We start from the raw sequence: 55,707 nt of genomic DNA, 5'->3' as shown, positions 1-55,707 counted from the left end.
CAGATAGGTGCCGACATCAGCCATGGTCTTCGGCGCGCCGTTTTCCTTCATGTAGCGCTCATAGACCTTCATCAGCCCGTCTTCCCGCGGCTTTTCGTGCTCTTCATAGGCCTCGGCCACGGCGCGCTGGATTTCCTGCGCGGCATAGAGCTCGTGCTTGCCAAGCGGGATCTCGTGGTTCTTGCCGGCAAGCAGCACGAAGATGTCGATATAATCATCGCGGGTCTGCGGGCCGTCGACCAGCCATCGCGCGCCGGCGCGCTGGCGCAGCGCATCGTCGACATTTTCCGGATAGTTGGAGAACATGCCGAAGGAGCAATTGCCGCGCACCACCGTCGAGGCGCCGGCGAAGGCGTCCATCAGGACGCCGGTGATCTCCTGCTGACCGGCGGAAGCACGGTCGTCGGAACGGCGCGCCGCCACCTGGTCGATGTCGTCGATGGTGCCGAAGCCGATGACGCGCGGATTGAGCACGTTGTTGATGAACTGTCGGCAGTTCTGGCCCGACTTGCCCTGGTAGGACGAGATCTGGTCGACGCCGAAATTCTCATAGGCGAAGGGATAGCCGGCGACCTGGCAGTAGCCGTTGACGAGGCCGGCGATCATCTGGATCAGCGTCGTCTTGCCGGTGCCCGGCGCGCCGTCGCCGATGAAGGTGAACAGGAACCCGCCGAGCTCGACGAAGGGGTTCAGCTCGCGCTCGAAGTCGTAGGCCATGAGCATCTTGGCCAGCCTGACCGACTGGAATTTGGCGATGTGGTTGCCGATGACCTCTTCCGGTTTCTTGAAGGTCATCACCAGCGGCTTGGTGCGCTTGCCGGGCGCGACGTCGAAACCATCGAGAGTGAAATCGTCGACGTCGATACGGATATGCGCATTTTCGAACGGGCCAATGCCGTCGAAGCGACCTTTGCGCGCAAGCAACCCGTCGATGGCGACGCGGGCGAAGGCGCGAGCGCGCGTCGCCAGGTCGGCGTCATCCTTCGAGCCGGCTATCGCCTTGTCGAGACCTGCGACGATCGACTTCACCGCGTCCTGCGGCGTGTCGAACAGAAAGTCGGGCTCGGGAATATCGTTCGGCGCCTCGCCGTCGCTGTCGATCAGCTGGAACAGATAGGAGGCGAAGCTGAAGGCCGAAACGTAAGCCGAGGCCGACAGAAGCTTCTTGAAGGTGGCCGCCTCGTCGCCTTCCAGCGGCGCGCGCACGTTTTTCGCCTGCAGGCTTTCGAGGTCGGAACCTTCGGCGAAGACATCAGATATTGCGAGCGCAATCGCCAGGCCACGGCGCGCGCGGTAGAGCAGCGTGTGCTGCGGGATCGTCATCAACTGGTCGTCGGGATGGATCGCGGCAACCGTCCTGGTGAGTTCGACCTCGCGCGTGCGCCGCACCGAGCCGACCGACACGGTCGAGACGAAGCGGCGGTTGGTGCCGGCAAGCGCCGTGCCGGATTCGCGCGCAGGATCCTCCAGCACGACGATGCGGGTGATGAAGCTCTGCGCGGTCGCGCGATGCTTTTCGATTGCGGCTTCCGAGATCGTTGTCAGGCCGGTGTCCATGAAGGATGCTCCGCGATTTGACGGTCAGACGTCGCTGATCACCTGCCCGTTGGACAGGATGTGGACCTTGTACCCGGAAAAGATCTTCTGCGCCTCGCCCGCGGCGTAGAGTGCCTGGTAGGCCTCGTGCGGGATCAGCGCGTGCTTCTCGTAGCTCGAAACGCCCTGCCGCGCCGCTTCGAGATCGTCGGTATTGATGAAGAATTCCTGCGTTGTCTTCTCGCTGGAGAACAGTCCCTTGCGGCCGGGTTTCTCGCTCTTGGAAAAGACCTCCTGAATGGTCCAGGTGAGCAGCCAGGCATTCTCGGGCTTCCGCACCTTGGAGAGCACCTCGGCCACGGTCGAATTGTTCTCGGTGATGCCGGCCGAGTAGAAAGGCCCGAGCACGACGCGCCGCAACTGCTTGGGATGCAGGGGCTCGAAGTCCTTGTCGAGATTAACCGCGATCGTCGCCGGCGAGAGCGTGTAGGCGGAGTTCTTCTCGGTGAAGTCGTCGAAGCGGTGCGCAAGCTCGGGATTGAGCAGGCCGTCGACGGGCAGCGGGATCTCGACCTTCTCGTTCAGCTTGCCGGTGCTGCTGTCGACCAGCTGGCGCACCATGCTTTCGGAGGAGTCCTCTACCGTTACCATGTAGATCAGCGGCAGGTTGGCGCTGCCGTCGAACGTGGCCCAGTGGACGAGATAATAGGGCCGCATGGTCTTCGGGTTGACCGAGACCTTGGCCGTCTGCGCAAGCGTGAACGGACCGAAGGTCGCCTCGCTCTTGACGTCCTCCAGATAGAGCCGCTCGGCCATCGACTTCTGCAGCGCCTCGGGAAATTCCTTATGGCGCAGGATGAAGTCGGCCATCTCCTCGCGCAGCTCGCCGGCCTGCGGGATGTTGGCCAGGCGGGCATCGGCCTGCTGGCGGTCGTTTTCCAATTCGAGCAGGTTCTGGAAGACGGGATAGCCGCTCTCGGCGCGTGAGATCCGGAAGGTGTCCATGAAGCCCAGCCGGTTGCGCCAGCAGGCAAAGGACTTGTCCAGCCGCGCGATATACTCGGCGACGATCCTGGCGACGATGCCGTGCCGGTAAAGCGGCGAGCGGTCGTCGCGCATGAACACTTCCAGCCCGCTCAGCGCCGCCGTGATGGCGGAGAAATAGCGTGCCGCCGCGTCGTTCTCAGGTGTCATGGGACTGCCGTTGCAATGAAATCAGCGGCGCCGCCCAAGCAGATATTCGTGGGATGCCCCACGAATATCTGCCCGGATTCCTTTGATTTTCGCAGGTTCTGACCGCAAAACCGTGGAACACTTTTGCGGAACCTGCTTAGGACTGCACATAGTTGGCGGCGTTGTGCTTCTTCATTACCTCGTCGAAGCGGCGGGCGAAGGCATCGTCGGCAAGCTTCTTGCGGCGCTGGATGTCGGCTGAAGCCACCATGTTCTTCTCATGCATCTCGAGCAGGTCGCCGATGTGCTTCTGCGAGGCGGCGCCGATGCCGGCCATGGTCTCTTCCGCCGTGTTGTCGACCTGGCTGCCCAGCGTGTTGATCTTGTGGGCGACGTCCTGCTGGGCGGCGGTCTTCAGCGAATCCTCCAGCGCCTTGTAGAGGACGATGCGCTGCTCGGTGTCGATGGTCAGCTTGTTGATCAGCGTCGACTGCGCGGCGATCTGGTTGTTGAGCGAATCGACGAAGGTCTGGAACATCGACGTGTAGCGCTCGAGCGTCTGGCTTTCGGCCAGCAGCTCCTGCTCCTTGGCCTGTTTTTCGTTGTATTCGGTCGCCATTTTCGAGCGCTCGCCCTCGAGCTCGGTGCGCTCCTTCTGGGTCGTGGACGAGGCGATCTTGTTCTCGATGTCGAGCAGCAGAGGGTTCAATTCCTCAATGCGCTTCTGCACAGCCTCGAGGTTGGACATGGTCGTCTTGCGGCGCTCGATCACCTGCGACAGGCTGGTTTCGGAAGTCTTGTAGCGCTGGTCGAGGACCTGCTTCTGCGCCTTCAGGATACCGACGATGGTATCCGATTTCGCCAAAAGCTCCTGCAGATTGCCGGCCAGCGACATGTTGCGCACGCGGTCGGTGCGCATGCGCTGCTTGCGCTGCGCCGAGAAGATGCCGACGAAGTTTTCCCAGCCGGTGTAGTTCTTCATGCTCTCGAATTCGGCGCCGAAGACGTTGGTTGCGTCCTCGAGCCCGATGATCAGGTCGGCGATGTTGCCTTCCATGACCTTCTGCTGCTTGAGCACGTCCTCGATGCGGGCGTTCTCGATGTCGAAGTTGGCGTCGCCGATCTTCTTGTCGGCCTGAGCAAGCGTGTCGAGCACGGTGCCGGACTGCTCGATCTTGCTGCGCATGTCCTGCACGACCTGCTTGGTCTTGGCAATTTCGGCATCGAAATTCTGCAATGTCGCCATTGGGGCCTCCCGCTTCGGCATCCGTTTCCGTGTCGTGGCGGCGAATATATGTGGGGCTTCAAGGGATTGAAAGAAGGAAGACAAAGGGAAGCGTCAAAACAAAAGAATTGGTTAGGTCCTTGAAAAGCAAGGCAAGCATGCGCATGGCGCCTAGTAACGCACCATCATCGAACAGCTTTTGCTGACATGCCTTAAGGTCTTGTTTTTGCGAACGGCCATGAAACAGCGCCGGCAAATATCTTGCGGCGGCGATGCCGGTTTCGCCGACACCGGTCAAGGCTTGAAGCGGTTTTAGGACGACATCCGGCTCTAGAGCGGTTCAGCGTTTCACGGAATCGCCGAACCGCTCTAAGTCTTTGTTTTTACACAATTCTGGACGAAAAACCGCTACGCAGTTTTCCTGGAATTGCTCTATGCAGGCTTTCGGCTCAGCGGTTGACAAAGCCGATGAAGTCGTCGGGCGCGGCCCGGCCCATCTCCTCTTCCCAATGTCTGCGGCAGAGCGAGACATAGACGTCCTTGCCGATCGCCACCTGCTCGCCCTGTCTCGCCACCTTGCCGTCAGGTCCCAGGCGCACCACCATCGTCGCCTTGCGGCCGCAACGGCAGATGGTGCGCACCTCGCGCAGGTCGTCGGCGATGGCGAGCAGAGCGCGCGAGCCGGAGAACAGATTACCCTGGAAGTCGGTGCGCAGGCCGTAGCACATGACCGGAATGCCCAGACGGTCGGCGATGCGGGCGAGCTGCCAGACCTGCTCTTCCTCGAGGAACTGCGCCTCGTCGACAAAGATGCAATGCACAGGGCCATGCCGGTGGTGCTCCGCGACCGTGGCATAGAGGTCGTCGCCGTCGCGGAAAATCTCTGCCTCGGATTCGAGACCGATGCGCGACGAGATCAGCCCGGTGTCGCCCTTACGATAGTGGCCGGCGACGAACAGCATCGTCGACATGCCGCGTTCGCGATAATTGTAAGACGCTTGCAAAAGCATCGTCGTCTTGCCGGCGTTCATCGTCGCGTAGTGGAAGTAAAGCTTGGCCATGTCGCTCTTTTGGGTGTGTCGGGATTCAGGCGAGGCCGGCCCGACCTGAATTCCGACACACCCTAAGCCGACTTGCCGCGGCTCGGGGAGAGGGCACCGGCTCCGTCCACCAAAAACTCGATGTCGTTCAAAAAGCTGTCATGTCGCTTAATGGCCAGCGCGCGCCGTTCGTCGCGACGTTGAACCGCTTGAAACAACATCAAAATGGTGTTTGGCTGACGAAACAAGGCGGGCGCAAGAACCGTGACTTCGCTTTGCCTCGGAAATCCAATGGGAGATAAGTTCATGTCGCGTATGAAATCTTTCGCCGCAGGCCTCGGCCTTGCGGCGTTTCTGTCGACAACCGCCGCCTATGCCGGCGATCCGGCGAGCTGCAAGGCCGTGCGGCTGTCGGATGTCGGCTGGACCGACATTCAGGCCACCACGGGCCTGGCTTCGGTGCTGCTGACTGCGCTCGGATACGAGCCGCAGGTGATCCAGCTCTCCGTGCCGGTGACCTATGCGTCGCTGAAGAACAAGGACCTCGACGTCTTCCTGGGTAACTGGATGCCGTCGATGACCAACGACATCAAGGACTATACCGCCGACGGCTCGGTCGAGACCGTCAGCCAGAACCTCGCCGGCGCCGGCTACGGCATCGTCGTGCCGACCTATGTCGCGGATGCCGGCGTCAAGACGCTGACCGATCTCGGCAAGTTCAAGGACAAGTTCAACGGCAAGATCTACGGCATCGAGGCCGGCAATGACGGCAACCGCATCATCCTCGACATGATCAAGAATCCGAAGGACAACCTCGAAGGCTTCGAGCTGGTCGAATCCTCGGAAGCCGGCATGCTGACGCAGGCCGAGCAGTCGATGAAGAACAATGAATGGATCGCTTTCCTCGGCTGGACGCCGCATCCGGTGATGGGCGCCATGAAGATCACCTATCTCGACGGCATGGGCGACAGCGGCTTCGGCGCCGCCACCGTCTCGACCAATGTCCGCAAGGGCTACATGACCGAGTGCCCGAATGCCGGCAAGTTCATCGCCAACCTGAAGTTCAATCTCGACATGGAAGGCGAGATGATGGACGCCATCCTCAAGGGCGGCGACCCGCAGACGGTCGCCACCGACTGGCTGAAGAAGCATCCGGATGCGGTGACGCCGTGGCTTGCCGGCGTGACCACCTTTGATGGCGGCGACGCGGCGGCTGCCGTCAAGACCGCGCTCGGAAGCTGAGCCGGCTTTGAGCCCGGAATGATCCGGAAGAGGGCAGCCGGTAGATAAGGCTGCCCTTTTTCTTAGGCGCGGCGCGCCTTAAGCCTCTGTTTCGACACATGTCATTTCCTAAAACCGCCGCACACTTTTGGGCGACATGCGTTAAGCTGCGAGAAGATGACCGTACGGCAAGTGCGGCGAAGCCGAGAGGGGAAGATGGATCCGATTTCGAAATTCCTGACCGACTACAAAATCCCCATCGGGCCGTGGGGCAAGGCCTTCTTCGGCTTCCTGACCGACAATTTCGACACCATCTTTCGAGCGTTTTCAAACGGGCTGAATTTCATCCTCGACGGGGCGGTGGACCTGCTGCTGATGGTCCCGCCCGTGCTTCTGGCGCTGGTCATCGCGATCATCGCCTGGCTCTTGCAGCGTTCGCGGCCGCTCGCCATCGGCGTCTTCCTCGGCCTGATCTTCATCATCAACCAGAATCTGTGGAAGCAGACGGTGCAGACGCTGGTGCTGGTGGTTGCCGCCGCGGCGATGGCCATGGCGATCGGCGTGCCGCTCGGTATCTGGGCCGCGCACAAGCCGAAGGTCTACCGCGTCATGCTGCCGGTGCTCGATCTGATGCAGACGCTGCCGACCTTCGTCTACCTGATCCCGGTGCTCACGCTGTTCGGGCTCGGGAACGCGCCCGGCCTCATCGTCACCATCATCTTCGTCATCCCGACGGCCGTTCGGCTCACCCATCTGGGCGTCGTTTCGGTGCCCAAGGCAATCATCGAAGCGGGCGAGGCGTTCGGCGCCACCAAGCGCCAGCTTCTGTGGAAGGTGGAACTGCCCTCGGCACTGCCGACCATCATGGCGGGTCTGACCCAGTCGATCATGCTGTCGCTGTCGATGGTGGTGTTCGCCGCCCTGATCGGCGCCGGCGGCCTCGGCACCGAAATCAACCGGGCGCTCGGCTCGCGGCGCATCGATCTCGGGCTTGAGGCGGGCCTCGCGATCGTCGTGCTCGCCATCGTGCTCGACCGCATGACCCGCATCGGCGTTGGAGGCAAGAAATGACCGTCGCGGTTGATTTCAAGAACGTAGACATCGTCTTCGGCGCTGATCAGGCAGGCTCGCTGGCGATGATCGACCAGGGCGCAACGCGCGCCGAGATTCTCGAAAAGACCGGTAATGTGCTGGGTTGCGCTGGCGCCAGCCTGACCGTCCATGAGGGCGAGATTTCGGTGTTGATGGGCCTGTCCGGCTCCGGCAAGTCGACGTTGCTCCGGGCCGTCAACCGGCTCAATGTGGTGTCGCGCGGCCAGGTGCTGGTCAAGGACGGCGATCGTGTGGTCGATGTCGTCACCTGCGATGAGGCGACCTTGCGGCGGTTGCGCCAGAAGCAGGTGGCCATGGTGTTCCAGCAGTTCGGCCTGCTGCCATGGCGCACGGTCGAGGAAAATGTCGGCTTCGGCCTCGAGCTTGCCGGCGTGCCGGAGGCGGAACGCAAGGCGCGCGTGCAGAAGCAATTGCAACTGGTCCATCTCGACCAATGGTCGAAGAAATATGCCCATGAGCTTTCGGGCGGCATGCAGCAGCGCGTCGGTCTCGCCCGGGCTTTCGCCACCGAGGCGCCGATCCTGTTGATGGACGAGCCGTTCTCGGCGCTCGACCCGCTTATCCGAACCAAGCTGCAGGACGAATTGCTGCAGCTCCAGGCCGAGCTGAAGAAGACCATCATCTTCGTCAGCCACGACCTCGAGGAGGCGCTGAAGATCGGCAGCCACATCACGATCATGGAGGGCGGCCGCATCGTGCAGACCGGCGCGCCGGAAGACATCGTCTTGCGCCCTGCCAACGACTATGTTCGCGACTTCATCGCCAATGTGAATCCGCTGTCGGTGCTGACGGCGTGGAACGTGATGCGGGACCGTCGCGACCTGGAGCAGGGCGACAATGGTTGGGTGTGGCTCGACCGGCGCAAGACGACACGCTTCAAGATCGACGACCACGGCCTTGTGGCGGCGGCCGAGCGCGACGGCAAGCCGGCGGTGTGGGTGTCCTGCGCCGATGTCGAGCGCCAGCCGGAGGAGGGCGCCCAGGTGTTCTGGGCCAATCCCGGCACGCCGCTGAAAACGGTGATGCTCGCCATGCACCGGTCGCAGACGGCGCCGGTGGCGCTGTTCGATGAAGGCTCGCGCTTCGTCGGCTCGATTGGCATCAGGGACGTGCTGAGTGCTGTGCTGAGGCGGTAGGGTTTCAGCCTTTTTGACGGGCGTGTGCCGCTGGCGGGCACCTCGCGCTTGTTCTAGACTGGCCGGCAGCCGAACAACCGGCATCAGGCGAAAGAGGCGCGAATGATCTTCCGTCAGCTCTTCGATTCCGTTTCGGGTACCTACTCCTATCTGCTTGCCAGCCGGCGCGGCGGCGAGGCGCTGATCATCGATCCGGTGCTGGAGAAGGTCGAGCGCTACCTGCAGCTGGTCAATGAGCTGGACCTGAGGCTGGTCAAGGCGGTCGACACGCATCTTCATGCCGATCACATCACCGGACTCGGCGCGCTGCGCGACAAGACGCATTGCGTGACCGTCATGGGCGAGCAGACCAAGGCCGACGTGGTGTCGATGCGGCTTGCCGACGGTGACAAGCTAGGCATCGAAGGCCTGGCGCTCGACGTCATCTACACGCCCGGGCACACCGATGATTCCTACAGCTTCATCTTGCCCGACCGGGTCTTCACCGGCGACACGCTGCTCATCCGCGGCACCGGCCGCACCGACTTCCAGAACGGCGATCCGCGCCAGCAATATGAATCGATCTTCGGCCGGCTGCTCAAGCTGCCCGACGAGACGCTGATCTTCCCGGCGCATGACTATAAGGGCGAGACCGTGTCGACGATCGGCGAGGAAAAGGCCTTCAATCCGCGCCTGCAGGTGAAGTCGGTCGACGAGTATGTGAACATCATGAACAATCTCAATCTGTCCAACCCGAAAATGATGGATGTGGCCGTGCCCGCCAACATGCGGGTCGGGCTGCATCAGGACGACATCGCCAGCCGCGGCTGGGCGGTCAGCGCGGAGCAGGCGCTGGCGCTGGTCGGGCGACCCGACGTGGCGCTGATCGACCTGCGCGAGCAAACCGAGCGCGAGCGACACGGGGTCATCCCCGGCGCGATCCATCTGCCCTATGCGCGGCTGCAGGAAAACATCGCCGCCGGCGGCATGCTGCATGAGTTGGCGAAGTCGACCAGCAAACAGATCCTGTTCTATTGCGCCTTTGGCGAGCGCTCGGCGATGGCGGTGCAAGCGGCGCAAGATGTCGGGATTTCCAGCGCCCGCCATATCCAGGGCGGCATCGACGCCTGGCGGAAAGCCAGCGGCCCACTGATGCATTAAAGCGCGTCGCCCTTCTGGGCGACATGCACTAGTCTAGGCGTGACGGCCAGGCTCAGTTCAGCCCGATGAGCTTGGCGCCGTTCCGGAACAGTGCTTCTCCATCCCGGTCGAAACGGAATGTCGCGATGAAATCGTCGGCGCGATAGTTCGGCAAGGTGTTGCGGATCGCGGCGGCAAAGGTTCGCGCCTCCTCCCGCCGGCCGGCCAGCGCCAGGCAATGAGCGGCGATCGCCAGGATGATGAGATGGGCGTTAGGGCGTGCCGCGGCTTTCAGCGCCCATTCGGCCGCCGCTTCGAATTCGCCGAGCCTTGCATGCGCCATGGCGCGCGCGCCCATCATGCCGAACAGCAGCGGATCGAAGGGGCTTAGATGGCGGGAATGGTCGGACGAACCGATCGCCGATTGCGGGTCGCCCGACTGCGAATGGACGAAGGACAGCGCGTAGTGGCCGAGCGCGAAATTGGGGCTGAGGTCAACGGCGCTCGCGAGCTCCAGCAGCGAGCCGTCCTGCTCGCCGCGCAGCCATAACGCGCGGCCCATCGCCCAGTGGGCGGCTGGGTTACGGTCGTCGACCAGCAGGCTCTGGCCGGCGCTCTCGAAGGCAAGCGCGGCCTCGCGGCCGCGGTCGCCCCAGCGCTGGAAAGCGTTCTGCCAGTGGGTGAAGGACATGCCGGCATAGGCGCGTGCGAAAGTAGGATCGAGCTTCAACGCCTCGCCGAAGAAATGCTGCGCCAGCTCGTTTTCTTGGCGGGTGAAGCGATACATGTGCCAAAGGCCGCGATGGTAAGCCTCCCAGGCATTGAGCGAGTTTGGCGCTTTCAGCAATGCGCGGTTGCGCTCCACCGTCGCGATCTCGGCGGCGATCGATGAGACGATGCTGTTGCCGATATCCTCGATGACGATGAAGATGTCGTCGGGTTTATGCTCGAAGGTTTCCGCCCAAACGATCCTTGCCGTGCGGACCTCGACAAGCTCGACCGAGACGATGAACCTGCCCGGCAGAGCCCGCACCGAGCCCGTCGCGACATAGTCGACATTCAGCCTGCGCCCGGCGTCTTCCGGCGCGATGTTCTTCTCGGCGAGCGCGAAGACAGAGCCGCGGGCGATGACGAAGAAATCGCGCAGCTTGGCAAGCCGCGTGATGATGTCATGCGTGAGGCCATCGGCAAGCCCGCCACGGAAGCCGCCGGCGCCGGCGCTCTCGGCAAACGGCATCACCGCGAGCGAAGCCCGGCGGGTCGCAACGGGCTCGGATTCGTCCGCGGCGACCGACGATTCCGAAACCGGGAAAGCCGGCCCGGATCGGGCGCATGGCGTTGCGCCGGCGTTCCGGGCTCTTATCTCCTGCCAAGCCTCGCGCAATGGCGTGAAATCCAGCTCTTCCGAGCGAAACAACTCCGCTGCCGTGGCAAGATGCTCTTCGCCGGCGCCGATCTGCCCGCGCCGGGCCAGATTTTCCAGCAGCGCCACATGCGCGCGGCCGTCGAAGGGCGCTAGCTCCAGCCATTTGTCGATATAAGCGCCGGCCTCATCGGTTCCACGTGGGAGAAGCCCAATGATATGCTCCAGAACCGCGACATGGCATGCGCTGAAACGGCGGCGCTGCGCCGTCAGCCAGCTGCCGAAATGCGGGCTGCGATCGAGCTCGAGGCCGTCGAGAAAATCGCCGGCGAAATGTTGCGAAATCCCCTGCAGCCGCACGAGATCGAGCGTCTGGACACCTTCGGCCACCGCCGAGGCGGCATCCAGCGCGTCCACATGGACATCGTCAAGACGGAGCGACACCATATCGCCGTCGGTTTCGACCCGGCGCAAGCCCGCTTCGTCGAGCGCGGCACGCAGCTTGCTCAGGCACCAGCGCAACTCGCCGCGCGGATCGTTGGGCACGTCCCAGAGAAGTTCGCAAAGACGGCTGCGGCTGACTGGGTGGGGCGCCAGCGCCAGATAGGCAAGCAGGGCGCGCAGCTTGCGTGACGAAGGCAAGGCCACAGGAACATCGTCGCGCATGATCGTAAACGGGCCGAGCAGCCTGATCGAAAGGCTGGCTGCCATGCCTTTCAGAGTCGACCGAACGGATTCCACGTCCGTTTCCACGCTCGCTCCCACGTCGAACAGTTGGTCCATGTTCTATCACCAAACACGACAGGGCGCATCCGGCAGCGAATTTTCGAGCCGGACGCGGCCTTTGCCGAATTGCCGGCAAGTCACACGCAACTAGCGCGGCAAGGTGTCGAAACCGCGCCGCCCAATTCGCCGGTTTGTAACCGGCACGTGAGGAGATCGAGGAGAAAGCCCATGTTGCATCAGTTGAAAATCAGGACCACGGCCGGTCGCGGCCGGCTGTTCGACAGCATTCTCGATACCGTCGGCGACACGCCGGTCATCCGCATCAACAATCTCGGGCCAGGTCACGCGACGATCTATGTGAAGGCGGAGTTCTTCAACCCGGCGGCCTCGGTGAAGGACCGGCTGGCGCTCAACATCATCGAGGAAGGCGAGCGCAGCGGTAAGCTCAAGCCTGGCCAGACCGTGGTCGAGGCGACGAGCGGCAATACCGGCATCGGCCTCGCCATGGTCTGCGCGCAGAAAGGCTATCCGCTGGTGGTGACGATGGCCGACAGCTTCTCGATCGAGCGCCGCAAGCTAATGCGCATGCTGGGCGCCAAGGTGGTGCTGACGCCGCGCGCCCAAAAAGGTTTCGGCATGTACAAGAAGGCGGTCGAGCTCGCCGAAGCCAATGGCTGGTTCCTCGCGCGCCAGTTTGAGACCGAGGCCAATGCCGCCATTCACGAGGCAACGACGGCGCGCGAGATCATCAATGACTTCGCCGACTCGAGGCTGGACGTGCTCGTCACCGGCTACGGCACGGGCGGCACGGTGGCCGGCGTCGGCCGCGTGCTGCGCCGCGAGCGGCCGGAGGTGAAGATCGTGCTCGCCGAGCCGGCGAACGCCCAGCTGATCGGCAGCGGCAAGGCCCAGGAGCGCGGCGCCGGCGGTGCGCCGTCCGCCAGCCATCCGGCCTTCGAACCGCATCCGATCCAGGGCTGGACGCCGGACTTCATCCCCAACGTGCTGCAGGAGGCGATCGACCAACGCTATTATGACGAGGTGGTGCCGATCCCCGGTCCCGAAGGCATCAAATGGACGAAGGCGCTGGCGCGGCAGGAGGGCATCTTTACCGGCATCTCCGGCGGCGCCACTTTCGCCGTGGCGCGGCAGATCGCGGGCAAGGCCCCCGCCGGCTCGGTGATCCTGTGCATGCTGCCCGACACGGGGGAGCGCTACATGTCGACGCCGCTTTTCGACGGCATCGAGGCCGAGATGGACGCCGAGGAGACGGCGCTGTCGCGCTCGACGCCGAGCTGCCAGTTCGAAGGCTGAGAACAGAAACGCGACGCCGCCCCGCATGGCGGCGTCGTTCTTTTATGCGCGGGTCGACCCACGCCGGCGGGAGAGGCGAGATGGATATATTTCCGGAAGCGACCAACGCGGAGGAAACGCTCGATCCGCCGGATTGGGCCGATGTGGGAGCGCTCTCGCACCGAATCCTCGACGATGCCATCGCGTATCTCGAGGATGTCCGCGACCGGCCGGTCTGGCGCGAGATGCCGGCCGAGGTGCGGGCATTCTTCTGCGCACCTTTGCCGCGTTCGCCGGCGCCGGCGGCTGACGTCTATGACGACGTCGCCCGCAACGTGATGCCTTACCCGATGGGCAACATCCATCCGCGTTTCTGGTCCTGGTATATGGGATCCAGCAACTTCACCGGCGCGCTCGGCGATTTTCTGGCGGCGATCCAGGGCTCCAATCTCGGCGGCGGCAACCATGCCGCCGCACTGATGGACAGCCAGGTCGTCAACTGGATGAAGGAGATGGTCGGTTTCCCAGCCTGGGCCAGCGGCACGCTGGTCAGCGGCGGCTCGATGGCCAACATTATCGGACTGACCGTGGCGCGCAACGTCAAGGCAGGCGTCGACGTGCGCGAGCGGGGTGTCGGCGCCATGCCGAAGCCGTTGCGCTACTACGCCTCGGACCAGGTCCATTCCTGTCATCGCAAGGCTGTGGAGGCGCTCGGCCTCGGCAATCAGGCGCTGCGGCGCATCCAGACCGATGCCGGCTTGCGCATCGATATCGCCGCGCTCAAGGCGGCAATCGCGGAGGACCGCGAGGCGGGCTTCAGGCCGGCCTGCGTGATCGGCACCGCCGGCACCGTCAACACCGGCGCGGTCGACGACCTGCAGGCGCTGGCGAGCGTGGCGGCCGAAGAGGATCTCTGGTTCCATGTCGACGGCTGCATCGGCGCGCTCATCGCGATCGCACCTGAGAACCGATCGCTCGTCGCGGGCATCGAACAGGCGGATTCGATCGCGCTCGATCCGCATAAATGGCTGCACGCGCCGTTCGAAGCCGGTTGCGCCCTGGTGCGGGACGCATCCCAGCACCGCAACACGTTTGCCGTGACGCCGGAATATCTGGAATCGACGCCGCGGGGCCTGGCCTCCGGAGAGTGGCTGCACGATTATGGGCTTCAAACGTCGCGCGGCTTCCGTGCGCTCAAGATCTGGATGGCGCTGAAGGAGCATGGCGTCGAGAAGTTCGGCCGGCTGATCGACCAGAACATCGCCCAGGCCCGCCACCTCACCCGGCTGATCGAGGCGGAGCCGGCGCTCGAACTGATGGCGCCGAGCACCATCAACATCGTCTGCTTCCGCCATCGCCTGGATGGGGCATCCGAGGAAAAGCTCAAGGCGTTCAACACCGAGATCATGCTGAGACTCCAGGAGGAGGGCACCGCGGCCTTGTCCGATACCACTGTGCAGGGCCGGCATTGCCTGAGGGTGGCGATCGCCAATCACCGCACCCGCCGCAGCGATCTCGACCTGCTGGTGGCGGAGATGCTCCGGCTGGGACGGGAAATCGAGGCCGCGATACCCGTCTGAAGCACGCTCGGGAAGCTGTCTCAGCTTACCGTCAGCGTGGCGCCCGGTAGATAGAGCATGATCGGCCGGATCTCATAGACGGCGGTGGGGTTGACGCGCTTGAGGTCGCGCGCAGCGGCAATCGCCTCGTCCTGGGTCGCGCAGTCGAGAACATAGAGGCCGAGCAACTGCTCCTTGGTCTCGGCAAAGGGACCGTCGATCACCAAGCCGTCGCCCGGACCGCGCAGCGTCATGGCCTTGGCCGTCGCGCCGAGCCTGGCCGCGGGCCCGAGCTTGCCCTCGCGGGTCAGCCTGTCATTGACCTCGAGCAGGTCGTTCATCAATGCCGCATCCTCATCTGGCGACCAGGACTGCACGGTGTCTTCGACATGGTAGGCAAGGACGGCGTAGAACATGGGTGGATTTCCCTCGTAACCAGGCGGGCCGCACTATCACAAGGATGGTTCGACTGATCCAGTGGCGCCGGTGGCGGACAAAGCCCACTCCTGACTCAAGCTGCCACCGGCAGCTTCAGCTCCGTCAACAAGCCGCCACCGGGGTAGTTGGAGAGATCGACCTCGCCGCCGGCGCCGCGGGCGATGTTGCGGGCGATCGTGAGGCCGAGGCCTAGACCGCCGGTCGTGCGGTTGCGCGATTCCTCCAGCCGCACGAAGGAGCCGAACACCGCGTCCAGCTTCGCCTGCGGGATGCCGGGGCCTTCGTCGCGGATTGAAAGCGTGATCATGTCGCCCGATCGCCGCACGCCGAGATGCGCCTTTTTGCCGTAGGTTACAGCGTTCTGGATGAGATTGGTGACGCAGCGGCGCAGCGCCACCGGCCGCGCGACGCAGATCAGGCCGCGCGACGGAACCACGCCTTCGTCGAAGGACGCGCCGTCGAAGGAATCCGCGACCGATTCCACCAGCGACCAAAAATCGATCCGCTCGGCCTTTTCCTCCGTCACCTCGAATTTGGCGAAGTCGATGACCGAGCTCGCGATGCTTTCGATGTCGGCGAGGTCGTGCGCCAGCGCCTCGCGCGCGGGCGACCTGCGCAACAGTTCGAGACGCAGGCGCATCCGGGTCAGCGGCGTGCGCAGATCGTGCGCCAGCGCCGCCGCGAGATGCTCGCGGTCCTCGACATAATCGCGCAGCCGCATCTGCATGGCGTTTATCGCTTTCGCGGCGGCGCGGATCTCGCGGCTTCCGCTCTCGGCGATCGGCGGGCTTTTCAGGTCATTGCCGATGCGCGTCACCGCCGTTTCCATCATCCGATAGGGCGCGGTCAGCCGGCGCAGCGACCAGATCGACATGATGATGATCAAGCCGGCGATCAGTGAGTAAAGCGGCAGGCTGTCGAGGCTCAGAATCGGTCCCGCCGGCGTGATCGGTTCGGTGAAATTCAGCCACTGCCCGTCGGAAAAGCGCAGCGAGGCGGTCAGCTTGTCGCTTTGCGCGAAATCCGCGGCCAGGACCAGCAGGTCGCGCTCGACCTGGCCGACATCCTTGTTCACCGCCTGCCCGTCCGGGACATCGGCCTCCTGGGTGGCCGGATCGCGGCGCACGCGCGCATCGGTGATGCCGAACTTCGACAAGCGTCCGACCAGGATATCCTCCAACTCGGCAAGCTGGTCGTCGCCGGCGATCGAAGAGGTGACGGCGGGCGTGTCCGAAACCGTCAGCGCATAGGTCGAGTTGAACAGGCCGGAGGCGGTCGCCTTGCGCTCTTCGGGCGTGGCGTCATGCATCAGCTGCACCAGCGAATAGGCGCGGTCGTTCAACCGGTAGAGATCGACGACGCCGTTGGCGGCGGCCCGATCGCGCGCGACGATGTAAAGCGTCGTCACCTGGCTCAGCATTAGACCGGCAATGACGATGAGCAGCACCCAGACTGGCAGGGTCTGCGGCAGGAAGCGTCTCATTCGGCCGTCGTCTCGGGCAGAAACTGATAGCCGCCGCTGCGCACGGTCAGGATCAGTTTCGGCGTTTTCGGATCGTCTTCCATCTTGCGGCGCAGCCGGCTCACCAGAATGTCGACGCTGCGGTCGAAGCTGTAGCCGGTGTCGCCGCCGGACAGCTCAATCAGCTGCTCACGAGTAAGCACGCGCTGCGCGCTCTTGACGAAGGTCTGCAGCAAGTTGAACTCCGCCATCGTCAGCTCAACCCGGACGTCGTCGGGAGCCGTCAGGCGGCGGCGCGCGCAATCCATGGTCCAGCCGGCAAAGCGGTAGACCTGCCTGGCGGCGGGCCGACGCGGCTCGGCGCTGCCGTTGCGCCGCAGCACGGCGCGGATGCGGGCCAACAGCTCGCGCGGATCGAAGGGCTTGGGCACGTAGTCGTCGGCGCCCATTTCGAGGCCCACAACGCGGTCGGTCGTTTCGGTGACCGCGGTCAGCATGATGATCGGCGTGGTGTAGTTGGCGCGGATCTCGCGGCAAAGCTCAAGTCCGCTTTTGCCGGGCAGCATCACGTCGAGAACGATCAGGTCGACCGGCGTGCGGCGCAGGACCGCTTCCATCTCGGTGCCGTCGCCAGCCACCGTCGTGTGCAGCCCGCGCTTGTGGAAGAACTCCTGCAGCAGGTCGCGTATGCCCTTGTCGTCGTCGACGATCAGTATGTGCGCATCGGATTTCACTCGAAACCTATGATTCTCTTTGCCGGCTCTTGCTGGATATCCGTTCGAGACAACCCACACGATAGAATTCGGGCCACATCTTGGCCAGTGGCCGCGATCGCCGCGCCGGGCGGATTCCTCAGAAACAATCCAGAAACAAAATTCTACAGTTGGGAAAAACTGGTGAAAAATTTCAAGGGCATAAACGGTGCCGTGGCGGTCAGGTCATCGGCTGCGACGCGAGTTTCCGGAGTAACGGACAAGACCAATGCAGAGGTTCTGGATCAGCGTGATGGGTGCTTTGCTCAGCATATCGCTCATCACAGCCGCGGACGGCGCCTCCACCGCAAAGGTCGTCGCTCCGCTCACCCGGACCGAGCGCTGCACCAATCTGAGCCGTCAGGTTGACGAAGCTCTCGAAACCCATGCCGCGGCAACGCAGGTCACCGCGGCGAAAGCACTGCAAAGAAGGGGAAACCGGTTCTGCGCCAACAAGAAGCAGGCACAGGGAATCCGGATGCTCGCAAATGCTTTGAAGCTGCTTGGAGTGGCACCGATCGATCCCGTTCAGTGACACCAAGACCCGCAAGAAAAAGGAAATGAAGCCATGAAGAAGTCCATCCTCTCCGCCCTCGGCCTCGGTGTTGCTCTCGCCTTCGCGATGCCGGCGCTCGGCAACGCCGCCGCCACGACGACGGCTGCCCCGGCTGCTTCGACCGCGACCACCACGGCTGCTCCGGCGGATAGCACGGCTGCGAAGCCGATGAAGAAGGTCGCTGCCAAGAAGGCCTGCAAAGTGACCGAGACGCACAAGTGCCCGGTCAAGAAGAAAGCGTCGGCTGCGAAGCCCGTTGCTGCGAAGCCGGCTGCCAAGAAGCCCTGATCCAGCGCTCTGCGCCACTAGACGAAGCCGCTCCGGTCGATTTCGGCAGGGGCGGCTTGCTTGCGGCAGGGAGCCCGAAACCAGCAGGTTTCCACCGCGCTCAAGTCCTATCCTTAACCCGATCGCAATGCCGGTGCTGTAGGACAGTCCGCATGAAGAAGCGGTTTTCGTCCCTGATGCGTTCGCTGACCCTCGGCGGCCTGATCGCCACCGCGGCGGCACGATCGTTGATCATCTTTACCGCAAGCCCCGTGCCGGATCCCGCCAGCGGCAGGACGGAGCCCGAGCTGTTCGCTCCGCTGATCTCTTCAAGCTTCGACTACATCACGCCGGCGCAGTCCTGGGTCCTGATCCTGCTGGCCGGTGCGACCGTGATCGGCTTTGTCGCCTGGATGTTGTTCGCCTTCGTCGAACGCGGCTCCGACATGGATGGCGGTGCAGGTTCCGGCAGATCGGGCACCGCGTTGCGCCGCCAGGGCCGTTGACCTTCGGCAATGATTCCCCACATAGGGCTGATGGTCCAGGCCGGCCTTATCCGCGCGTGGAATTGGACGTATATTTGCTGCGTGACAGAATGAGAGCGAGAGAGCCCAGTTCTCGCTGGTGGATCCGATGCCCGAAACCGTCCTCAAACCCCGCACTAAGACGCAGCCGAAAACCGAGCGGCCGAAGCTCTACAAAGTCATCCTCGTCAATGACGATTTCACGCCGCGCGAGTTCGTGGTGACGGTGCTCAAGGGCGAATTCAAGCTCAGTGAGGATCAGGCGCATCGCGTCATGATCACCGCGCATACGCGCGGCGTGTGCGTCGTCGCGGTGTTTACGCGCGATATCGCCGAGACCAAGGCGACGCGGGCGACCGACGCCGGCAAGGCCAAGGGCTATCCGCTGCTGTTCACCACAGAACCGGAAGAGTAGGGGCAGGCGCTTTCCCTTCTCCCACAAGGGGAGAAGGAAGAAGGTGGCGTCACCGCCCTTCGCGATACCACATCGAGCCGATCGCGAGCAGCAGGAGGCCGAGGCCGAGGAAACCGCCGAACAGCGGCACGCGCGACACGGCCTTGAGCGTGCTGTCGTCGGTGGTGCGCAGGCCGATCCAGTCGTCGCCCGACGCGGCCGCTGAAGAGCGGACGGGAACGATCGACGGCAGTGTCAAGCCGCCGGCGAGATTGCCGAGCGTCGACGACGGAGCCAGCCGCCGCACGCTGCCGCCGGTCGCCTCGGCGGGCGCCTTCAGCCGATCCTCGGTCGAGATCACGTCGGAAAATTCCGGCGCGTTGATCGGGCCGACATGGGCAAGCGCAGTAAGGTCGCCATTGCCGATCTGGTAAAGGCCGATCTCGCCGGTCTGCAGGCTGCCGGTGAAAATGCCGGGCTCGGCTTTCTCGAGCTTCACCGCCACCGCCTTGCCTGACGGCGTGATGACCTGGGCGGGACCGGGATCGTCGCTCATCGTCTGGCGGCGGATTTCGAGCATCATGCCGCGGCCGTCGGCGGTTAGCCGTTCTTCTTCCAGTTCCGGCTCCTTCATCAGCCAGTGGGCGATGCGGCGGTAAAGCTGGACATGCGGCCCGCCGCCCTCGAAGCCGCGCGCCCACAGCCAGCCCTGATCGGACAGGAGCATGCCGACACGGCCCTCGCCCTTGCGAGCGAGCAGGAGCAGGGGCCGATCGTCGGCGCCTTTCATCACCACTTCGCCTTCCGGGTTCTTGACGCCGATGGTGCGGAACCAGCGGCTCCAATGCGGCGGCTCGCTTGCCGAGCCGTCGAGCCCGCGCGTCACCGGATGGCGCTGGCCGAGATCGGTCAGGCGCGGGTAGAAGGCCTTGTCCACCACCTCGCCGGTCGGCATGGCCGGCAGAGCGGCATTGAGCGGCGTGCGGGCGATGGAGTTCTCGCCGGCATATTCGGGGCCGGCGGCAATCAGCAGCGCGCCGCCCTTTTCGACATACTCGGAGATGTAGTCGTAATAGAGGATCGGCAGCACGTCGCGGTGCTGGTAGCGGTCGAAGATGATCAGATCGAAATCCTTGATCTTCTCGACGAACAGCTCGCGCGTCGGGAAAGCGATCAGCGACAGCTCATTGATCGGCGTTCCGTCCTGTTTTTCCGGCGGACGCAGGATCGTGAAGTGGACGAGATCGACCGACGCGTCCGACTTCAAAAGGTTGCGCCAGGTGCGCTCGCCGGCATGCGGTTCGCCGGAAACCAGGAGCACGCGCAGGTTCTCGCGGATGCCGTCGACCAGGGCAATCGCCCGGTTGTTGGCGTCGGTCAGCTCGCCGGGCTCCCGGTCGATGCCGAGCTGGACGATGTTGCGGCCGGCATTGGGTATGGTGACCGAGAGCTTCATCGGCTGGCCGACGGTCGCGTGCTCGACCGAGACCTGCTCGCCATTGACCGAGACGCGCACGTCCACCGGAGCACCATCGCCTTCCGTCGAGATGACGCGGTAGGTCATGTCGAGCGGCTTGCCGACGAGACCGAAGCGCGGCGCGTTCTCGAAGCGGATGCGGCGGTCCTTCTCATGCTCCTTGCCGGTGATCAGCGCATGCAGCGGCGCGTTGAACTCCGGCGCGCCGGCAGGCGCATCATGCACCTCGCCGTCGGTAATCATGACGGCACCGCCGATGCGCGACGGCGGCACGTCGCGGAAGACGCCTTCCAGCGCGCTGAACAGCCTGGTTTCGGTGCGCTCGTCGGCGGCTTCGGACTTGCCGGCCTCGACGACACGGACATCGAACTGCTTGAAGCGGGCAAGACGCTGCTGCAGGCCGGTCAGCGCCTCGTCGGTCTGCTTGGTGCGGTCGCCGATGTCCTGGCTCTGGCTGCGGTCGACGACGAGGGCGACGACGCTCTTCAGCGCCTCGCGTTCCTCGGCGAGGAAAACGGGATTGAGCAATGAAGCGGCAAGCGCGAGCAGCGCGATGAAGCGCAATGCCGAGCCGCGCTGGCGGAACCACAGGCCGACCAGCGCCAGCAAGAGCAACGGGACGAAGAGCAGGCCGAAGAGCGGCCAGGAGAGAAGCGGTTCGAAGGAGATGGACCAGTTCATGATCTACTGCCCCAGACGTTCGAGCAGCACCGGCACATGCACCTGATCGGATTTGTAGTTGCCGGTCAGCATGTACATCATGATGTTGACGCCGGCGCGCAGCGCGTAGATGCGCTGCATCGGATCGGGCGGCACGGTCGGCAGCATCGGATCGCCGTTCTCGTCGATGGCCCAGGCGCCGGCAAAATCATTGGCGGTGATCATGATCGGCGAGACGCCGTCGCCGGTGCGCACGGGGCGGTTCTCGGTGTTGCTGGCGTCGAGCGAGGCCTCGACCCAGAGCGGGCTGCCGTTGAAGCGGCCGGGGAACTCCGGAAGGATGAAGAAAGATTTGGTCAGCACGTGGTCCGACGGCACCGGCTCCAGCGGCGGCACGTTGAGATTGCCGAGGATGTCGCGCAGCCGCTCGGTCGCCGGGCTTGCCGAACCGGCGCCGATGCCGTTGGAAAACTGGTCGCGCGTATCGAACAGAACCGTGCCGCCCTGCTGCATATAGGCGTCGATGCGGGCGATCGCCGCCTGGCTGGGCATGGGCGCCGTCGCATCGATCGGCCAATAGATCAGCGGGAAGAAGGACAGCTCGTCCTTGGCGATGTCGACGCCCGCCGGCGGCCCGGGCTCAAGCGCGGTCTTTTCGATGAGGAAACGGGTGAGGCCCTCGAGGCCGGCGCGGCTGATCGAATCGACGCCCGGCTCGCCGGTGATGACATAGGCGATGCGGGTTTTCGAGATATCCTCGATCGCCTGGGTGTCGCCGGGCTTGGAATCGTCGGCGCGGGCAAGATCGGCATGGCCGAAGAGGCCGCCCAGCACGACCAGAACGGCCGCGGCGGTCGCCGCCGTGCCTGCGCGGCGCGGCCGGCGCGCCAGGAGTCCGCCCATCCAGAACACGGCCAAAGTGTCGAGCACCATCAACAGCAGCGCGACGGCGACCAGCGGCCCCTTGAGATTCTGCGATTCGTCAAAGGCATAGGGGATGGCCGTCACCGGCAGCGAAACCTGCGGACGGACCAGCGGTGCGAACGTGCTCGACGCATCGAGCAGATTATGCGCGAAGACGCCCGTCTCGGAACCGTAGAGACCGGGCGGATTTTCCAGTGTCACCGGCAGCGGGCCGGCGCCGGGCACCAGCGGCCGGGCATCCGGCGAGGGCGGCGTCAGCATGCCGTCGGCGCTGATCATGCGGTAGGGCGCGAGCGATGCGGCGGCGGCTTCGGCATTGGCGATTGCCGCGCCCTGGTTGCGCGACAATTGCACGACGCGCCGCAGCATCTCGACGAAGCTGCCGGAGATCGGCAGGTTCGACCAGGTCGCCTCGGGCGTGACATGGAAGAGCACCAGCGTGCCCTTGTCCTTCTTCATGCCCGTCACAAGCGGCGTGCCGTCAGCAAGCGTGGCCCAGGTGCGTTCGACGATGTCGGGCGTCGGCTCGGCCAGAACCTGCCGGCTCACCGTGACCTCGGAAGGCGGTGCAAGATCGGCGAAGGGACCGGTCTTCGGGAATTCGGTCACAGCCTGCGGCGTCGTCCAGGACAGCGCGCCGCCAAGCGCCCGCTCGCCGCTGCGCAGCCTGACCGGCAAAAGGTCGTCGTCATTGCCGGCGGCGGCAAGGCGGGGACCCGCAAAACGCACCAGCGTGCCGCCCTTGTCGACCCAATCGACCAGCCGCTGCTTGACCTGCGCCGGGATGGTGCCGACATCGGCCATGATGATCATCGCCGGCTTCTGGTCGAGAAGCTGCGGAATCGCGTCGGCAAGGTCGGCGCTCGACGGCTCGACCAGGTCGGCGAAGGGCTGCAGGGCGCGGCGGATATAGTAGAGCGGCGACAGAAGCGGCTGCGCCTGGTCGGCCTCGGCCTGCGACAAAAGGCCGACGCGGCGGCGTTTGGAGCTCTCGTCCAGCACGCGCACGGCGCCGGCCTGGTGCTCGCCGTCGAGCGCGATCGAAGCGAAGTCGTTGCGCAGCTCGAAGGGAACCGCCATCGTCCCCGTGGCGGCGGCTTCGCCCGGCGCGAAGGTCAGCGTCGCATCGGCGATGCGGCGGCCCTTGTCATCGAAGGCGCCAGCGGTGACCTGCGCCGGCGCCGGATTGCCCGGCGCGCGAATGGCGCTCAAAGCGAAACCATCGACCTGGTTGTCGGCGCCAATCAGGCCGGTCACGGAAGGCCGGTCGGATGTGGCCCAGACCAGCCGTGTCGCATTCTTTTCGAGCAGCGTCTTGAAAGCGGCCTCGTCGCCTTTGGCGGCAAGCCCATCGGCGAGCACCGCGACGCTGGCACCCGGCAGGCGCTCCAACGCGGCGGCGACGCGGGCGTAGACGGCGGGCCTGTCGGTAGGAATCGGCCGCGGCTTGGCGGCGCGCAGGTGATCGAGCGCGCCCGAAGCGTCGAAAGGGCCGATCTCGGCATTGGGCTTCTCGGCGGTGAAGGCGATGACGATCGGCACGCCGTTCGAGCCGGCGTCGGCGATCAGCCGCTCGGCGGTGGCGACGCGCTTGTTCCAGTCGGCGGCGCTCGCCCAGCCATTGTCGACGACAAGCGCCAGGGCAGCACCTTCCGCCGGCAGTTTTTCGCGCGGATTGAAGACCGGCTCGGCCAGCGCCATCACGATGAGCGCCGCCATCAGCAACCGAAGCAGCGTCAGCCACCATGGGCTTTGCTGCGGGGTTTCTTCGCGCCTCAGGACCCGGGCAAGGATTCTCAGCGGCGGGAAAACCTCCGTTTGCGGCCTGGGCGGGGTGAGCCGCAGCAGCCACCAGATCACCGGCAGCGCCAGAAGGCCCCACAGCACCATGGGCGCCCCGAAGGAAAGCGGCAGCCAGCTCATGCGACCGCCCTTCCGAAATTGGTGCCGTCAGCGGTCATCGCCATGTGGACGCGCACCAGCGCCTCTGAGGCGAGGCGGTCGGTGTGGTTGACGGTGTAGCTCCAGCCGAGACGCTTGCACCAGGCGGCCAGTTCCTCGCGGCGGGCCTGGTAGAGCAGGCGATATTCCTCGGCCAGCATCTCGGCGCGGCCGGCGGTCAGCTTGTCGCCGGTCTCGGGATCGGTGAACTCGGTGCGGCCGGCATAGGGGAAGGTTTCCTCGGCCGGATCGGCCACCTCGATCAGATGCGCGCGCACGCCGTGGCGGGCGAGCACGTCGAGCCAGGCCATGGTTTCCTCGACCGGATCGAGGAAATCGCTGACCAGCACGATGTCGCAGAAGCGGCGGATGGCCGACAGATCGGGCTTGGCCGGAAGCGCGGCGGCGTGGCTGAGCTGGGCGGCGATGCGCTCGGCGCCGTTGCGGGCGGTGAACGGGTCGGTCAGGCCCGGCCAGGCGATGCGCTCGCCGCTGCGCGACAAGAGCTCGGCCATGGCGAGCGCCAGCACCAGCGCGCGCGATTGCTTGGAGACGCTTGCCGCGGCCGATTTGTAGAGCATGGAAGGCGAGGGGTCGGCCCAGAGCCAGACGGTGTGCGCGGCTTCCCATTCACGATCGCGCACATAGGTATGGTCGTCTCTCGCTGAGCGGCGCCAGTCGATGCGCGAGGAATCCCCTTCGACATAGGGCCGGAACTGCCAGAAATTCTCGCCGATGCCGCGCTTGCGACGGCCATGCCAGCCGGCGATCACCGTATTGACGACACGGCGCGCCTCGACCAGCAGGTCCGGCACCAGTGAAGCCCGCAACCGGCCACGGGCGAGCGCGTCGCGCGTCGCAACCGGTGTCTGGACCTCGCCTATTCGACCCATCAGATGCCTTTTGCCAGCTTCGCCACCACGTCGCGCACGGAAGTGCCTTCGGCGCGGGCGGCGAAAGTCAGCGCCATGCGATGCTGCAGCACCGGTTCGGCCAAGGCGCGAACGTCGTCGACCGAAGGCGCCAACCTGCCATCATATAGGGCGCGGGCGCGGGCGCACAGGGTGAGCGCCTGGCTGGCGCGCGGGCCCGGCCCCCAGGCGACATGCTTGTCGGTCTCGGCATTGCCCTGGCCGGGCCGGGCCGAACGCACCAGCTTGAGGATCGCCTCGACGACGCTTTCCGGCACCGGCATGCGCCGGATCAGCGTCTGGATTTCCCTCAGCCGTGCCGGCTGCAGCACATTGTCGGCCTTGGCTTCGTCGACGCCGGTGGTTTCCAGCAGGATGCGGCGTTCCGCCTCGATCTCGGGATAGAGGATGTCGACCTGCATCAGGAAACGGTCGAGCTGAGCTTCGGGGAGCGGGTAGGTGCCTTCCTGTTCCAGCGGGTTCTGCGTCGCCAGCACGTGGAAGGGCGCGGGCAGGTCGTGGCGGGCGCCGGCGATGGTGACATGATATTCCTGCATCGCCTGCAGCAGCGCCGATTGCGTGCGCGGCGAAGCGCGGTTGATCTCGTCGGCCATCAGCAATTGCGTGAAGATCGGCCCGGAAATGAAGCGGAAGGAGCGCTTGCCGAACTCGTCCTGTTCCATCACCTCGGAACCGAGGATGTCCGACGGCATCAGGTCGGGCGTGAACTGGACCCGGCGCGAATCGAGGCCGAGCACGATGCCTAGTGTCTCGACCAGCTTGGTCTTGGCGAGGCCCGGCACGCCGACCAGCAGCGCATGACCGCCGGCCAGCAGAGCCACCAGCGTGCGCTCGACGACCGCCTCCTGGCCGAAGATCACCCTGCCGACCGCGTCGCGGATCCTGGAGATATCGGCCAGCGCCTTTTCGGCTTCCTCGATCATCGCTTTTTCGCTGATCGGGCTTTCCTTGATCATCACGCTCATGCCGTTCGATCCTTGTGGTTGGAAATGCCGGCCTGCACTCTCGATGCCGCAGAATGCCGCGATTCGGCCTCACCTGGCGCCTGTAATTGAACTTAAATCACAGACTCGGGCGGACAAGGCTGACAATCGGGACAACAGTGACTATTTCGTGACCATGGCCGAACGCAGCGAACATCGTGAACAAACGCCCGACGAACAGAGCGCTGGCGAGCACAGCTTGAGCAAACAGAGCCTGATCGGCGCCACAGAGGCGCGCGGCCTTGAGGCGCTGATCTCCCGCGCGGCCCGGGCCGGCAAGGGGCCGGCGCCGGTCGAGCGCTGGAATCCGGAGTTCTGCGGCGACCTCGACATGGAGATCAAGGCCGACGGGACCTGGTTCTATCTCGGCACGCCGATCGGCCGCATGCCGCTGGTGCAGCTCTTTTCCAGCGTGTTGCGCAAGGATGCCGACGGCAAGACCTATCTGGTGACGCCGGTCGAGCGGGTTGGGATCCGCGTCGTCGACGCGCCCTTCATCGCCGTCGAAATGAACGTGTCCGGGAGCGGGAACGACCAGGTTGTCACCTTCCGCACGAATGTCGGCGATGTCGTCGCCGCCGGCCCCTGCCATGCGCTGCGCTTCGTCGACGAGGACGAAACCGGCGGACTGAAACCCTATGTGCTGGTGCGCGGACGACTGGAAGCGCTGGTGGCGCGTCCGGTGATGTATGAGTTGGTCGAGCATGGCGAGGAGATCGACATCGGCGGCAAGGCGATGTTCGCCATTCGCTCGGGCGGAGAGGTCTATCCGATCATGCCGGCCGAGAAACTGAAGCGGCTGAGCGCGTGATGGACCAGGTGACGCCGGCGGCGTTTTCGGTCGCGGATTTTCGGGCGCGCGTCGCGGCGCAAGCGGCGATCGTTCCCGGCGACGAATTCGGCGATCATCGCTTCAATCCCGGCCATCCCAGGCTCAAACATATCAAGCCGCTGCGAGACGCGGCGGTGCTGATTCCCGTGGTCGACCGCGCCGAGGGCGCCATGGTGCTGCTCACCAAGCGCGCCGAGAAACTGCGCAGCCATTCCGGCCAGGTGGCCTTTCCAGGCGGCACCATCGATGCGACCGATGCAAGCCCCGAGGCAACCGCTTTGCGCGAGACCTTCGAGGAGATCGGCCTCGAACGGGATTTCGTCGAGATCATCGGCCGCATGCCCGACTACGTCGCCGGCAGCGGCTACCGCATCGTGCCGGTGCTTGCCATCGTGCGCCAGGGTTTTTCGCTGACGCTCAATGCCGATGAGGTCGACGCGGCTTTCGAGGTGCCCCTGAGTTTCCTGATGGATCCGGCCAACCACGCGCGCGACAGCCGCATGTGGAACGAGCTCGAATGGTTCTTCTACGAGATGCCCTATGGCGGCCAGCGTATCTGGGGCGTCACCGCCGGCATCATCCGCACGCTCTATGAAAGGCTTTATGGTTGACCGCTGAGGCGTCACTCTCGGGCAGGGCCGATTGGCTGGCCGACAAACATCTGCAGAAGCTTCTTGCCGCGCTGAAGCAGGGCGGCGAGGAAGCGCGCGTCGCCGGCGGCGCGGTGCGCAATGCGCTGATCGGCCAGCCGGTCGCCGACATCGACATCGCCGCAACCACCGTGCCCGAGGAGACGGTCCGACGCGCCGAGGCGGCCGGTTTCAAGACGGTGCCGACAGGCATAGAGCATGGCACGATCACAGTGATCGCCGGTGGCAAGCCTTACGAGGTGACAACGCTCAGGGCCGATATCGAGACCGACGGCCGGCGGGCAAAGGTGATCTTCGGGCGCGATTGGAAAGCGGACGCCGAGCGGCGCGACTTCACCATCAACGCGCTCTACGCCGAAGCGGACGGCACGGTCGTCGATCTCGTCGGCGGTGTCGCCGATATAGCGGCGCGGCGGCTGCGTTTCATCGGCGACGCGGAGGCGCGCATCCGCGAGGATTATCTGCGCATCCTGCGCTTTTTCCGTTTCTTTGCCTGGTATGGCGACGGACGGCCGGACGCGGAAGGGCTGAAGGCCTGCGCAAGGCTGAAGGACGGACTTGCCCGGCTTTCGGCTGAACGCGTCTGGTCCGAGCTGAAGAAGCTGCTGTCGGCTCCCGATCCCTCGCGCGCGCTCTTATGGATGCGCCAGGCAGGCGTGCTCACCGCCGTGCTGCCGGAAAGCGAGAAGTGGGGCATCGACGCCATCCATGGCCTGGTCAAAACTGGAAAAGATCTCGGCTGGGCCGCCGATCCTGTGCTGAGGCTGGAGGCGATCGTCCCGCCCGATGCCGTGCGCATGAAGACGCTTGGCGAGCGGCTGCGATTGTCGAACGACGAGGCCGGCCGCCTGCGGCATTGGGCACTGACGATCGCGCCGGATGCCAAGGCGACAGAGACCGAGCTGGCCAAGAAACTCTATTACGGCGACCGCAACGGCTATATCGACCGCATTCGGCTGGCGCTTGCCGCCGCGCGGACACGCGCAGTCGAGGACAATCAGGCGATGATGGAAGCCGGCGGCTTTTCACGCCTGCTCAATTTCACGCTGAAATGGGAAAAGCCGGTGTTTCCGATAAAAGGCGCCGACCTGACCGCGCTTGGCGCGTCGCCAGGACCGAAGCTCGGCGCCACGCTGAAGAACCTCGAGAAGGAATGGGTCGAGTCCGGCTTCACCCTGGAACGCGGCGCGCTGGTGGAACGCGCCGCGCAGGCGCTGGAGAGCTAGACGGGCCGGAACGGCCGGTGCCTGTCAGTGTATGGCCACAGGAGCGAGAGCGCGCGAGAGACTTGCTTCGCCCTTGCCGTAGACGGACGGGTCGTAATTGGCCAGCGTGTCGGTGCGGGCCGTATTGAGCAGGTCGTTGGTGATCTGGACGGGCGTCGCCTTGGTGAACTTGCTGCCGATGATCGCAGCATAGCCGGAGATGATCGGCGCGGCAAAAGACGTTCCGTAGAGCCCGGTCTTGTCACCCTCGACGCCGACCACCAGGAAGTGGCTCTGCACAGCCTGGTCGGAGCCGGCATAATTGGAATACCAGGCGAGCTGGGCCTTGTTGGCTGTGGTTCCGTTCGTCGACAGCGCGCCGACGAAGATCGCGGTCGGTTTGCCGATCAAAGCAAGGTCGAGATAGTCCTGCTGGCCACCAGTGACCCCGCCAACAGCGACCGCGTCGTTGCCGGCCGCCTTCGAGACGATGGCCGAACCTTTGGTGGCGTAGGAGATGATCGAGGACTCCTCCGGAGCCCACCAGATCTGGTTCGCGCTGTAGCCCGCGGTTGTGTACATGCCGTAGCTCAGGTTCAGCACATTAAGGCCGCGTGCCAGCGAAACGGCCGTGCCGGTCGAGAAATCCTTGGAGCGGATGGTCGCGGCGGGAGCAATCATGCTTGCTTCCTCGCGCGTCCATTCGCCGTGTCGCTGGGTCTGCACGCCGATCCCGAAATTGCCGGAAAAGCGCGAGGTGCTGCTGAAGTCGTCGACCATCGTGATGGTGACGCCCTTGCCCTTGTAGCCGGCTGCCCATGCCGCGCCGACGTCGGGGCTCATCCAGTTCTGTACCGTTTGCGTCGTGCGCGCGACCGGTATCTTTGCGCTCACGCAGATGGAGCCGCCGCCATGGCAGAGCGCCGCCGTCTCGTCCGCGCCGAGGCCCTCCTGCGCCGAGGCAATGGGCGCCGAAAGGATGGCAAGGGCGGCAACGAGGCCGAATTTCAGGTGACCAGCAGACATGTTCCAACTCCAGCCAAACAAGAACCAGGACGGGCGATCGCGCGTTTCGGGACGAGATGGACTTTTCATTCGCGCCTCCCGGCGATCAGAAAGTGAGACGATAATTCAGCCACAGATGCATGCTCTCGGGCTTGGCGCTAACCAGGTATTTCAGGGTTTCCTGCGGCGCCATCTCACCGGCCGCGAGCCGGCAATTGACACTGTAGGAGCCCAGATCCCCGTAGTCGGCCAGGCAAGGTTTCTCGGTGAGGTTTCCGCCGATGATCGACGTTACGGACAGCGACAGGGTGCTGTTCGGATTCGGATGCGTCTGGGTGAGGAAACCGAGCTTCAGGCTGGGCCCGATGCTGTATTTGTCGCCTTGTTCGCCGGTCCCGAACCCCCAAAGGATGCCGGTGTTTTCGGTAACCTGGGTGAGCAGGTCGACATGCATGTCCACCCAGTTCGTGTGGTACCATTGGTTGAACGAGACCCAGCTTCCATTCTGCAGCTCATAGCCGCCACCGCCGAGGCCTCGGGCACGGTCGCTCAGCGGCGACCCCTGATGCATGCCGATCAGCGAGGTGGTCATCATTTCCTGGGCGGTCGCGGGAGACGCGCCGAGACATGCGCACAGCAGCAGCGCCGCCTCGCACGATGTGCCCCTCTTGCCGGATCGTTCGCGCATGCGCGAAACACCTCGCCCCACCGATCCGGTCAGCGCCTTGGGTGGCGGCGAGTTTCTCGGCCAGCCCTGCAGCCGGATCATTTGCCCGACGGTGGCACGAATTCCGTTACCGCAAACTTAAATGAGACGACTCGAATATAAGTATCTGTTTGAAATGCCGGGCCGGTCCGGACCTTCCGGAATCGACTCAGGCAAATTGGTTCGCAACTCGCGATGGAACATGCTCAGGTCCTGAGCCGTCCTGATTTCGCTGCGGGTCGATCTGTTCGAAGGTGAGGAGTCCCTCAGGCCGCGTCGCGAACCTTCTGGATGCGGGAGCGTATCGCCTCGATCATCGTCTCGCGGATGACCGTCTCGCCATGCGTCTCGCGCATGTGCTCGACGGCACGGCGCATCACCTCGGCTTCTTCCTCGGCGCGCGTATGCCAGTCGCAGCCGGGGACAAGCGACCCGCATTGGAATTCCTTCATGGGACTTTCCTTTCCTCGTTCTGCTGGAAAACCATAACACATGCGACCGGTTTCGGTTGCATCGCAGCCCGCGGCAGACTGCTTTTCTCTCCAAAAAAGGAAGGCGGAGCAGTGCTGCCCCGCCTTCCTTGCCGCCTGAGAACTCGATCTGCCTTTGACGGGCAGGCCTTCACTTCATGATCTTGACGGCCTCGGCAATCTTGTTCTTGCCGCTCATGTCCCAGGAGACGCGAACCTTCTCGCCGGCCTGGATGCCGGGATCCTTGAAGGCCTTGGACAGCTTGAAAGTGGATCCGTCGTCCAGAACAAGGCTCATGGCCGTTCCGTCAAAGCTCTTGACGGTGCCGGTGGTGTGCTTGACCGCTGCGAACGCGGCGCCGCCGGAGGCGAGAAGGGCGGCGGTAGCTGCGGTCACGATAAGCTTGCGCATGGCGTGCTCTCCTGGAATGCGGGTGCCCGATTCGGCGAGGCACCTCTCGTGATCAGGGTCGTCAAGTCGCGCCGGCTCACGGCCGGAGGGAGACGAGATGATCTCCGCTTCGACCGCCGGCGCTTCCCGACCCGGCGATCTTAAATAGCTCAATTTTTTCAAAAGGATATTAGACGAAAAAGATATCGTCCCTGCCACATTGCCGGCCAAGATTCGGCGAATTGGACAGCAATGCGGCCGTCGCCGCGCTCACCGGATCGTTACGGCCATTTTACCTCGGGCGGCAGGCTGGACAGGATCGAGGCGACATTGCCGCCGGTTTTCAGGCCGAAGATGGTGCCGCGATCGTGAAGCAAGTTGAATTCGACGTAGCGGCCGCGCCGGATGAGCTGTTCCTCGCGCTCGCCATCGGTCCAGTTCTGGTTGAAGTTGCCCCGCACCAGATGGGCATAGACGACGAGAAAAGAACGTCCGACATCCTGGACGAAATTGAGATCGGCGTCCCAGCCGCCCCTGTCCTCGTCAGAATGCAGCCAGTCGAAGAAGATGCCGCCGATGCCGCGCGGCTCGTTGCGGTGCGGCAGGAAGAAATACTCGTCGCACCAGGATTTGAATTTGGGATAGTCGGCGACGGCGGCGTTCTTCTCGCAGGCGAACTGCATGGCGCGATGGAAGGCGATCGAGTCGGGATCGTCCTGGGTGCGGCGGCGGTCGAGCACCGGCGTCAGATCGGCGCCGCCACCGAACCACTGGCGCGTGGTGACGACCATGCGGGTATTCATATGCACGGCCGGCACGTTGGGGTTCCAGGGATGTGCTATCAGCGAGATGCCGCTCGCCCAGAAGCGCGGGTCTTCCTCGGCGCCGGGAATCTGCTTCCTGAACTCGGGCGAGAATTCGCCATGGACGGTCGAGGTGTGGACGCCGACCTTCTCGAAGACGCGGCCGCGCATCATCGACATGGTGCCGCCGCCGCCGCGGCCCTCGTCGCGCTCCCAGGGGGTCTTCTCGAAATGGCCGGGCGACCATGACGCTTGCGGGCCGGTGAGTTCCTGCTCGATCTGCTCGAAAGTGGCGCAGATACGCTCGCGCAAGGCCTCGAACCACAGACGTGCCTTCATCTTCTTCTGCTCGATGTCGGCCGGCAGGCCCACGGGAAGGTCAGGTCTTTCCAATTCGGTCTCCAGTCGCAGGCGCGCTTGCCTGACAAATGACTCGTCTTTTCAGGGCGCGATCCCTAATCTCTTGAGAGGAAGGGTCAAGTCCTGTCTGACCAAGGTGCAAGGGAGTTCCTTCGTGCGCACCCCGGCAAGACCGCCGCTGGATGGCTTACGCAAGAGGCTGGAGCGCTCACGGGCTGAGCGCGAAAACCAGCCGCGCGATGGTTTCTTGCGCGAAACGTTCGTGCTGCCGCGCCCGGATGCGCGCCTCAAGGCCAAGGAGTGGTTCGAGCGTTTTCCGAAACAGGCCTACTGGACCGAGATCGAAAGCTGGTTCGAGCGCCCGGGCGACGTGATCGAATTCACCATGCGGCGGCTGCCGGCGGCCGATTAAGGTGCATTGATATTCAGGTGAGGCCAGCCTGCAAATGGCGGCTCCTGCGCTTCCGGTGCTCACGTACTTTAAGTACGCTCCGCTCCGGTTCTCGGAAGCCACCATTTTCGACTCGGCCTGACCTGAATCTCAATGCACCTTGGCGGCAGACTGTCAGCGCACCGCCAGCCGTCTCGCCCCCGTCCCCTCCTTGGCCAGCCGATCTTCCTTGTTCCTCAGCGGGCATTTGTCGATCGACATGCAGCCGCAGCCGATGCAATCGGTCAGGCCGTCGCGCAATTTCTTGAGCTGGGCGATCTTCTGGTCGAGCTCGTCGCGCCAGGCTGTCGAAAGCAGGTTCCAGTCCTCGCGGTTCGGTGTGCGCTCTTCCGGCAGCGACTGGAACGCCCGGGCGATGTCGGCAAGCGAGATGCCGACCTCCTGGGCGACGCGGATGATCGCCACGCGCCGAAGCACGTCGCGGCTGTAGCGCCGCTGGTTGCCGGAGGTGCGGTGGCTGCGGATCAGGCCGCGCGCCTCGTAGAAATGCAGCGCCGATACCGCAACGCCGCTGCGCACGGCCACCTGGCCGACCGTCAATTCCCTTACCGGAGCCATCTCGATTTTTCCGCTTGACCTCAAGTTAAGTTGAGCTTGTAGCCAAGAAACGTCGATGGGACAATTGCAGGAGAAGGCGATGTGCGCCTGGGTGAGAATGACGCCGCGAGTGGACCCTGCGCGCGGCAATGAAGAAGGGCTCGAGGTTCTAGCCGAGCTGGCGCAGCGCTTCGCCCGCGACCATGGCGACGGACAGCGCGACATTGATGCTGCGCGCTCCGGGCCGCATCGGGATGGTCAGTCGCGCATCCGCCGCCTGGTGGACCTGGTCCGGCACGCCGGCGGATTCGCGGCCGAACAGAAGGATGTCGCCGGCAGCGAAAGCAAAGTCGGTGTAGGCGGCCGTGGTCTTGGTGGTGAGCAGCACGAGGCGGCGCGCGTTGGTCTTTCGCCACCCCTCGAAGGCGTGCCAGTCGGCATGGCGGGAAAGCGCCGCCATTTCGAGGTAGTCCATGCCGGCGCGTTTCAGCGCCCGGTCGGAGAGCGGGAAACCAGCCGGCTCGATGATATCGACGCCGATATCGAGGCAGGCGGCGAAGCGCAGGATCGTCCCGGTGTTGCCGGCGATATCAGGCTGGTAGAGCGCGATGCGGAGACGATCGTTCATTTCCGTATCCTGCTAATAAGTGGCAGATCGGCCACAGGCATCTCCCGCTTTCGGCAATTTCTGGACTGGCGGATGGCCATTTTCTGCGAAGTCGAGTATATGCCCACCATCGTCAACCCGAACCGTATGGAGGGGAACACATGATACCCATGCACATCCAGCTCCCATCCGGGGCACTCCTATGCCCGCAGGCGGTTTCGGTACGACGATTCTTCTGACACTTTAAGTCCTCATCGCACCGATTCCCGCCGAACCCAATTTTCGGCCTTCGAAGGAATCTTGCGATGTTTTTCAAACTGCCAAAGGGGCGCCGTGCCCCAGCTGAGCGTGTCCGGACCGATGCTAGTCGTGTCCCGGCCGATTCGATCCGCGCCTTCGGCCGAATGCCGATGGTCGAGGACGCATCACCCTTTTTAACGCATTTGCATATGGAGGACGGACCAATGTTCGATCCCTACAAGATACCGGGGTCAAGAAGCCTGCATGAACGCAAGGTGGCTACCTGGGCGCTGCTGATCGGCGAGACCTATTCGTCGGCCGTGCATGCCGAGGAACGGCGCAGGCCGCATCGCGGCATGCTGCCGGACGTCGATTTCTCGCGCGCGGTGCCCGATCACAGCCGGCCCACGCTTGTGCGCCGGATCATCCGCCTGATCCGGCCGGGCGACAGGAGCCGGGCAGGCTCCAGCCTTTCGTCGGGAAGTTCGGCGCCGTCAGGGACGTCAAACGAGCCTGTCGGCGAAATGCCGGCGAAACCCTATATTGCGCGTAGCAAGGCCGGCGATGCGGATGATTCCGTATCGCCGGCCCGCAATGCCGCGCGGCTGCAACGCCTAGCCCATCAATCCCGCGCCGCGTGAGCGCATAGATAAGTCGAGTGCCCGGAATGTTCCGCTGGTTTGAAAACAGGCTCGATCCGTTTCCCGCCGCGGAGCCGGTCGAGCCGCCGAAGACGCTGATCGCCTTCTGCGTTCATTATACGCGCGGCGTCTGGCCCTACATCGCCGTAGATGCGGTGCTGGTGGCGGCGATCGCCATCACAGAAGTGTGGATGTTCGGTTTCATGGGCCGCATCGTCGACTGGCTGTCGGCGCAGAACCGGCAAACCTTCCTGCAGACCGAGAGCTGGAAGCTCGCCGGCATGGCTTTCATCGTGCTGTTTGCGCTGCCCGGTACGGTGTGGCTGCGTTCGTTGCTCAACCAGCAGACGCTGATGGGCAATTATCCCATGCGCATCCGCTGGCAGGTGCATCGCTATTTGCTGAAACAGTCGATGGCTTTCTACCAGGACGAGTTCGCCGGCCGGATCGCCACCAAACTGATGCAGACCGCACTCGCCGTGCGCGACTTCGTCATGAAGCTGATAGATGTCCTCAACTACGTGATCGTCTACTTCCTCGGCATGCTGTTCATCGTCGGATCGGCGGATTTGCGGCTGGCCGCACCCTTGGGTGTGTGGCTGATCGGTTATGTCGCCTTGCTGTGGCATTTTATTCCGCGGCTGGGCAAAGTCGGCGAGGAGCAAGCCGACGCACGCTCGACCATGACCGGCCGCGTCGTCGACAGCTACGCCAACATCCAGACGGTGAAGCTGTTTTCGCACGCGCGCCGCGAGGCGACCTTTGCCAGGGAAGGCATGGCAGGCTTCCTCGACACCGTCTACCGTTCTATGCGGCTGGTGACGGTGCTTTACGGCCTGCTCTACATCTTGAACTCGCTGCTGCTGGTCTCTGTCACGGCGATCTCGCTGTGGCTGTGGCTCGGCCAGGCGGTGACGATCGGCGCAGTAGCCGTGGTCATCGGCCTTGTGCTGCGCATGTGGGGCATGTCGCAATGGATCATGTGGGAGATGTCCGTGCTGTTCGAGAATATCGGCACGGTGCAGGACGGCATCCAGTCGATCTCGCTGCCGCGGCTGGTCGAAGACAGGCCGGGCGCCAAGGACATCGCCGTCGCCCGGGGCGAGATACGCTTCGAGGACATCCGCTTCCATTACGGCAAGCAGAAGGGCGTTATCGAGAACCTGTCGCTCACCGTGAAGCCCGGCGAGAAGGTCGGCATTGTCGGACGTTCCGGCGCCGGCAAGTCGACGCTGGTCAATCTGTTGCTGCGCTTCTACGACCTGGAAAGCGGCAGGATTCTCGTCGACGGCCAAGAGATCGCTGCGGTGACGCAGGATTCTTTGCGCGCGCAGATCGGCATGGTCACGCAGGACACTTCGCTGCTGCACCGCTCCGTGAAGGAGAATATCCTCTACGGCCGGCCGGACGCGACCGATGAAATGCTCATCGAGGCGGCGCGCCGAGCGGAGGCGCTCGATTTCATCGGCGGGCTCTCGGACCATAACGGCCGCAAGGGTTTCGACGCCCATGTCGGCGACCGCGGCGTCAAACTGTCCGGCGGCCAGCGGCAGCGCATCGCGATTGCCCGCGTCATGCTAAAGGACGCGCCGATCCTCATCCTCGACGAGGCGACGTCGGCGCTCGATTCGGAAGCCGAGGCGGCCATCCAGGAGAACCTCTACAAGCTGATGCAGGGCAAGACCGTCATCGCCATCGCGCACCGCCTGTCGACGATCGCGGCGATGGACCGGCTCGTCGTCATGGACAAGGGGCACATCATCGAGGAAGGCTCGCATGAGGAGCTCGTCGCCAGGGGCGGGCTCTACGCCCAGCTCTGGCAACGTCAGTCGGGCGGTTTCCTGCTCGATGACGCGCCGGCTGAGCCCGATGCCAAGTCGCTTCGATCCGAGATGGCTGCGGAGTAACGCGATCGCGATTGCAGCAACTCCGTCCGGAATTGCGCAAAACAAAGACTTGGAGCGGCCCGGCGGTTCTGTGAGCCGTCGAGCCGCTCCGGCATCAAGGTTACGGCGATTGCGGGGAATCGATCCCGGGCGTAACCACGACCTCGCCAGAGGCCTGCTGGCGACCAGATCGGTTACCGGCGGATTTCCGCGCGATGAGAGAAAAATGTTCGACCGCATCTTCACCTGGTTCGAAAGCCGTTATTCGCCGGTGGCGCTGGCCGACGACAGGCAGCCGCCAATGGGACTTTGGCGGTTCTACTGGTATTTCATAAGGCAGTTTCGCACCGCCTATCGGCTGCGCATGATCATCGTTGCCCTCGCGGCGCTAGTGGACGCGATGCTGCCGATTTTCGTCGGCCTGATCGTCGGCCTGCTCTCCAGCACCAAGCCAGGCGATTTCTTCGCTGCGCACATGCCGTTGCTCGTCATGATGGCGATCGTCGTGCTGCTGCGTCCGCTGTCGATGGTTGTCGATGGTCTCATCCGCAACCACGCCATCGCGCCGAACCTCATCGACCTCATCCGTTGGCAGAGCCATTGGCACGTCGTGCGCCAGGACTGGTGGTTCTTCCAGAACGACTTCGCCGGCCGCATCGGAACCAAGGTCATGCAGAGCGGCGATTCGGTGGAGATGAGCGTCAACCTCACCGTCGATGCCGTCTGGTACGCGCTGGTCTTCGTCGCGGTCGCCATCGTCGTGCTGGCGCGGCTCGATACGCTGCTGCTGGCTGTGGTGGCGGTGTGGCTGGTATTCTACTGCCTCATCTTCTGGTCCGCGATGCCTAGGATCACGCAGCGTTCGTCCCAACTGTCGGAACGGTGGTCGCAGGTGAGCGGCCGCATGGTCGACAGCTACACCAACATCCTGACGCTCAAGACGTTCTCGACCGGCGAGCACGAAGACAAATATGTCTCGCACGCGGTGGTCGAGCATGCCCACACGTTTTACCAGCTGATGCGCGTTTTCACGCTGATGTGGTCGGCCCTGTTCGTCCTCAACGCGGCGCTGCTCATCGCCATAAGCTGGCTGGCGCTGGCCGGCTGGAACGCGGGGACCATGACTACGGCAGCCGTGGCGACCGCGATACCGTTCGCGCTGCAGATCGCCAATATCTCCGGCAGGATCCTCGATGTCGGCGCCAACGTTTTCCGGCAGATCGGCGTCGCCAGCAATTCGATGACGACGATCGCGCGTCCCATCACCATGCAGGACCAGCCTGACGCACCGGCCCTCGCCGTGACCGCCGGCGGCATCGAGTTCGACCGGGTGAATTTCAACTACTGGCGCAAGGACGGCAAAGGCGGCGTCATCGATAATCTGTCGCTGAAGATCGCGCCGGGCGAGCGGGTCGGCCTGATCGGTCGCTCCGGGGCCGGCAAGTCGACGCTGGTCAATCTCGTGCTGCGGCTGTTCGACGTCCAGGACGGCAAGGTGCTGATCGACGGACAGGACATCCGCCACGTCTCGCAAGAGAGCGTTCGCGCGGCGATCGGCTTCGTCAACCAGGACACGTCGCTCTTGCATCGATCCGTTCGCGAGAACCTCAAATATGGACGCCAGTCGGCCAGCGACGAGGCCATGTTTAGCGCCGCCAAAGCCGCTCAGGTCGACGATGTGATCGCGGCACTGACCGATCCGTATGGGCAGAGCGGCTATGAGGCGCTTGTCGGCGAACGCGGCGTGAAGCTGTCCGGTGGCCAGCGGCAACGCATCGCAATTGCCCGCGTTATGCTGAAGGACGCGCCGATCCTCATTCTCGACGAGGCCACGTCCGCGCTCGATTCGGAAGTGGAAGCCGCCATTCAGGAGAACCTCTACAAGCTCATGCAGGGCAAGACCGTCATCGCCATCGCCCACAGGCTGTCGACCATCGCGGCGATGGACAGGCTGGTGGTGATGGACAAAGGGCGCATCGTCGAGGACGGCTCGCATGAGACCCTGATCGGCAAGGGTGGGCTCTATGCCCAGCTCTGGCGGCGCCAGTCGGGCGGGTTCCTGCTCGAGGAAAAGCAGGCCGCCGACGATCTGGCGGCGAAAGGTGAAGCCGCGGAATGATGAAAGGCGTCTATCGCTGGTTCGAGGGCTGGGTCTATCCGTTCCGCGAGCCCGTGAATCTTCGGCCACCCGCCAGCGTCGGCGGCTTCCTGTGGCACTATGTCGGGCAGGCCAAGCTCGCTTTCTTCGCCATGCTCATCATCGGCGGCATCGCGCCGCTGGTCGAGGCAGGCCTGTTCTATTTCGTCGGCAGGCTGGTCGATATCCTCGACCAGTTGCCCGGTGAACGCAGCTGGCACGCGCTGTGGGCGGCCGCCGGTCCCGAGCTCCTGTTCATGGGCGCCGTGGTTCTGTTCATCCGCACTCTGGTGGTCGGCCTGTCGGCGCTGGTCGACGAGCAGACGATCACGCCCGGATTCTACAATCTGGTGCGCTGGCAGGCGCACCGGCACGTCTCGCGCCAGTCCTATGCCTTCTTCCAGAACGATTTCGCCGGCCGCATCGCGACAAAAGTCTGGCAGGCGGGGCAGGCGACCGGCGACCTGATGGAGAGCTTCATCGAGGTGGTCTGGTTCATGATCGTCTATACGGTGACGACGCTCGCGCTGGTCGCCGGTCTCGATCTGCGGCTGGCGGTGCTGGTGGTGATCTGGATCGCTGCCTTCGGCTGGCTGGCGAAACTCTATCTGCCGGCTATCCGCAAGCATGCCGAGGCGACCGCCGAGGCCGGTTCGATGATCACCGGCCGCATCGTCGATTCCTACTCGAACGTGCAGACGTTGAAGCTGTTTTCGGCCGACGGCGACGATCGCTATATCCGCAGCGGCTTCGGCATCTATCTCGACGCGCTGCGGCCGTTCACACGCCGGCTGACCGGCGTGCGCATGGCGCTGACCATGCTCTCCGGCATCATGATCACGGCGATCGCCGCTTTCGCCATCTATCTGTGGGTCGAAGGCTCGATCACGGTCGGCGCCGTCGCCTTCACGCTGTCGCTGGTGCTCAGGCTCAACATGCTGCTTGGAAGGCTGATGATGCAGCTCAACGGCATCCTGAGGAATCTCGGCGTGCTGGAGAATTCCAAGGCGCTGATCTCGCAGCCGCTCGGCCTGACCGACGCGCCGGACGCCAAGGAGCTGGTCGTCGCCGGCGGCCGCATCGACGTCAGGAACGTCATCTTCCATTATGGCAAGGGGGCCGGAGTGCTCGACGGCATCGACCTCGTCGTGCATCCGGGCGAGAAGGTCGGGCTGGTCGGCCCGTCGGGCGCCGGCAAGACGACCTTGGCCAACCTGATCCTGCGCCTCTATGACCTCGAGGGCGGCCAGATCCTGATCGACGGCCAGGACATCGCGCATGTGACGCAGAACTCGCTGCGCAGCAATATCGGCGTGGTCAGCCAGGATACCGCACTTTTCCACCGCTCGCTGCGCGACAACATCAAGCTCGGCATGCCGGACGCGACCGATGCGCAGGTGATCGCCGCGGCCAGGAAAGCCGAGGCGCATGACTTCATCCTGGGGCTGCGCGACAACCGCGAGCGCTCCGGCTACGAGGCCTATGTCGGCGAGCGCGGCGTGAAGCTCTCCGGCGGCCAGCGGCAGCGCGTCGCCATCGCGCGCGTCTTCCTCAAGGATGCGCCGATCCTGATCCTCGACGAGGCGACCTCGGCGCTCGATTCCGACATCGAGGCGGCGATCCAGGAGAACCTGACCAGACTGATGGAAAGCAAGACGGTGATCGCCATCGCGCACCGGTTGTCGACCATCGCAGCGCTCGACCGGCTCGTGGTGCTGGACGGCGGCCGCATCGTCGAACAGGGCACGCATGACGAGCTGGTAGCGCTCGACGGGCTCTATGCACGGCTCTGGAAGCGGCAGTCCGGCGGCTTCCTGTTCAACGAGGAAAGCGCGCTGGAAGAGACGCGGCCAGCGGAGTAGAACGGCATCATGTCGGTACGCATGCCTATGAATTTCGGACGGTCAGGCGCGCAGGAAAGCGCGCTCGATCTGCTCGGCCACGAAATCCTCGCCGAGAAGGCCGCAGCCCTCGGCCGCGCCGGCCGGCGTGTCGAGGAAACCCTTGCCAGATTGCGCGAGAGCGGCGAGGGCGAGCATCGCAACCGGCTGCTTAAGGAGGCGGCAGCGGCCGTCCATGCCTATTTCATCCAGCGCGAGCTTTGCGGTTTGCGCAAGCATGACGCCGTGATCCGCGAATACGACATCCCGCGCGCGGTGCTGGTCAGGCTCGGCGCCAGCTAGGCGCCGATTTCCTGGCGAAAACGCGCCAATCGCGCAGCAAGGGCTCCGGGATTCTCGTCGGCGACGAAGTGGCCGCTACCCGGGATGATGTCGCCTTCGACATTGGATAGGCCTGCTGCCTTCAAGCCGTCGAGATAGTCGGCGATGTCGCCGGATTCGGCCGAGCCTCTGAGATAAAGAACCGGCGTGGCGATCGGCGTCGCGGATGGGTGGGAATTGACCTTGGCGTCCGCGGCAAAGGCGCGGTACCAGTCGAAGCCGGCCTTGAGGCTTTCCGGCCGCGAATAGGCCTTGGCATAGATGTCCCTGGCTTCCGCAGGGATCGCCGATTTTTCCTTCGAAAGAATATCGAAGAAGAAATCGAAATAGGCGCGCTCATGGCCGCTCACCAGTATCTCGGGCAAGGCCGGGATCGCATGAAAGGCGAAATGCCAGATACGCGGGTTGCGGATGACATCTTGCCACGGCGCCACGCCGGGGATGACGACGTCCATGATCACCGCGCCGGTCAAATTTTCGGGCTCGTCGCGCAACAGCGCGAAGACGATCTGGCCGCCGACGTCATGACCGGCGACGATGACCTGCCGCAAGCCGCAAACGGCGATCAGCCCCTTCATCAATCTGGCCAGATATGCCTTTTCTCCGGTCTCGGGCGCGCCGTGTGAACCGCCGATGCCCGGCAAGTCCGGGGCGATCACGCGCTGGTCGCCGGCCAGCTCGTCGACGATTGCCTCAAAAGCATGGGAGCTTTGCGGCCAACCATGCAGCAGCAGAAGGCCCGGCGCATCGGCCGGCCCTGCGTCCCGGATCGCGATAGCCAGCCCCTCGACCTCAACGGTGCGCTGTCGCATGCTTCAACTCCATCGATGCCAGATCGATGGAACTAGGCTGCAATCAGCCTTCGGACAGGCCGGTCCGACGATCGGAAGAATCATTCCAACCATTCGGTGATGAAGTGGCCGTTCTCGTGGATGTCGGTGCTTTCGAGCGGGCCGGGACCGAGATTGGTGAATTTGTGCGGCGTGTCGGGCGGCACGATCAGGATCTGGCCGGCCGTGGCCTTGATCTCCTGGTCGCCGATCGTGAACAGGCCGGTGCCGGAGCGGATGACGAAGATTTCCGCGTAGGGATGCTTGTGCAGGCGTGGGCCGCCGCCGACAGTCGGCTGATAGTTGAAGATCAGGCAGGAATTGGCACCGAACTGGCCGCATTGCAGCTCGCCTTTCCAGCAGTCGGGGGCGTCGGCCCAGCTGTCGCGTTCAATGACATGCGCCATGACGCCAGAATAGACCGGGCCAGGAGCCGATGTCGAGGCGAACACCGGCTCGATTGACCCCGGATTTCCCGCTGTTTCACCCTGTCCGGCGGCCTGGCGGGGACGCGTCGGCCTGGGCCGCCGCGCATCCCCGCGACAATCTGCCCTTGTGGTCTCACCCCGCTGGACAAAAACGGGCCGCACGCATAAACCGAACTCCAAATGCCGGAGGAATTCGCTAGCCTGTTCGCCATGCGCTGTCGGGCAGGTGCGATTGAGCGGGGACAAGGCTCGGCCTCCGGTTAGGAAGAGGCGAAAGGATCAGGCACCCGTGAGCGCAACCGACATCCACGATCCCAACCGTCGCGATTTTCTCTACGTAGCCACCGGCATGGCCGCCGTTGTCGGCGCCGGAGCCGTCGCGTGGCCGTTCATCGACCAGATGCGCCCCGATGCCTCGACCCTGGCGCTGGCTTCGGTCGAGGTCGATGTTTCTTCACTGCAGCCCGGCAGCTCGCTGGTCGTCAAGTGGCGCGGCAAGCCGGTGGTGGTGCGCAACCGCACCGAAAAGGAAATGAAGGACGGCGCGGCCGTCAATCTCGCCGATCTCAAGGATCCGATCGCACGCAACGCCAACCTGCCGTCCGACGCGCCGGCGACCGACGCCAACCGCACCACGCCCGGCAAGGAAGCCTGGATGGTGATGGTGCAGGTCTGCACGCATCTCGGCTGCATCCCGCTCGGCCAGGAAGGCGATTTCGGCGGCTGGTTCTGCCCGTGCCACGGTTCGCAATACGACACCGCCGGCCGCATCCGCAAAGGCCCGGCGCCGGAGAACATGGCGATCCCGGTATTCAAGTTCATTTCCGATACCAAGATCCTTATCGGTTGAGGCAGGGGACATTTCGATGAGCGAGGGACACTCGACCTATACGCCCAAGACCGGTATCGAGCGCTGGTTCGACGCCCGCATGCCGCTGCCGCGGCTGGTCCATGACAGCTTCGTCGCCTATCCAGTGCCGCGCAACCTCAACTACATGTGGACGTTCGGCGGCATCCTGTCGATCATGCTGGCCGCGCAGGTCCTGACCGGCATCGTGCTGGCGATGCACTACACCTCCGACACCAATCTCGCCTTCGATTCGGTCGAGAAGATCATGCGCGACGTGAATTCGGGATGGCTCTTGCGCTATCTCCATTCCAACGGCGCCTCATTCTTCTTCGTCGCCGTCTACATCCATATCTTCCGCGGCCTGTTCTACGGCTCCTACAAGGCGCCGCGCGAGCTCTTGTGGATCCTCGGCTGCATCATCTACCTCCTGATGATGGCCACCGGCTTCATGGGCTACGTGCTGCCTTGGGGCCAGATGAGCTTCTGGGGCGCTACCGTCATCACCGGCTTCTTCAGCGCCATTCCGCTGGTGGGGAACTGGATTCAGGAACTGCTGCTCGGCGGCTTCGCCGTCGACAATCCAACGCTGAACCGCTTCTTTGCGCTACATTACCTGTTGCCGTTCATGATCGCCGGCGTTGTCGTGCTGCACATCTGGGCGCTGCATGTCGTGGGCCAGTCGAACCCGACCGGCATCGAGGTCAAGTCGAAGACCGATACCGTGGCCTTCACGCCCTACGCCACCATCAAGGACGCGTTTGGCATGATCGTGTTCCTGTTCGTCTTCGCCTATTTCGTCTTCTACCTGCCGAACTTTCTCGGCCATCCGGACAACTACACGGTCGCCAACCCGCTGAAGACTCCGGCCCACATCGTTCCGGAATGGTACTTCCTGCCGTTCTACGCGATCCTGCGCGCCATCACCTTCAACATCGGCCCGATCAACTCCAAGCTCGGCGGCGTGCTGTGCATGTTCGGCGCCATCGCCATGCTGTTCCTGGTGCCGTGGCTCGACACTTCCAAGGTGCGCTCGGCGGTCTATCGTCCATGGTACAAGCTGTTCTTCTGGCTGTTCGTAGCCGACGCCATCCTGCTCGGCTGGCTGGGCTCGCAGCCGGCGGAAGGCAGCTATGTGTTCATGGCGCAGATGGCGACGCTGTTCTACTTCGCCTTCTTCCTGGTCGTCATGCCGGTGCTCGGCCTGATCGAGACGCCGCGCAGGCTGCCGAACTCGATCACCGAGGCCGTGCTTGAAAAGAAAAAGGGCGGCAGCGGACATCCGGCACGCGCTGCCGCCGCGCCGGAAACCACGGGCTGAGAATCTGAGGGGATTTTGGGTATGAAGAAGATTCTCACCTCGCTGGCGCTGCTTGGCCTGGTGGTCGCGGGCACCGCTGCCATCGCCGCCGAAGAGGAACACAACGCGGCCGCTCCGACGCATTTCCCGATCAACGAACCGAAGGAAATGAGCTGGAGCTTCGCCGGTCCGTTCGGCACCTATGACAAGGCGCAGCTGCAGCGCGGCCTGAAGGTCTACAAGGAAGTTTGCTCGGCCTGCCACTCGATGAACCTGGTGGCTTTCCGCACGCTGGAAGGCCTCGGCTATTCGGAGGCGCAGATCAAGACTTTGGCCGCCGAATACACCATCCATGACGGCCCGAACGATGCCGGCGACATGTTCGATCGTCCCGGCAAGCCGTCGGATCACTTCCCGGCGCCGTTCCCGAACGAGCAGGCCGCGGCATCCGCCAATGGCGGCGCCGCCCCGCCCGACATGTCGCTGCTTGCCAAGGCGCGCGGTGTCGAGCGCGGCTTCCCGCGCTTCATCTTCGACATCTTCACCCAGTATGCGCAGGGCGGCCCGGACTACATCCACTCACTGCTCACTGGCTACGACCAGACGCCGCCGGCCGGCATGGTGATCCCGGAAGGCACGCACTACAACCCGTACTTCCTGTCCGGCGTGTCATTGAAGATGCCCAAGCCGCTCTCGGACGGTCAGGTGACCTATGACGACGGCTCGCCGCAGACCGTCGACCAGTATGCCCGCGACGTCTCGGCCTTCCTGATGTTCGCGGCCGAGCCGCATCTCGAGGATCGCAAGAAGACCGGCTTCCGCGTCATGATATTCCTGCTGGTGTTCGGCGCGTTGGTCTACATGACCAAGCGCAGGGTGTGGGCCGACGTGGTGCACTGAGGCGGCGTCGATCGCAAGAATTTTGAAAGGGCGCCACAAGGCGCCCTTTTGTATTTCGGCGCGCGCAAACCGGGGCGTGTCACATGACCGTCATCGCTCGTGGCGATCCTGCCTCGCACTCAGCAAAGGATCGCACCCATGAAAAGATATGCATCGCTCGCGGCGGGTTTCCTGCTGCTTGTCACCGGATATGCCGCCCATGCCGATGAGGCCCAGCCTTTCGTCACCAGCAAGGACATTGACCTGACGATGATCCTGCCGCCGCCACCGGCCAATGACTCGGCGGAGACCAAAGCCGAGCTCGGCGAGGTGCTGACGCTGCAGGTGACGCGCACGCCGGAAATGGAAAGGCGCGCCATCGCCGACGCCGAGGAGAATATCTGGCGCTTCGCCGACGTCATGGGCCCGAATTTCAACAAGGAGAAGCTGCCGAAGTTCAGTGCCTTCTTCGATCGCGTCGTGGCGACCGAAGGCGCCGTCGTCGATCCCGCCAAGGATGTCTGGAAGCGGCCGCGGCCGCATCAGCTCAGCGATCTGGTCAAGCCGGTCGTGAAGCTGTCGAGCTCCGGTTCCTGGCCATCTGGCCATGCGACGGTCGGCACCATGATGGGCATCGTCCTTGCCGACATGGTCCCCGAAAAGCGCGCCGAGATCATGGCGCGCGCGGCCGAATTCGCCCACAACCGCGTGGTCGGCGGCATCCATTATCCGTCCGACATCGAGATGGGCAAGATCTCCGGCAGCGTGATCGCCGCGGTCCTGCTCAACCGTCCAGATTTCAAGGCCGAGTACGAAGTGGCGCGCTCCGAGCTGCGCTCGGATCTCGGCATGTAGCCGCTCGGTAGCGCCTGCTTTTCGAAGGGCGCCTTCGCGGGCGCCCTTTTTCATTATGGTCGAGGCCGATCGGTGCCGATCCTTTGCCGGATGTGCTTGTCTCTGGCGCGACATCGCGGTAGCCCTTGTCGGTCGCGTCGGGCAGTAAAGGCCGACGCCGCCAAATCCGACAGCCGGACACGCGGAAAGCCTCGATGAAATCCTCCCTCGAAGACACGCTGCTTGCGGCCATCCGCACCATTCCGGATTATCCCAAGCCCGGCATCCTGTTTCGCGACATCACCACGCTGCTTGGCGACGCGCGCGCCTTCCGCCGCGCCATCGACGAGCTGGTCCATCCCTATGCCGGATTGAAGATCGACAAGATCGCCGGCATCGAGGCGCGCGGCTTCATCCTCGGCGGCGCTGTGGCGCACCAGCTTTCGGCAGGCTTCGTGCCGATCCGCAAGAAAGGCAAGCTGCCCTACGAGACGGTGCGCGTCGCCTACAGCCTCGAATACGGCCTGGACGAGATGGAGATGCATAAGGACGGCGTCTCGCCGGGCGAGAAGGTGATCGTGGTCGACGACCTGATCGCCACCGGCGGCACGGCGGAAGCCGCGGTGAAGCTGCTGAGGCAAATCGGAGCCGACATCGTCGCGGCCTGCTTCGTCATCGACTTGCCCGACCTCGGCGGCCGCCAGAAGCTGGAAGCGCTAGACGTGCCGGTGAGGACGTTGATCGGGTTCGAGGGGCATTGATCTTCCCCTTCTCCCCTTGGGGGAGAAGGTGTCGCCGAAGGCGACGGATGAGGGGTGTTCCAGGGAACGCCAACGTCGCACTTCGCTGGAACACCCCTCATCCGTCTCGGCGCTGCGCGCCGATCCACCTTCTCCCACAAGGGGAGAAGGAGAGGCGCTATCCCACCTTCACCAGAACGGCGCTGTCGAATTCAATCACCTTGTCGCCGGTCGAATCGAAGCCTTCCGAACGCAGCGTCAGCAGGTTCCAGCCGGGCCGCCCGGCGAGCGGGCGGTGCGCCTGCGCGGTGCGCGTGAAAGTCACGGTCTCGCCGGCATAGACCGGCTTCAGCCATTTCAAATTGCGGAAGCCGGGCGAGGGGCCGAACTCGGGCCGCGGGCCGGGGCCTGTCCAGCGCACGCCCTCGGTCTCCATGCGCTTTTCGAGGTTGTATTTCATCCAGGTGGCGGCAGTGTGCCAGCCCGAGGCGCAGAGCCCGCCAAGCACGCTCTTCTTCGCCGCCTCTTCATCGACGTGGAAGACCTGCGGATCGTATTTGTTGGCAAACGCCCTGATCTCGTCGGCTTCGAATTTATGCGAGCCGAGCGTGACGGTCTCGCCGATCAGGAAATACTCGTCCAGGGTCATGACAGGTCCCTTGCGGCATCACGCGCGAGGAACATCCCAGTGTTTTCGAGCTCGAAAACGCTTTCGCCGCGCTGGTTGACGAGCTCGCTGCGCATGGTGACCAAGCCGAGCTGCGGCCTCGATTTCGACTGGCGCTTGGAAAGTATGGTGAGCGTGCCGGTAAGCCTGTCGCCGGCCAGCACCGGCTTCTTCCATTTCACGTGCTCGATGCCGGGCGAGCCCTGCGAGGTCGAATCGAGCAGGAAGGCGTCGCACAGCATGCGCATGAACATCGCGCAGGTATGCCAGCCCGAAGCCGAAAGCCCGCCGAGGATGCTCGCCTTGCCGGCTTCCTCGTCGAGATGCATCGGCTGCGGATCGAACTCCGAGGCGAATTCGATGATCTCGGCGGCGCTTACGTCCTTGCTGCCGAGGTCGAGCGAGGCGCCCTCGGCGAAATCCTCATAGGCCCAGGTCTTTCCGGTCATGATCGGCAATCCGGTTGACGAACGCGATCCCCAAGGATCGAAAACCCGGATGCCGGCCCAAGTCGATTTGGTCAAGTGATTTCTGGTAAGCCAGCCGTCGCCGGCGAAGTCCGTCAGAGCCAGCCGCGGCGGCGGAAATACCAGAAGGGCAGGATCGCCGAGACCACCATCAGGGCGATGGCGAAGGGGTAGCCGAACTCCCATTTGAGCTCGGGGATAATGTCGAAGTTCATGCCGTAGATCGAGGCGACCAGCGTCGGCGGCAGGAAGATGACGGCGGCGACCGAGAAAATCTTGATGATGGCGTTCTGCTCGATCGAGATCATGCCGAGCGTGGCGTCGAGCAGGAAGGAGATCTTCTGCGACAGGAAGGTGGCATGGTCGGCGAGCGAGAGCACGTCGCGCGACAGCGTCTTGATGCGGGCGCGCACATCCTTGCTCATCTTGGTCTGGTCAGCGACATGGGCGAGAAAGCCGGCCAGGCGCTGCAACGAGATCAGGCTGTCGCGGACCGAGGAAGCGATGTCCTCCTTGCGGCCGATGCCTTTCAGGAGCTCCTGGAAATCGCGATTACGCTTCGAGGCCTTGGTCGAGCGCGCCTCGAAAATGTCGCGCGAGATCGTTTCCACCTCGCGGCCGGCGCGCTCGAGGATGTCGGCCAGGCGATCGACGATCGCCTCGAGGAGGCCGATCAGGATGGTGTCGCCGCTGGTGCAGCCGGTCGCCACCTTCTCGGCGCGCTGCGGGAAAGTCTTGAAGGCCTTGGGCTCATGATAGCGGATGGTGATCAGCCTCTTGCCGGCGAGCGCGAAGGTTACCGGCGACATCAAGGGATCGTCGGCCTCGGTCTGCGCCGGCAGCACGGCGGTCATGAAGTAGCCGCCGTCCTCGATATAGAGCCGGCTCGAAATCTCGATCTCTTCCATTTCCTCGCGGGTCGGGATGGCAATGCCCAGCCAGCTCTCGATGCGCGCCTCTTCCTCCTTGGTTGGGTTGAAAAGATCGGCCCAGACGATCCTGTCGCCGTCCGCCGCAAGGTCCTCCGTGAGGCGCAGGCGATCATTGTCCACGACGAAGGTCTTTATCATCGCCGGGTCTCCCTGGAGATCAGGTGTTGAACTTGAACAGCATGATGTCGCCGTCCTGGACGACGTATTCCTTGCCCTCGTCGCGCGCTTTGCCGGCTTCCTTGGCGGCCGCCTCGCCGCCCAGCGTGACGAAATCGTTGTAGGAGATCGTCTGGGCGCGGATGAAGCCGCGCTCGAAGTCGGTGTGGATGACGCCGGCCGCCTGCGGCGCCTTATCGCCCTTGTGGATCGTCCAGGCGCGCGTTTCCTTCGGCCCGACGGTGAAATAGGTGATCAGATGCAGGAGCTCGTAGCCGGCGCGGATCACCTTGTTGAGGCCCGGCTCATCGAGGCCGATCGAGGCAAGGAATTCCATTTCCTCCTCGTCTGAAAGCTGGGCGACTTCAGCCTCGATCGCCGCCGAGATCACAACCGTGCCCGCGCCCTGCGCGGCCGCCATCTTCTCCACCGCCCTGGTGTGCTCGTTGCCGGTGGCGGCGTCCGCCTCGGCGACGTTGCAGACATAGAGAACGGGATGCGAGGTGAGCAGGTTCAGCCCCTGCAGGATGCGCAGGTCCTCCGCGGCGATGCCGTTGAGCAGGAAGCGCGTCGGCTTGCCGGCCTGCAGAAGCTCGAGCGCGGCCTCCATCATGGGCAGGACGGCCATGGCCTCCTTGTCCTTGCCGGCGGCGCGCTTGCGGATCTGGGCGATGCGGCGCTCGAGGCTTTCGAGGTCGGCGAGCATCAGCTCGGTCTCGACCGTCTCGGCGTCGGCGACAGGGTCGATACGGCCTTCGACATGGGTGATGTCGTCATCCTCGAAGCAGCGCAGCACATGCACAATGGCGTCGACCTCGCGAATGTTGGCGAGGAACTGGTTGCCCAGCCCTTCGCCCTTGGAGGCGCCGCGCACCAGGCCGGCGATATCGACGAAGGAGATGCGGGTCGGGATGATCTCCTTCGACTTGCCGATCGCCGCGATCTTCTGCAGGCGCGGGTCAGGCACCGCCACCTCGCCAGTGTTCGGCTCGATGGTGCAGAAAGGATAGTTGGCGGCCTGTGCGGCGGCCGTCCTGGTCAGCGCGTTGAACAGCGTGGACTTGCCGACGTTGGGCAAGCCAACGATGCCACATTTGAAACCCATGTTCGTCCAATCCTGTCGGAAATTCGATTTTGGTGAGGGCTATGGGCGATAGGGGTGACGAACGTCAAGCCCCATGCCTCTATCGTGACAGGGCCTAAAGCGCGTCGCGATCTTTTAGATTCGCTCCCTGCGCTTTAGGCTTTTGATTTTGCGCATGTCTTTACCCCGAAACCGGTTCCCACTTTCGGGAGACATGCTTTAGTCCTTGCCAAAGAGCTTCTTCAGCATGGCAGCCATCGGGCCGCTTTCTGGGAGCTTTGCCGCCGGCTGCTGCGGGCGCGCCTGGCGGACATGGCTTTGCTGCTTCGGCGCCTGGGGCGGCGGGCGGTCGTCGTCGCCGGTCGGCACAAGCTTGTCGCGCAAGGCGAGCGTGACCCGGTTCATGAACGAGCTGTCGTCGCCCTTGGCGAGCAAGCCGGCAGCCTCGGCGATTGCGTCCAGCAGGACATCGAGCCACTCGCGGTCGGCCTTGGCGAAATCGCCAAGCACATGGCCGTGCACCATCTCCTTGACGCCGGGATGGCCGACGCCGATGCGCACCCGGCGATAGGCGTTGCCGACATGCTGGTCGAGCGAGCGGATGCCGTTATGGCCGCCGGAGCCGCCGCCCACCTTGACCCGGAGCTTGCCGGCAGCAAGGTCGATCTCGTCGTAGAAGACGGTGAGGGCGGATGGTTCGAGCTTGTAGAAGCGCAGCGCTTCGCCGACCGACTGTCCGGAGAGGTTCATGAAGGTCTGCGGCTTGATCAGCAGGATTTTTTCGCCGCCGAGCGTGCCTTCTGAGACCAGGCCCTGGAATTTTCTCGACCAGGGCGAAAAGGAATGGCGGCGGGCAATCGCGTCCGCCGCCATGAAGCCGACATTGTGCCGGTTGTTTTCGTATTTCGCGCCCGGATTGCCGAGGCCTGCAAAGACAAGCATCGCCGCCTCCAGACTTAGAGCACGATGCCGAAAAGTGGGAAGCGGTTTTCGGAAAACATCATGCTCTATTTCTTTGGTTTAGAGCCGGATGAAATCATCCGGCTCGGAGAATTACTTCTCTTCGGCCTCCGGGGCCGCCGTCTCTTCCACAGCTTCCGTGGTCGCTTCCGTCTCCGGCTTCATCGCCGACGAGCCGGCAACGGTCGCGATGGTGAAATCGCGATCGGAGATGACCGGCTTGACGCCGGCCGGCAGCTTGACCGCCGAGATATGGATCGAATCGCCGATGTCGGTGCCGGTGAGATCGACGGTGATGAACTCCGGGATCGCGTTGGCCGGGCAGTGGAACTCGACTTCGTGACGAACGATGTTGAGCACGCCGCCGCGCTTGATGCCTGGCGACTTGTCTTCATTGATGAAGTGGACAGGCACGTCGACATTGACTTCGGTGTCCTTGCCAATGCGCAGGAAGTCGACATGGACAGGAAAATCCTTGACCGGGTCGAGCTGGAAATCCTTCGGCAGGACCTGGATCTTCTTGCCGTCGACATCGATCGTGGCGATCGTGGTCAGGAACCCGCCGCCATGGATCTTGTAGAAGATGTCCTTGTAGTTGAGCGCAATCGCCAGGGGAGGCTGCTTGTCGCCATAGATAACTGCAGGCACTTTACCGTCGCGACGAACTGCACGGGCGGACCCCTTACCGACCTGTTCGCGCGCTTCGGCTTTCAGCTCATAAGCATCGTGGCTCATGGCATTTCCTTTCGCGTGTTGTGGAGCGTTCGCGGCCGGCAAACCCGTCCGTAAACGTCGAAAGCCGTCGTGGCCTTGCACGATCTGTCGATGCGTTTGGCGATCCAAAAGCGTCTTGGGGATCATGCAGGCCTGGCCGGCCTTCCTCCGCGTTGCCTCCAAGGGTGTCTACGCGGGTGGCGGCTCTATAGCGGAAGGCGGGCAAGGGTGCAAGCGGTTGGGCCGGAAGGCTTGCGGGCGGTTTCCGGTGCCGAAAGGATAAACCGGAAATCCGATTTGCGGCAAATGTAGGAACGCGCAGTTCTCAGCCGTCCTGCGGGCACGTGGCCAAATCCATGGGGACCAATATGAAGCTTCTGTTCAGCCGCAATCCCAATCCTCGCCTCGCGGTCGCGACGGCGCGCCATCTCAAGGCGGAGATCGCGTTCGAGTTCGCATCGCCCATGGCGCCGGGGCAGGCCGAACGCTATCGCGCGCTCAACCCCAATCTGACCTTGCCGATCCTGGTCGGGGCGGGATGGAGCCTGTGGGAGGCCGACGCCATCGCCTGCCGGCTTTCGCGCGAGACGCATTCGGATTTCTGGCGCGGCGGGCAGGACGAGCCGGACATGATCCGCTGGATCAGCTGGGGCAAGGAACGGTTCGCTTTCGCTTGCGACATGGTGCATTTCGAGCGTGGGACCAAGCAGCGCTATGGGCTTGGTCCGATCGACCGCGCGCTGGTCGAGGAGGGACTGAGGCAGTTCCACGCCGCCGCCGCGATCCTCGAGCCTGAGCTTGCCGGACGCGATTGGCTGGTCGGCAATTCCGTCTCCTATGCCGACTTCCGCATGGCGACGTTCCTGCCTTTCAACGATGCCGCCCGATTGCCGCTCGACGACTACCCGTCTATCCGCCGCTGGTATGGCCGGCTCGAGGCGATCGATGCCTGGCGCGACCCGTTCCAGGGACTTCAGGCGCCTCCACTGGCTCCGGTCAAGGTCGAGGCCTGACCCGCATGGGCTGAACCAATCAATGCTTCTCCCGCGCAAACTCAATCCGTTTGCGCGGCGCGTTTTGAAATCTTCTCGCTCATTTAATTCTACAAAATCTGTAGCCTTAATGAAGAAATGTCCGCGAGGAGAGCCCGAACATGACAAAGAAGCTGGTGGTTGGATTTTCCGGCAATCTGACCCGTCCGTCAAAGACCAAGGCATTTATCACGCAGATCGCGGACGAAGCGGCTGGCCGCATCGGGGCGGCCTCGGCGGTCCATGACATTGAAGATCTCGGTCTATCGTTCCCGTCGGCACGGCGCATTTCCGATCTCGATCAAACGGCGCGCAATATCGTTGAGCAATTGCTCGGCGCCGACGTTCTGGTGGTGGGGTCGCCGACCTTCAAAGGCAGCTATACCGGACTTTTCAAGCACTTGTTCGATCTGCTCGATCCGTCGTCGCTGCGCGGCAAGCCGATCATTCTCGTTGCCACGGGCGGCGGCGAGCGCCATTCGCTGATCGTCGAGCATCAGCTGCGGCCGCTGTTCGGATTCTTCGAAGCGCTCACCATGCCGACCGCGATCTACGCTTCCGACAAGGATTTCACCGACGGCGTGCTGGTGTCGGAAGCTACCCAAGCCCGCGCCCGACAGGCCGTTGCCGAGGTTTTGCGCATCGTTGGCGAAACTCGCAGCGTCGGCCTCGCCGCCCGAATTCAGGCAGTCGTTTTGGAACCCGAAGGATCAGCCATGACCAGCTCCAGCACATCCAGACAGATCAAGCTCGGCGCCTTTCTGCCCGGCGGCGGCCAGCACGTCGCGGCTTGGCGCCATCCGGACGCGCCGGCCGATGGCGCCACCAATTTCGAGTTCCACAAGCAACTCGCACTGACCGCCGAGCGGGGTCTGTTCGACGCCTATTTCCTGGCTGACAATCTCACCATCGGCCTCGGCGCCCGTGAAGGCGGCAACGCCAAGATCGCCGGATTCGAGCCGGTGACGCTGTTTGCCGCGCTAGCGCCGCTGACCACGCATATCGGCTTCATCGCCACCGCCTCGACCACCTATGAAGAACCGTACACACTCGCGCGCAAATTCGCCTCGCTCGATCTGTTGTCGAACGGGCGCGCCGGCTGGAACATGGTGACGTCGGCCGGCGACGACACGGCGCGCAACTTCAATCGTGACGTCCAGCCCAATCACGCCGAGCGCTATGCGCGGGCGCATGAGCATGTCGAAACGGTCAAGGCGCTGTGGGACAGTTGGGAAGACGACGCCTTCATCCGCGACAAGAAGACGGGCCGTTTCTACGACAAGGACAAGCTGCATGACGTGAACCACAAGGGCGCGCATTTCAGCGTCAAGGGGCCGCTCAACGTGCCGCGTCCGGTGCAGGGTCATCCGGTGGTCGTGCAGGCGGGACAGTCGGAGGACGGTCGCGGACTCGCGGCGGCATCGGCCGAGGTGATATTCACCGCGCATCAGAACCTTGCCTCGGCGCAGGAGTTCTATCGCGACATCAAGGCGCGCGTCGCAGAGGCCGGGCGCGATCCGGCGCAGGTGCTTATCATGCCGGGCGTGGCGCCCTTCGTCGGCCGCACCGAGGAAGAGGCCCGTGCCAAATACCAGCAGCTGAACGACCTGATCCTCCCGGAGGACGGCGTGGCGCTGCTCAACGGACTTGCCGGCCAGACGCTCGACCTCAGGGACTATCCGCTGGACGGCCCGCTGCCGCCGAGCAGGGAGACCGAAGGCATGAAGAGCCGCCAGGCGCTGATCCGCCAGATCGCGGACGAGCATAATTTCACGATCCGCCAGCTCTATCAGTGGGTTGCGACCGCACGCGGCCATTACACGGTGATCGGCAGTGCCGCCCAGGTCGCCGATCAGCTGGAGGAATGGTTCACGAGCGAGGCCGCCGATGGCTTCAACATCCTGCCGCCATGGCTGCCCGGCGCGCTAGACGACTTCGTAGACCTGGTGATCCCGAAGCTGCAGCGTCGCGGCCTGTTCCGCACCGCTTACGAGGGCAGGACGCTGCGCGAAAATCTTGGCCTGAGGCGGCCGCAGAATCCGTGGACGGCCGCGCGCTCGACCGTGCTCGCCGCCGAATGATTTCCTGACGCGAGAGGGCCAGACGATGACTTTGCAGCATATCGAAAAGACGGTCGGTATCGGCCGGCATGAGGGTGGCAGCGGCACCGGCATGGAGCCGCTGCGCCTCCTGACGCGGACTTCGGCGCGAATCCTGTCGCGTTATGGCGTGCTGCTCAGCTTCCTCGTGTTCTGGCAGGTGGCAGCGAGCAGCGGCTGGGTCAATTCGGCCGTGCTGCCGCCGGTCGACACGATCGTCGCGGCGCTCTGGAAGGGTCTCATTGGCGGCAGCCTGCTTGGCGACATAGCCATCAGCCTGCAGCGTGCCGGCCTTGCATTCGCGGCGGCCGTCGTCGTCGCCATTCCGCTTGGCCTGGTCATGGGCCAGGCGCGTGCCGTGGAGACCGCGCTCGACCCGATCCTGCAGCTGTTCCGTCAGACCTCGGCGCTGGCGCTCTACCCGGTGTTCATCCTGCTTCTGGGGCTGGGTGAAGCTTCGAAGGTGTTCGTCATCTTCTGGGCGACGCTGTTTCCGCTGCTGCTCAACACCATCAGCGGCGTCAAGGAGGTCGACCCGAAGCTGCTCGAAATGGCGCGCGCCTATGGTGCCCGGCGGCTGACGATTTTCCGTCGCGTCGTGCTGCCGGGCGCGGTGCCGTCGATCTTCGTCGGCCTGCGGCTCGGCGCCACGACCGCGCTGCTGCTGTTGATCGCCTCGGAAATGATCGGTGCCAACAAGGGCATCGGCTTCCAGGTGATGAATGCCCAGTACAATTTCCAGATTCCGCTGATGTTCGCGGCGATCGTCATCCTGGCGGCAC

General features: G+C 63.9%; 55 protein-coding genes and 1 pseudogene (2 of these 56 running past the window's edge). 28 read left to right on the top strand and 28 right to left on the bottom strand.

Annotation, left to right across the window (positions count from 1 at the left end):
- The 5 genes from LB525_RS02230 to LB525_RS02210 form a co-directional block, all read right to left on the bottom strand.
- A protein-coding gene (locus LB525_RS02230; RefSeq protein WP_224543212.1) for an AAA family ATPase crosses the window boundary here: on the bottom strand, positions 1-1,557 show its 5' portion. The gene continues 354 nt to the left of window position 1, outside the view; the window shows 1,557 of its 1,911 coding nt (coding positions 1-1,557); its start codon is at positions 1,555-1,557; its stop codon lies beyond the left edge, outside the window.
- Positions 1,558-1,581: 24 nt separating this feature from the next.
- Positions 1,582-2,730 carry a hypothetical protein gene (locus LB525_RS02225; protein WP_224543211.1) on the bottom strand — a complete coding sequence of 383 codons (1,149 nt, stop codon included), beginning with the start codon at positions 2,728-2,730 and terminating at the stop codon, positions 1,582-1,584.
- A gap of 136 nt (positions 2,731-2,866) precedes the next feature.
- On the bottom strand, positions 2,867-3,955 hold the full coding sequence (locus LB525_RS02220) for a hypothetical protein (RefSeq protein ID WP_224543210.1): 1,089 nt from the start codon (positions 3,953-3,955) through the stop codon (positions 2,867-2,869).
- Between the two features lie 58 nt (positions 3,956-4,013).
- Positions 4,014-4,232, bottom strand: coding sequence for a hypothetical protein (locus tag LB525_RS02215; protein ID WP_224543209.1), 219 nt, complete (start codon positions 4,230-4,232; stop codon positions 4,014-4,016).
- 151 nt (positions 4,233-4,383) lie between these two features.
- Positions 4,384-4,995, bottom strand: coding sequence for a thymidine kinase (locus tag LB525_RS02210; RefSeq protein WP_224543208.1), 612 nt, complete (start codon positions 4,993-4,995; stop codon positions 4,384-4,386).
- Positions 4,996-5,280: 285 nt separating this feature from the next.
- Between LB525_RS02210 and LB525_RS02205 the strand changes: the two genes are divergently transcribed.
- From LB525_RS02205 to LB525_RS02190, 4 genes are all read left to right on the top strand, one after another.
- A complete protein-coding gene (locus LB525_RS02205) occupies positions 5,281-6,216 on the top strand; it encodes a choline ABC transporter substrate-binding protein (protein WP_224543207.1) in 936 nt (311 codons plus the stop codon).
- 195 nt (positions 6,217-6,411) lie between these two features.
- Positions 6,412-7,266 carry a choline ABC transporter permease subunit gene (gene choW / locus LB525_RS02200; protein ID WP_224543206.1) on the top strand — a complete coding sequence of 285 codons (855 nt, stop codon included), beginning with the start codon at positions 6,412-6,414 and terminating at the stop codon, positions 7,264-7,266.
- Positions 7,263-8,444: a choline ABC transporter ATP-binding protein gene (choV, locus tag LB525_RS02195; protein ID WP_224543205.1), complete on the top strand. Its 1,182-nt coding sequence runs from the start codon at positions 7,263-7,265 to the stop codon at positions 8,442-8,444. The genes choW and choV overlap by 4 nt, the downstream gene beginning before the upstream one ends.
- A gap of 102 nt (positions 8,445-8,546) precedes the next feature.
- Positions 8,547-9,584: an MBL fold metallo-hydrolase gene (locus tag LB525_RS02190; protein WP_224543204.1), complete on the top strand. Its 1,038-nt coding sequence runs from the start codon at positions 8,547-8,549 to the stop codon at positions 9,582-9,584.
- A 52-nt stretch (positions 9,585-9,636) separates the two neighbouring features.
- On the opposite strand, the gene LB525_RS02185 is transcribed toward LB525_RS02190, so the two are convergent.
- On the bottom strand, positions 9,637-11,637 hold the full coding sequence (locus tag LB525_RS02185) for a transcriptional regulator (RefSeq protein ID WP_224543528.1): 2,001 nt from the start codon (positions 11,635-11,637) through the stop codon (positions 9,637-9,639).
- Positions 11,638-11,880: 243 nt separating this feature from the next.
- Between LB525_RS02185 and LB525_RS02180 the strand changes: the two genes are divergently transcribed.
- Both LB525_RS02180 and LB525_RS02175 read left to right on the top strand, forming a co-directional pair.
- Positions 11,881-12,966 (top strand): PLP-dependent cysteine synthase family protein, encoded by a 1,086-nt coding sequence (locus LB525_RS02180; RefSeq protein WP_224524564.1) that lies wholly within the window; start codon positions 11,881-11,883, stop codon positions 12,964-12,966.
- A gap of 80 nt (positions 12,967-13,046) precedes the next feature.
- A complete protein-coding gene (locus tag LB525_RS02175) occupies positions 13,047-14,525 on the top strand; it encodes a pyridoxal phosphate-dependent decarboxylase family protein (protein ID WP_224543203.1) in 1,479 nt (492 codons plus the stop codon).
- Between the two features lie 20 nt (positions 14,526-14,545).
- Here the strand turns inward: LB525_RS02175 and LB525_RS02170 are convergent, their stop codons facing one another.
- From LB525_RS02170 to LB525_RS02160, 3 genes are all read right to left on the bottom strand, one after another.
- Positions 14,546-14,920 (bottom strand): YciI family protein, encoded by a 375-nt coding sequence (locus LB525_RS02170; protein ID WP_224543201.1) that lies wholly within the window; start codon positions 14,918-14,920, stop codon positions 14,546-14,548.
- Between the two features lie 95 nt (positions 14,921-15,015).
- On the bottom strand, positions 15,016-16,425 hold the full coding sequence (locus tag LB525_RS02165) for an ATP-binding protein (protein WP_224543200.1): 1,410 nt from the start codon (positions 16,423-16,425) through the stop codon (positions 15,016-15,018).
- Positions 16,422-17,138 carry a response regulator gene (locus LB525_RS02160; RefSeq protein WP_095766485.1) on the bottom strand — a complete coding sequence of 239 codons (717 nt, stop codon included), beginning with the start codon at positions 17,136-17,138 and terminating at the stop codon, positions 16,422-16,424. The genes LB525_RS02165 and LB525_RS02160 overlap by 4 nt, the downstream gene beginning before the upstream one ends.
- Positions 17,139-17,385: 247 nt before the next feature.
- Here LB525_RS02160 and LB525_RS02155 point away from each other — a divergent pair, with 247 nt between their 5' ends.
- The 4 genes from LB525_RS02155 (at position 17,386) to clpS (ending at position 18,918) form a co-directional block, all read left to right on the top strand.
- Positions 17,386-17,691: a hypothetical protein gene (locus LB525_RS02155; protein WP_095766486.1), complete on the top strand. Its 306-nt coding sequence runs from the start codon at positions 17,386-17,388 to the stop codon at positions 17,689-17,691.
- A gap of 33 nt (positions 17,692-17,724) precedes the next feature.
- Positions 17,725-18,000, top strand: a complete 276-nt coding sequence (locus LB525_RS02150; RefSeq protein WP_140838736.1) for a hypothetical protein — start codon at positions 17,725-17,727, stop codon at positions 17,998-18,000.
- A 152-nt stretch (positions 18,001-18,152) separates the two neighbouring features.
- The gene (locus tag LB525_RS02145; protein ID WP_224543198.1) at positions 18,153-18,485 is read left to right on the top strand and encodes a hypothetical protein; all 333 of its coding nucleotides are present in this window, start codon (positions 18,153-18,155) and stop codon (positions 18,483-18,485) included.
- A 127-nt stretch (positions 18,486-18,612) separates the two neighbouring features.
- Positions 18,613-18,918: an ATP-dependent Clp protease adapter ClpS gene (gene clpS, locus LB525_RS02140; RefSeq protein WP_140546186.1), complete on the top strand. Its 306-nt coding sequence runs from the start codon at positions 18,613-18,615 to the stop codon at positions 18,916-18,918.
- A 49-nt stretch (positions 18,919-18,967) separates the two neighbouring features.
- Here the strand turns inward: clpS and LB525_RS02135 are convergent, their stop codons facing one another.
- Genes LB525_RS02135 through LB525_RS02120 form a run of 4 tightly spaced genes read right to left on the bottom strand, consistent with a single transcriptional unit; the run spans position 18,968 to position 25,796 of the window.
- Positions 18,968-21,055 (bottom strand): hypothetical protein, encoded by a 2,088-nt coding sequence (locus LB525_RS02135; RefSeq protein WP_224543197.1) that lies wholly within the window; start codon positions 21,053-21,055, stop codon positions 18,968-18,970.
- A 3-nt stretch (positions 21,056-21,058) separates the two neighbouring features.
- Positions 21,059-23,881 carry a DUF4159 domain-containing protein gene (locus tag LB525_RS02130; RefSeq protein WP_224543196.1) on the bottom strand — a complete coding sequence of 941 codons (2,823 nt, stop codon included), beginning with the start codon at positions 23,879-23,881 and terminating at the stop codon, positions 21,059-21,061.
- Positions 23,878-24,792 (bottom strand): DUF58 domain-containing protein, encoded by a 915-nt coding sequence (locus LB525_RS02125; RefSeq protein ID WP_224543194.1) that lies wholly within the window; start codon positions 24,790-24,792, stop codon positions 23,878-23,880. Before LB525_RS02125 ends, LB525_RS02130 begins: the two co-directional genes overlap by 4 nt.
- Positions 24,792-25,796, bottom strand: a complete 1,005-nt coding sequence (locus LB525_RS02120; RefSeq protein ID WP_095766493.1) for an AAA family ATPase — start codon at positions 25,794-25,796, stop codon at positions 24,792-24,794. The genes LB525_RS02125 and LB525_RS02120 overlap by 1 nt, the downstream gene beginning before the upstream one ends.
- Positions 25,797-25,950: 154 nt before the next feature.
- On the opposite strand from LB525_RS02120, the gene LB525_RS02115 reads away from it, so the two are divergent.
- The 3 genes from LB525_RS02115 to LB525_RS02105 are packed head-to-tail and all read left to right on the top strand — an operon-like array spanning position 25,951 to position 28,522.
- Positions 25,951-26,625: a DUF1285 domain-containing protein gene (locus LB525_RS02115; RefSeq protein WP_411970997.1), complete on the top strand. Its 675-nt coding sequence runs from the start codon at positions 25,951-25,953 to the stop codon at positions 26,623-26,625.
- A complete protein-coding gene (locus LB525_RS02110; RefSeq protein ID WP_140838715.1) occupies positions 26,625-27,257 on the top strand; it encodes a CoA pyrophosphatase in 633 nt (210 codons plus the stop codon). The genes LB525_RS02115 and LB525_RS02110 overlap by 1 nt, the downstream gene beginning before the upstream one ends.
- On the top strand, positions 27,254-28,522 hold the full coding sequence (locus LB525_RS02105; protein ID WP_224543191.1) for a CCA tRNA nucleotidyltransferase: 1,269 nt from the start codon (positions 27,254-27,256) through the stop codon (positions 28,520-28,522). Before LB525_RS02110 ends, LB525_RS02105 begins: the two co-directional genes overlap by 4 nt.
- Positions 28,523-28,546: 24 nt before the next feature.
- Here the strand turns inward: LB525_RS02105 and LB525_RS02100 are convergent, their stop codons facing one another.
- From LB525_RS02100 to hemF, 5 genes are all read right to left on the bottom strand, one after another.
- A complete protein-coding gene (locus tag LB525_RS02100) occupies positions 28,547-29,527 on the bottom strand; it encodes a S8 family serine peptidase (protein WP_095766496.1) in 981 nt (326 codons plus the stop codon).
- A gap of 85 nt (positions 29,528-29,612) precedes the next feature.
- On the bottom strand, positions 29,613-30,275 hold the full coding sequence (locus LB525_RS02095; protein ID WP_224524597.1) for a hypothetical protein: 663 nt from the start codon (positions 30,273-30,275) through the stop codon (positions 29,613-29,615).
- Positions 30,276-30,478: 203 nt separating this feature from the next.
- Entirely contained in the window at positions 30,479-30,664 is a 186-nt protein-coding gene (locus LB525_RS02090) for a DUF1059 domain-containing protein (protein ID WP_095766497.1), read from the bottom strand.
- A 169-nt stretch (positions 30,665-30,833) separates the two neighbouring features.
- Complete coding sequence (locus LB525_RS02085; RefSeq protein WP_095766498.1) at positions 30,834-31,094, bottom strand: DUF1344 domain-containing protein; 261 nt, start codon at positions 31,092-31,094, stop codon at positions 30,834-30,836.
- A 260-nt stretch (positions 31,095-31,354) separates the two neighbouring features.
- Complete coding sequence (gene hemF / locus LB525_RS02080) at positions 31,355-32,269, bottom strand: oxygen-dependent coproporphyrinogen oxidase (protein WP_224524599.1); 915 nt, start codon at positions 32,267-32,269, stop codon at positions 31,355-31,357.
- 121 nt (positions 32,270-32,390) lie between these two features.
- Between hemF and LB525_RS02075 the strand changes: the two genes are divergently transcribed.
- A complete protein-coding gene (locus tag LB525_RS02075; protein WP_095766723.1) occupies positions 32,391-32,648 on the top strand; it encodes a hypothetical protein in 258 nt (85 codons plus the stop codon).
- Positions 32,649-32,801: 153 nt separating this feature from the next.
- On the opposite strand, the gene soxR is transcribed toward LB525_RS02075, so the two are convergent.
- Both soxR and LB525_RS02065 read right to left on the bottom strand, forming a co-directional pair.
- Complete coding sequence (gene soxR, locus LB525_RS02070) at positions 32,802-33,245, bottom strand: redox-sensitive transcriptional activator SoxR (protein ID WP_140838707.1); 444 nt, start codon at positions 33,243-33,245, stop codon at positions 32,802-32,804.
- A gap of 148 nt (positions 33,246-33,393) precedes the next feature.
- Complete coding sequence (locus LB525_RS02065) at positions 33,394-33,852, bottom strand: tRNA (cytidine(34)-2'-O)-methyltransferase (protein WP_224524600.1); 459 nt, start codon at positions 33,850-33,852, stop codon at positions 33,394-33,396.
- Positions 33,853-34,295: 443 nt separating this feature from the next.
- Here LB525_RS02065 and LB525_RS02060 point away from each other — a divergent pair, with 443 nt between their 5' ends.
- The 5 genes from LB525_RS02060 to LB525_RS02040 all read left to right on the top strand — a co-directional run bounded on the left by LB525_RS02060 (position 34,296) and on the right by LB525_RS02040 (position 40,918).
- The gene (locus tag LB525_RS02060) at positions 34,296-34,712 is read left to right on the top strand and encodes a hypothetical protein (RefSeq protein WP_224524601.1); all 417 of its coding nucleotides are present in this window, start codon (positions 34,296-34,298) and stop codon (positions 34,710-34,712) included.
- Positions 34,713-34,738: 26 nt separating this feature from the next.
- Entirely contained in the window at positions 34,739-36,619 is a 1,881-nt protein-coding gene (locus tag LB525_RS02055; RefSeq protein WP_224524602.1) for an ABC transporter ATP-binding protein, read from the top strand.
- 205 nt (positions 36,620-36,824) lie between these two features.
- A complete protein-coding gene (locus LB525_RS02050; protein WP_224543190.1) occupies positions 36,825-38,717 on the top strand; it encodes an ABC transporter ATP-binding protein in 1,893 nt (630 codons plus the stop codon).
- A complete protein-coding gene (locus tag LB525_RS02045; protein WP_224543189.1) occupies positions 38,714-40,597 on the top strand; it encodes an ABC transporter ATP-binding protein in 1,884 nt (627 codons plus the stop codon). Before LB525_RS02050 ends, LB525_RS02045 begins: the two co-directional genes overlap by 4 nt.
- A 9-nt stretch (positions 40,598-40,606) precedes the next feature.
- Positions 40,607-40,918: a DUF6665 family protein gene (locus LB525_RS02040; protein WP_140838699.1), complete on the top strand. Its 312-nt coding sequence runs from the start codon at positions 40,607-40,609 to the stop codon at positions 40,916-40,918.
- Here LB525_RS02040 and LB525_RS02035 read toward each other — a convergent pair.
- Both LB525_RS02035 and LB525_RS02030 read right to left on the bottom strand, forming a co-directional pair.
- The gene (locus LB525_RS02035; protein ID WP_224543188.1) at positions 40,915-41,769 is read right to left on the bottom strand and encodes an alpha/beta fold hydrolase; all 855 of its coding nucleotides are present in this window, start codon (positions 41,767-41,769) and stop codon (positions 40,915-40,917) included. The genes LB525_RS02040 and LB525_RS02035 overlap by 4 nt on opposite strands.
- An 80-nt stretch (positions 41,770-41,849) precedes the next feature.
- Positions 41,850-42,194, bottom strand: coding sequence for a cupin domain-containing protein (locus LB525_RS02030; protein WP_224543187.1), 345 nt, complete (start codon positions 42,192-42,194; stop codon positions 41,850-41,852).
- Positions 42,195-42,504: 310 nt separating this feature from the next.
- Here LB525_RS02030 and petA point away from each other — a divergent pair, with 310 nt between their 5' ends.
- The 5 genes from petA (at position 42,505) to LB525_RS02005 (ending at position 46,836) form a co-directional block, all read left to right on the top strand.
- The gene (petA, locus tag LB525_RS02025; protein ID WP_095766509.1) at positions 42,505-43,065 is read left to right on the top strand and encodes a ubiquinol-cytochrome c reductase iron-sulfur subunit; all 561 of its coding nucleotides are present in this window, start codon (positions 42,505-42,507) and stop codon (positions 43,063-43,065) included.
- Positions 43,066-43,081: 16 nt separating this feature from the next.
- Positions 43,082-44,383, top strand: coding sequence for a cytochrome b (locus LB525_RS02020; protein WP_224543185.1), 1,302 nt, complete (start codon positions 43,082-43,084; stop codon positions 44,381-44,383).
- 21 nt (positions 44,384-44,404) lie between these two features.
- A complete protein-coding gene (locus tag LB525_RS02015) occupies positions 44,405-45,262 on the top strand; it encodes a cytochrome c1 (protein WP_224543184.1) in 858 nt (285 codons plus the stop codon).
- Positions 45,263-45,400: 138 nt separating this feature from the next.
- Positions 45,401-46,096, top strand: a complete 696-nt coding sequence (locus tag LB525_RS02010; protein ID WP_224543183.1) for an acid phosphatase — start codon at positions 45,401-45,403, stop codon at positions 46,094-46,096.
- 194 nt (positions 46,097-46,290) lie between these two features.
- Positions 46,291-46,836, top strand: a complete 546-nt coding sequence (locus LB525_RS02005) for an adenine phosphoribosyltransferase (RefSeq protein WP_140838687.1) — start codon at positions 46,291-46,293, stop codon at positions 46,834-46,836.
- 157 nt (positions 46,837-46,993) lie between these two features.
- Here the strand turns inward: LB525_RS02005 and LB525_RS02000 are convergent, their stop codons facing one another.
- The 6 genes from LB525_RS02000 to LB525_RS01975 all read right to left on the bottom strand — a co-directional run bounded on the left by LB525_RS02000 (position 46,994) and on the right by LB525_RS01975 (position 51,816).
- Positions 46,994-47,464, bottom strand: a complete 471-nt coding sequence (locus LB525_RS02000; protein ID WP_224543182.1) for a MaoC family dehydratase — start codon at positions 47,462-47,464, stop codon at positions 46,994-46,996.
- On the bottom strand, positions 47,461-47,931 hold the full coding sequence (locus LB525_RS01995) for a MaoC family dehydratase (RefSeq protein ID WP_224543181.1): 471 nt from the start codon (positions 47,929-47,931) through the stop codon (positions 47,461-47,463). Before LB525_RS01995 ends, LB525_RS02000 begins: the two co-directional genes overlap by 4 nt.
- 113 nt (positions 47,932-48,044) lie before the next feature.
- Positions 48,045-49,019: a magnesium/cobalt transporter CorA gene (corA, locus tag LB525_RS01990; protein WP_140838680.1), complete on the bottom strand. Its 975-nt coding sequence runs from the start codon at positions 49,017-49,019 to the stop codon at positions 48,045-48,047.
- Between the two features lie 19 nt (positions 49,020-49,038).
- Positions 49,039-50,142, bottom strand: coding sequence for a redox-regulated ATPase YchF (ychF, locus tag LB525_RS01985; RefSeq protein WP_095766516.1), 1,104 nt, complete (start codon positions 50,140-50,142; stop codon positions 49,039-49,041).
- Positions 50,143-50,340: 198 nt separating this feature from the next.
- Entirely contained in the window at positions 50,341-51,063 is a 723-nt protein-coding gene (gene pth, locus LB525_RS01980) for an aminoacyl-tRNA hydrolase (RefSeq protein ID WP_224543180.1), read from the bottom strand.
- A gap of 111 nt (positions 51,064-51,174) precedes the next feature.
- Complete coding sequence (locus tag LB525_RS01975) at positions 51,175-51,816, bottom strand: 50S ribosomal protein L25/general stress protein Ctc (RefSeq protein WP_095766518.1); 642 nt, start codon at positions 51,814-51,816, stop codon at positions 51,175-51,177.
- Between the two features lie 347 nt (positions 51,817-52,163).
- Between LB525_RS01975 and LB525_RS01970 the strand changes: the two genes are divergently transcribed.
- From LB525_RS01970 to LB525_RS01955, 4 genes and pseudogenes are all read left to right on the top strand, one after another.
- On the top strand, positions 52,164-52,808 hold the full coding sequence (locus LB525_RS01970) for a glutathione S-transferase family protein (protein ID WP_224543179.1): 645 nt from the start codon (positions 52,164-52,166) through the stop codon (positions 52,806-52,808).
- Between the two features lie 140 nt (positions 52,809-52,948).
- Positions 52,949-53,464: pseudogene (gene msuE, locus LB525_RS01965) on the top strand (FMN reductase); the annotation flags it as partial.
- A 78-nt stretch (positions 53,465-53,542) separates the two neighbouring features.
- Positions 53,543-54,907: an LLM class flavin-dependent oxidoreductase gene (locus tag LB525_RS01960; protein ID WP_224543527.1), complete on the top strand. Its 1,365-nt coding sequence runs from the start codon at positions 53,543-53,545 to the stop codon at positions 54,905-54,907.
- Positions 54,908-54,932: 25 nt separating this feature from the next.
- Positions 54,933-55,707 carry the 5' portion of an ABC transporter permease gene (locus LB525_RS01955; protein ID WP_224543178.1) on the top strand. Its footprint extends 74 nt past the window's final position, so the window shows 775 of its 849 coding nt (coding positions 1-775); its start codon is at positions 54,933-54,935; its stop codon lies beyond the right edge, outside the window.

It is taken from the genome of Mesorhizobium sp. CA16 (assembly GCF_020165175.1).
GTDB lineage: Bacteria > Pseudomonadota > Alphaproteobacteria > Rhizobiales > Rhizobiaceae > Mesorhizobium.
The sequence above is the reverse complement of the archived record's forward strand: the minus strand, read 5'-3'. Positions and strand labels throughout refer to the sequence as shown.

What these genes read in the sequence shown, in the direction of transcription:
- LB525_RS02190 (WP_224543204.1), top strand. Translation starts at nt 8,547, where the DNA reads ATGATCTTCCGTCAGCTCTTCGATTCCGTTTCGGGTACCTACTCCTAT.
- LB525_RS02015 (WP_224543184.1), top strand. Translation starts at nt 44,405, where the DNA reads ATGAAGAAGATTCTCACCTCGCTGGCGCTGCTTGGCCTGGTGGTCGCG.
- LB525_RS02095 (WP_224524597.1), bottom strand. Translation starts at nt 30,275, where the DNA reads ATGATCCGGCTGCAGGGCTGGCCGAGAAACTCGCCGCCACCCAAGGCG.
- LB525_RS02005 (WP_140838687.1), top strand. Translation starts at nt 46,291, where the DNA reads ATGAAATCCTCCCTCGAAGACACGCTGCTTGCGGCCATCCGCACCATT.
- LB525_RS02210 (WP_224543208.1), bottom strand. Translation starts at nt 4,995, where the DNA reads ATGGCCAAGCTTTACTTCCACTACGCGACGATGAACGCCGGCAAGACG.
- corA (WP_140838680.1), bottom strand. Translation starts at nt 49,019, where the DNA reads ATGATAAAGACCTTCGTCGTGGACAATGATCGCCTGCGCCTCACGGAG.
- LB525_RS02010 (WP_224543183.1), top strand. Translation starts at nt 45,401, where the DNA reads ATGAAAAGATATGCATCGCTCGCGGCGGGTTTCCTGCTGCTTGTCACC.
- LB525_RS02040 (WP_140838699.1), top strand. Translation starts at nt 40,607, where the DNA reads ATGTCGGTACGCATGCCTATGAATTTCGGACGGTCAGGCGCGCAGGAA.
- LB525_RS01970 (WP_224543179.1), top strand. Translation starts at nt 52,164, where the DNA reads ATGAAGCTTCTGTTCAGCCGCAATCCCAATCCTCGCCTCGCGGTCGCG.
- LB525_RS02050 (WP_224543190.1), top strand. Translation starts at nt 36,825, where the DNA reads ATGTTCGACCGCATCTTCACCTGGTTCGAAAGCCGTTATTCGCCGGTG.
- LB525_RS02135 (WP_224543197.1), bottom strand. Translation starts at nt 21,055, where the DNA reads ATGAACTGGTCCATCTCCTTCGAACCGCTTCTCTCCTGGCCGCTCTTC.
- LB525_RS02165 (WP_224543200.1), bottom strand. Translation starts at nt 16,425, where the DNA reads ATGAGACGCTTCCTGCCGCAGACCCTGCCAGTCTGGGTGCTGCTCATC.
- LB525_RS02115 (WP_411970997.1), top strand. Translation starts at nt 25,951, where the DNA reads ATGGCCGAACGCAGCGAACATCGTGAACAAACGCCCGACGAACAGAGC.
- LB525_RS02060 (WP_224524601.1), top strand. Translation starts at nt 34,296, where the DNA reads ATGTTCGATCCCTACAAGATACCGGGGTCAAGAAGCCTGCATGAACGC.
- LB525_RS02020 (WP_224543185.1), top strand. Translation starts at nt 43,082, where the DNA reads ATGAGCGAGGGACACTCGACCTATACGCCCAAGACCGGTATCGAGCGC.
- LB525_RS02065 (WP_224524600.1), bottom strand. Translation starts at nt 33,852, where the DNA reads ATGAACGATCGTCTCCGCATCGCGCTCTACCAGCCTGATATCGCCGGC.
- LB525_RS02170 (WP_224543201.1), bottom strand. Translation starts at nt 14,920, where the DNA reads ATGTTCTACGCCGTCCTTGCCTACCATGTCGAAGACACCGTGCAGTCC.
- LB525_RS02125 (WP_224543194.1), bottom strand. Translation starts at nt 24,792, where the DNA reads ATGGGTCGAATAGGCGAGGTCCAGACACCGGTTGCGACGCGCGACGCG.
- LB525_RS02045 (WP_224543189.1), top strand. Translation starts at nt 38,714, where the DNA reads ATGATGAAAGGCGTCTATCGCTGGTTCGAGGGCTGGGTCTATCCGTTC.
- ychF (WP_095766516.1), bottom strand. Translation starts at nt 50,142, where the DNA reads ATGGGTTTCAAATGTGGCATCGTTGGCTTGCCCAACGTCGGCAAGTCC.
- LB525_RS02090 (WP_095766497.1), bottom strand. Translation starts at nt 30,664, where the DNA reads ATGAAGGAATTCCAATGCGGGTCGCTTGTCCCCGGCTGCGACTGGCAT.
- choW (WP_224543206.1), top strand. Translation starts at nt 6,412, where the DNA reads ATGGATCCGATTTCGAAATTCCTGACCGACTACAAAATCCCCATCGGG.
- LB525_RS02155 (WP_095766486.1), top strand. Translation starts at nt 17,386, where the DNA reads ATGCAGAGGTTCTGGATCAGCGTGATGGGTGCTTTGCTCAGCATATCG.
- LB525_RS01960 (WP_224543527.1), top strand. Translation starts at nt 53,543, where the DNA reads ATGACCAGCTCCAGCACATCCAGACAGATCAAGCTCGGCGCCTTTCTG.
- LB525_RS02225 (WP_224543211.1), bottom strand. Translation starts at nt 2,730, where the DNA reads ATGACACCTGAGAACGACGCGGCGGCACGCTATTTCTCCGCCATCACG.
- LB525_RS02150 (WP_140838736.1), top strand. Translation starts at nt 17,725, where the DNA reads ATGAAGAAGTCCATCCTCTCCGCCCTCGGCCTCGGTGTTGCTCTCGCC.
- soxR (WP_140838707.1), bottom strand. Translation starts at nt 33,245, where the DNA reads ATGGCTCCGGTAAGGGAATTGACGGTCGGCCAGGTGGCCGTGCGCAGC.
- pth (WP_224543180.1), bottom strand. Translation starts at nt 51,063, where the DNA reads ATGCTTGTCTTTGCAGGCCTCGGCAATCCGGGCGCGAAATACGAAAAC.
- clpS (WP_140546186.1), top strand. Translation starts at nt 18,613, where the DNA reads ATGCCCGAAACCGTCCTCAAACCCCGCACTAAGACGCAGCCGAAAACC.
- LB525_RS02185 (WP_224543528.1), bottom strand. Translation starts at nt 11,637, where the DNA reads ATGGCAGCCAGCCTTTCGATCAGGCTGCTCGGCCCGTTTACGATCATG.
- LB525_RS02100 (WP_095766496.1), bottom strand. Translation starts at nt 29,527, where the DNA reads ATGTCTGCTGGTCACCTGAAATTCGGCCTCGTTGCCGCCCTTGCCATC.
- LB525_RS02030 (WP_224543187.1), bottom strand. Translation starts at nt 42,194, where the DNA reads ATGGCGCATGTCATTGAACGCGACAGCTGGGCCGACGCCCCCGACTGC.
- LB525_RS02055 (WP_224524602.1), top strand. Translation starts at nt 34,739, where the DNA reads ATGTTCCGCTGGTTTGAAAACAGGCTCGATCCGTTTCCCGCCGCGGAG.
- LB525_RS02205 (WP_224543207.1), top strand. Translation starts at nt 5,281, where the DNA reads ATGTCGCGTATGAAATCTTTCGCCGCAGGCCTCGGCCTTGCGGCGTTT.
- LB525_RS02085 (WP_095766498.1), bottom strand. Translation starts at nt 31,094, where the DNA reads ATGCGCAAGCTTATCGTGACCGCAGCTACCGCCGCCCTTCTCGCCTCC.
- LB525_RS02180 (WP_224524564.1), top strand. Translation starts at nt 11,881, where the DNA reads ATGTTGCATCAGTTGAAAATCAGGACCACGGCCGGTCGCGGCCGGCTG.
- LB525_RS02130 (WP_224543196.1), bottom strand. Translation starts at nt 23,881, where the DNA reads ATGAGCTGGCTGCCGCTTTCCTTCGGGGCGCCCATGGTGCTGTGGGGC.
- LB525_RS01975 (WP_095766518.1), bottom strand. Translation starts at nt 51,816, where the DNA reads ATGAGCCACGATGCTTATGAGCTGAAAGCCGAAGCGCGCGAACAGGTC.
- LB525_RS02000 (WP_224543182.1), bottom strand. Translation starts at nt 47,464, where the DNA reads ATGACCCTGGACGAGTATTTCCTGATCGGCGAGACCGTCACGCTCGGC.
- LB525_RS02145 (WP_224543198.1), top strand. Translation starts at nt 18,153, where the DNA reads ATGAAGAAGCGGTTTTCGTCCCTGATGCGTTCGCTGACCCTCGGCGGC.
- LB525_RS02120 (WP_095766493.1), bottom strand. Translation starts at nt 25,796, where the DNA reads ATGAGCGTGATGATCAAGGAAAGCCCGATCAGCGAAAAAGCGATGATC.
- LB525_RS02110 (WP_140838715.1), top strand. Translation starts at nt 26,625, where the DNA reads ATGGACCAGGTGACGCCGGCGGCGTTTTCGGTCGCGGATTTTCGGGCG.
- LB525_RS02035 (WP_224543188.1), bottom strand. Translation starts at nt 41,769, where the DNA reads ATGCGACAGCGCACCGTTGAGGTCGAGGGGCTGGCTATCGCGATCCGG.
- LB525_RS02175 (WP_224543203.1), top strand. Translation starts at nt 13,047, where the DNA reads ATGGATATATTTCCGGAAGCGACCAACGCGGAGGAAACGCTCGATCCG.
- LB525_RS02220 (WP_224543210.1), bottom strand. Translation starts at nt 3,955, where the DNA reads ATGGCGACATTGCAGAATTTCGATGCCGAAATTGCCAAGACCAAGCAG.
- LB525_RS01995 (WP_224543181.1), bottom strand. Translation starts at nt 47,931, where the DNA reads ATGACCGGAAAGACCTGGGCCTATGAGGATTTCGCCGAGGGCGCCTCG.
- choV (WP_224543205.1), top strand. Translation starts at nt 7,263, where the DNA reads ATGACCGTCGCGGTTGATTTCAAGAACGTAGACATCGTCTTCGGCGCT.